We start from the raw sequence: 57671 nt of genomic DNA on the forward strand, positions 1-57671 counted from the left end.
CGGCGGTGGACAGGCGCTGATGTGCGCTCGGGGCGCGCGCGTGGGTTTGCGTCCCCTGTCCCGACCTCCGCGAGATCTCGCGGAGGGAGACGCCTCTCGTCGGGGTCGCCGTCGCCCATGCGTGCCGCGCATCGTGCGAGTGCAGGCGACCTCTGCGCAGACCGCGCCGACCGGGCGAGTACGGTGAGTTGGCGGATCACCGAGGTGCCAGACGAACCAGTCCGCCAGGGGAGGAGGAGCAGTGCGCCGAGCACGCACGACCGACCGGTCGATGAGTTCCTTCCTCCTGCTGCTGATCGCCGTTCTCTTCGGTCTGCTCTGCGTCCACGGGCAGACCGGTCTGCAAGGCGAGTCGGGCCGGGCGGTCACCGGTGCTCCGGTGGTCGGGATGGCGCAGTCCCCGTCGGAGGGTGGAGACGTCGCACCCGCCGAGCACGGTGCACACGCGTCCGCCGCTGACGAGACGGTCACGGACGGCGCCGAAATCCTGCCCGCCGACGGTGGAAGCTGCCCTGAGCGCAAGGCGCCGGAGCAGTCGGGCAGCCCCCATGTCGCAGCGCCTGCCCTGGCGGAACTGCCCTCTCCGGGCGAAGTCGCGGAGACCCCGCGGGCCGCACGATGGCTCGCCCACAGCGAGGAACAGTCCGCGAAGGCACCGCCTCCGCGCGTCTCCGTACTGAGGATTTAGACCGGCCCGCCGCTCCCACCTCCTTGCCCGAGCCTCCATGGGCTCCGGGGTGCGGAAGCGGCTCCGCGCTCGCGTCCCTCCTCAGTCACGGAGACATCTTCATGGACCCGTCGCCCGCTTCTCCCGAACCTGTTCCCACAGCCGTCGGGAGCAGCCGCTCCCTGCGTACCGCCCTGGGCGCACTGCGCCTGTGGGAGCCCCGGCAGTGGGTGGCCGCAGCCGCCGCTGCCGTGGCCGCGGCCGTCGTCGTCGGCGTGCCGACCGCCGTCATCCCCAACGCGTTCTTCGGTCGGGAGATCCCCGTCCAGTGGTGGCACTACCCGGCCCTCGCCCTGACCGCGCTGCTCTCCGGGCTGGTCCTGGGCACGTACCTGCGCCCCGGCCCGCCGGTGGCCCCCGGCGGTCGGCTCGGCTCGGTCGGGGGAGTGCTGTCCTTCTTCGCCGTGGGCTGCCCGGTCTGCAACAAGATCGTCCTGCTGCTGCTCGGCACGGGTGGCGCGCTCAGCTACTGGGCGCCGTTGCAGCCCCTGCTCGCCCTCGGCTCGTTGGCGCTGCTTGCCGAGGCGGCACTCCGCCGCCTCAACGCCCAGGCCGCCTGCCCCACGCCCACCGCCTGACGCCGTCTCCTGGGCCCGTTTCCGAGGGCCGATCGGCCAGGCCACCTGATCCTCTGCTCACAGGAGCGTGTTCTTCATGCCCGAGAAGTCTTCTTCGTCCACTCCCGCCGCCCCGCAGGCGCGCGTACGTCGCAGGCGCACCGTCTGGGCCGCCGGCGTGCTGGTCGCCGCCACCGCCGCGGCCGTGGCGCTGGTCGCGACCGCCGGCTCCGAGTCGGATCCCGACCGCTCCCAACCCGAGACCTCGGCCGAACCTGTGCCGGGAGATTCCGCACCGGCAGGCCCCGACCTGGCGCGTCGGGACACCGACGACCCCCTGGCCGTCGGCTCGGTCGACGCACCCGTGGTGATGGTCGAGTACTCCGACTTCCAGTGCCCGTTCTGCGGACGCTTCGCACGCGAGACCAAGCAGGAACTCCTGAGCACGTACGTGAAGAAGGGGTCGCTGCGCATCGAATGGCGCAACTTCCCCATCTTCGGTGAGGAGTCCGAAAAGGCGGCGCACGCCGCGTGGGCCGCCGGTCGGCAGGGTGCCTTCTGGGAGTTCCACGACCGTCTCTACGCCGAGCCGCGCGAGCGCAACACCGGCGAATTCACGAAGGACAAGCTCGTCGCCCACGCGAAAGCGGTCGGCGTGGAGGACCTCACGCGTTTCCGCCGGGACATGGAATCGGCTCAGGCCCGCCAGGCAGTTGATCGCGACCGTGAAGAGGGGTACGCCCTCGGCGTCACCAGCACGCCCGCCTTCCTCGTCAACGGCACACCCCTGCTCGGCGCGCAACCCACGGAAACCTTCCACGAGGAGATCAAAAGCGCTCTCGGCGAGAGCAAGAACGAGGGCGAGGCGAAATGACGGACGCCGGTATCCTCCTCGCTTTCCTCGGCGGGCTGCTCGCCTTGCTCAGCCCGTGCAGCGCCCTCCTTCTGCCCGCCTTCTTCGCCTACTCCTTCACCCACGGAACGCGGCTGTTCCGGCACACTGCCGCCTTCTACGCCGGGCTGTGCCTGACGCTCGTCCCCCTCGGGGCGGGCGGGGCCTTCGCCAGCCGCCTGTTCATCGGTCACCGGGACACGCTCGTCCTCGTCGGCGGCTGGACCATGATCGCTCTGGGGGCCGTGCAACTCCTCGGACTCGGCTTCGGCTCCCGCCGCCTCCAGCAACGCGCCGGAGCCCCCTCCGGATCGACGTCCTCCACCGTCGCCCTCGGCGCCGTGTACGGGCTCGCCGGATTCTGCGCGGGGCCCGTCCTGGGCAGCATCCTCACCGTCGCCGCGCTCGGCGGGAGCCCGCTGCGCGGCGGTCTTCTTCTGGCGGTGTACGCCCTGGGCATGGCCGCTCCCCTCTTCTTCCTCGCCCTCCTGTGGAACCGCTGGCAACTGGGGCGGCGCGCCTGGCTGCGAGGGCGGGGCTTCCGGATCGGCCGCCTGCACCTCCACAGCACCTCGGTGATCGGCGGCCTGCTCTTCATCACCCTCGGCGCCGTCTTCCTCCTCTTCGACGGTTCGGCCGCGCTGCCGTCGCTGCTGGACGTGGACACCGAGTACGCGTGGGAACAGCGGGTGGCCGCTCTCGCCTCCGCCGTCCCGGGGCACCTTCTCCTGGCCGCCCTCGCCGCCGCGGTGGCGGTGGGAGCGAGCGTCGTCCTGGTCAGGAACAGCAGGGAGGAGAGCCGCGACCGGCGGTGAGTCGGTCGCCGCGGTCTGCCCGGAAGCGGGGTCCGCAGGTCATCGGCGGTAGGCGCTGGCGGCTATGGCGGGTAGAAGGGTGAGGGAGAGGACACCGCCGGTGAGGGCGAGGGCGGGGTAGCTGGTGGCGGCGACCATGATGCCGGAGGCCATGCCGCCGGTGGCACCGGCGACGGCGATGGAGACGTCGACCAGTCCCTGCGTCTTGGCTCGGGTGGCCAGCGGGACGGTGTCGGTGATGATCGCCGTGCCGGAGACGAGGCCGAAGTTCCAGCCGAGGCCCAGCAGGGCGAGCGCGAGGGCGAGGAGCGGCACGGAGCTGACGGGCGCCGCGGCGGCGACGACGCCGGCGACCAGGAGAGTGGTACCGGACGCGGCGGCGATCTTCATGCGGCCGTAGCGGTCGACGAGCCGGCCGGTCAGAGGGGACGGCAGGTACATGGCGGCGACGTGGACGGCGATGACGAGCCCGGAGGCGGCGGTGCCGTGGCCGTGGTCGTGCATGTGGACCGGCGTCATCGTCATGACCGCGACCATCACGAGCTGGGTGAGGACCATGACCAGCGCCCCGAGGACCACGCCGCCGCGCCCTTCGCTCGGATCGGCGGCACCGGCGCCGGCGTCGGTTTCCTCCTTCCTCGCCGAGGCGCGGGCCAGCAGCAGCGGGTCGGGCCGTAGCCGCAGGGCGAGCACGAGTGCGGCCAGCGCGTAGGCGACGCCGGAGAGGAGGAAGGGGCCGGCGAGGTGGGGGATGCCGAGAGTTTCGGCGAAGGTGCCGATGGGAGCGGCGAGGTTGGGCCCGGCGACGCCGCCGAGGGTGGTGGCGACCAGGACGGTGGAGACGTCCCGGGCGCGGTGGCCGGGGGCGGCGAGATCGGCTCCGGCGTAGCGCGCCTGGAGGTTGGTGGCGGTGCCGGCCCCGTAGACGAACAGGGCGAGGAAGAGCAGGACGGGGTTGTCCGACACGGCGGCGACGAGGACGCCGGCCGAACCGAGCGCCCCGGCGAAGTAGCCGGTCGCCAGGCCGGGGCGGCGGCCGCGGGCTTGGGAGATGCGGCCGACGGCGACGGCGGTGAGGGCGGAGCCGGCGGTGAACAGGGCGCTGGGCAGCCCGGCGAGACTGGTGGTGCCGAGCATGTCCTGGGCGAGGAGAGCGCCGACGGTGACGCCGGCGGCGAGCCCGGCTCCGCTGAACACCTGGGAGGCGACGAGAACGCGCAAGGTGCGACGTTGGGCTTGGGCGAGGTCGGATATGTGGTCCGTCGTGCCGTCGGATGCGGTGTCGGTCATGTCCTCTTCCGGAGCAGGTACTGCAAAGGGCGGGGCGGTGGCTCGGCCGGGCTCGGCGAGTTGTCGGCCCGGTTCGTGCTGGGTGGTGCGTCGGCTGGCGCCGGTTGTGTGCGCCCGGACGGCGAACGAGCCGGCCTCGTCACGGCGTTGAAGGTAGTACACCCGCGCAGCCGAACGGCCGCCTCGAAAAGGGCGAGCGCGGGCCCGGTGCTGCTCAGGGACCAGCCGCCCGGGCAGGACAGGCCGGCACTCCGGCGTCCGGGGCAGTGCACGACGCCCCCGGACCGGCGGAACGCACGGTGCCCGACCGACCAGCCCTCGACCCGCTCATCCGATCCGGGGAGGACACCGGCGGTTTCGCGGTCCGGGGGGAAGGCGGTGCCCGCTCCGGTCATGATCTCGGCGTCGCACATGCCGCTCGCCGTCACCCGGACCCGACCGCCCGTCGGCGACGGCGTCCCGGCCGCGGACGGGCACGGAGAGCCTCCGAGCTCGCTCGCGACCACGGCACCGTCCGACATGGATGCTTCCTCCGGGAACAAGGCGATGTCCATAGCTGCTGGTTATGTTGGAGCCACGGAGACCCTAGGCAGGCACGAAACCACCTGGTAGGGGACAGCGGTGAATGGAGCGATAAGCGATGGCTATGGCCGACCGGATGAACCTCGAAGGGCTCCGCTACGCGCAGGCCGTGGCGGAGACCAAGTCGTTCAGCGCCGCCGCCCGCGCCTACGGCGTGACCCAACCCGCCCTGTCGAACGGCATCGCCAAGCTGGAGGAGCGCCTGGGCGAGAAGCTGTTCGACCGCTCCCCGCGAGGCGTGACCCAGACGGCGTTCGGTTTCCGCGTCCTGCCCCTGATCGAGCGCGCCCTGGAGGGGTTCGACGCCGTGGCCGCGGAGGCCAGGCGGCTGACGGAAGTCGGAGAGCAGAAGATCCGCATGGGCCTCTCCCCGCTGATCGGCTCGCGCCTGGTCGCCCGCGCCTTCAGCACGGTCCAGGATCTGCCGGCGCCGCGTGACCTCGTGCTGCGCGAGGCGAACATGCAGAAGCTGCGCGAAGACCTGATCGCCGGACAGCTCGACGTCATCCTGATCCCGGCCGTGGCCGCGATGCCGCGCTTCGAGCATCGCGTCGTCGATGTGGAGCCGATGGCCGTCGTCAGTCCCGGCACTGCGGAATCGACTCCGCTCGAACTCGAAGAAGCGGGCGAGGAGTGCTTCATCCTCGTGCCGGACACCTGCGGCCTGACCACGTTCACCACGCAGCTCTTCGAGGCGCGCGAGATGCCCCTTCGCACCTACCCGGGGGAAGCCGCCAGCTACCAGGTCCTCGAGGACTGGTCGAAGCTGGGCCTGGGATCGGCCATGCTTCCCCACTCCAAGCTCAGCTCGCCCGACGCTCCCCATCGCCCGCTCCTCGACGAGGGCCGCGAGGTGCAGATCTCCTTCGAAGCCGTCTGGAGCGCCGATTCCCCGCTCGCCGCTGACCTCCTCCACCTCGCCGACAGTCTCGCGGCAGCCCGCGCGTAGCCATACACAGCACCTATGGCCAGATTCGCAGGACTCCTCTACCGGCGCCTCGGCCGCCTGCCTAACGTGGCAGGCACGTTGCGGAATCCGCCGCACCGCAGCACCTCGCCGTCGAATGAGGCATAACCATGGCATATCTCGAAATCACCCTGCGAGTGGCCCCGGACAATCGCGCCGCGGCTGCAGGCGTCTACGAGAAGTACAAGCAGCTCTTCCTGGACACCGTCCCCGGAGCCACCAGCAAGGAACTCCTCGTCCGAGACGAGGATGTCCAAGTCCTCCACGCCTTCCGGAACGCGGCCGACGCCAAGGCGTACCTGGCCGGCGACCTCTTCACCCGCGACGTGGTCGGAGAGCTGGCCCCGCTGTTGGAGGCCAATCCCGACGTGCGCGTCTACGAGACCGTCCGAGCCGGGTGACGTCATGTACGAGACCCAGGAACTCCTCCGCGAGTACGACCGGGCCCGCGCCTACACCGACGAGCTGTGGAAGGACCTCACCCCGGACGAGGTGACGTGGCGACCGCACGAGGACTCCAGCGCCATCGGCTGGCACCTCGGCCACCAGGCCCACGTCGCCCACTTCATGATCCGCAACCTCACGGCGGCCGAACCCAGCCCCGACCCGGAACTGGACGGACTCATGGACTCGGCCAACCCGGAGAAGTTCCGCGGCGCGCTACCGACCGCCGGCCGGCTCACCGCCTTCCGCGACACGGTCGCCGAGCGCGTCCACGCACGCATCGGCGACATCGCGGCCGGCACGGTAGGCGTCCCCGCCCAACTGGGCGTCGTAGCCCAGCATTTGCTGGTCGCTCTCATCAACCACGAGTACCAGCACGACCAGTGGATCAGCGAGGTCCGTGCCGACGACCTCGGCCACGCACTTCCGCCCGACCCCGCCTCGGATCGGCTCAGCCGCGTGGACGGCTACCTCGTCTGCAATCCGTACCTCTGAGCCCCGCACAGTCAAGGAGCACGACATGAGCGATGTGCGCGTCACACCCTGGCAGGACGACACGATCCCCTCGCCCCCGCCCGAACTCCTGGCAGGCATGAAGGCCCGTCGACCCAACGGCGAACTGATCGGCATCGATCGGGTCCTGCTGAAGAGCTTCCCGCTCGCCACAGGGTGGAACGCACTGCTGGGCCGGATCCGCGCCGAGTTCGAACTCGCCTTGGAACACCGTGAATTGATCATGCTGCGAGTGGCCGCGCTGAACCGCGCCGACTTCGAATGGAGGGTGCATCACCCGGCGTATCTGCAGGCGGGCGGTACGGAGGAGAAGTGCGAAGCCCTCCAGGGGGAAGGCGCGGACAGTGACGTCTTCGACGAAGAGGAACGCGCCCTGATCACGCTGACCGACCAGTCCACGAAACAGGTCGAGGTCGACGCTCTGGTCGTCGAGGAGATGAAGCGCTTGTTCGGCGAGAACCGAACGGTGGAAGCGGTCGCCACGGTCGCGGCCTACAACATGGTTTCCCGCTTCCTGGTGGCGCTGGCCATCTGACGACAAGCAACCTGCCCGCGGTGCTCGGGTCACGTCGTCCGGACCAACTACCGGGTGACGGCCGCCGGTCGACGGGGCCGGACGGCGGCGATCAGGTCGGATCGACCAGCGACGGGCATACCGGCGGCCGTCCCCGTGGGGCCATCAGCCCACCATCAGCGCGGACGCGCGGGGTGCGAGGAAGTGGTCCAGTACCAGTTCGGCGGCGCCCTGAGCAGCCACTTGGTCGCCCACGGCGGACCCCCGCACCTCGATGTCCCTGCCTGTCACCACGAGTTCGCGCTCGACGATGCCGGGAATGACGGGGAGGAACACCGGGCTGAGGCGGCCCCAGAGCGGGCCGCCGATCACCACCCGCGGTACGTCGAGCAGGTTCACCAGCACGCCGAGGCCGACGGCCACACGGCGTGCCGCGTGGTCGAGGATGCGGGAGGCGCCGCCGTCTCCCGCGGAGGCGAGGGCGCACAGTGAGGAGCAGGCGTCGTCGATGGCGACGTAGTCGCTGAGGTTCGGGAGCGGCAACAGGCCCACGCGGGCGGCCTGGAGAACGAGCGCCTCGGGGACGCAGGCGGCGGCCAGACCGCCGCGTCGGCCGCTCCACTCCAGCCGTTCGGCGTCGGGGTCGACGACCAGGTCGCCGATCTCGCCGATGTTGTTGGTCGTGCCCCGGACGACCTGGTTGTCCAGCACGACGGAGGCGCCGACACCGGACCCCAGGTAGAGGAAGATGAACGTGTTCGACGCCTCGGAAGACGAGCGGAGCTCCGCCGTGGCGGCGGCCGTGACGTCCTTGTCGAGCAGGACGGGCAGCCCGGTCGCTTCGTGGAGGTCGGCGCGCAGTCGGACGTTGCGCCAGTTGGGCAACTGGGGCGGGTCGAGCAGCAGCCCGGCCCCGACGTCGAGCGGGCCCGGAGCGGCGATGCCCAACCCGAGCACCCGGGTCCGGTCGATGCCGGCCTCGGCGATCAGGCCGTCGACGGCGTCGGCGATGCAGGCGGTCACCTCGGACGGGTTGGTGGCCTGCGGTGTTCGTTTCTGACACGAAAGCCGGACCTCGCCGTCGAGGTCGAGGAGGACGACGGTCAGTCTTGCCGGGTCGATGTGCACACCGACTGAGTAGGCTCCGTCCGGGTCGGTGACCAGCGGTATGCTCGGCCGGCCGCGCGCGTTGCCGCCCGGCGCGCTTTCCCGGACCAGGTGGTCGTCGATCAGCCGACGGGTGATGTTGGAGATCGTCTGGGAGCTCAGACCGGTCGCGCGCTGCAGGTCGGCTCGGCTCACTCCGCGCGACCTGCGCACCACCTCCAGCACCACCGCCTGGTTGTAGTCCGCCAGCCGGAGCTGGTTGCTGCCTCGCCGCATGTGCCTCTCCCTGCCTTCCTCTAGGACCCTCGGACCGACGATCGCGCGGGCCTCGCAGCGGTTCGCGGGGTGGCTCGGTGATCTGCGCCCACAGGAGGCTGTCCCGGCCGGGTGCGGGTCACGCTACGGGATCTGGCGTCATCCCTTGACGGGGGACGATCTCGCTCCATAGCATCACCGAACTTTATCCAATCCATTTGATAAAAGATGGATCGGAAACACGGCCAGGAGAGATGCCTATGCGACGCAACCGTGTACTCGCCGCCGGCGCGGCCGGACTACTGTTCGCAGGGGTGCTCACGGCGTGTTCGGACTCCCGCGCGGACGGCCCGGTGACCGTCAAGCTGCTGCAGTTCCAGGAGGCCCGCGCCGACGTCGTCAAGGACCTCATACCGGAGTTCGAGAGAGCGATGGCCGAAAAGGGGCAGGACGTCAAGGTGGAGCTGGTCACCGACATCCTCACCGACGACCAGTTCCGAACCAAGATCACGCAGCAGTTCTACTCCGGCAAGGCGCCGGACGTCGTGGACATGGGCAACAAGAACGTGACCGGCATGGCCGGCGCCGGTTACCTGCTGAAGCTCGACAAGTACCTGCACACGTGGGAAGGCTGGGACGAGTACTACCCGTCGGTGAAGGACGGCGCACGGGAGCGGAACGGCAGTTACTACTCCCTCCCGCACGAGGCGAGCGTGCAGAGCCTCTTCTACCGGAAGGACGTGCTGGAGCGGCTGGGCATCGACACCTCGCAGCCGCGCACGTGGGACGAGCTCATCGCACGGCTGAAGCAGGTCCGCGCCAAGACCGGTGAGGCTCCGATCGTCCTCCCCGCCGGGACCGCCTGGGGCGACGGATCGTGGTCGGAGGGCCTCCTGCCCGTCGTGGCGGGTACCGGCAGCACCCTGTACGACGACGAGTCCGGGAAGTGGAAGCTCAGGAGCAAGGGCCTGTCGGCCGCCTTCGACCTCTACGCGGACCTCGTCGAGGCCGACCTGCTCCCGGTACGCGACCTGCAGAACCCGAACCCGTGGGAGCCGACGAAGTACCGGAAGTTCCCCCAGGGCACGCTTCCGGTGGCCGCCCAGGGAAGCTGGGGGTGGAAGTACGACTGGGGCCCCGAAGGGTCGGCCCCGATCAAGAACTCCCGCGAGAGAATCGGCACTTGGGACTACCCGGCCCTGGTGCCGGGCACCAAGCCCGCCCCGATCAGCGGCGGCGGCTTCGGCTACAGCGTCAACGCCGACGCCGCCCATCCCGACGCCGCCGTCGAGCTGGCGAAGTGGCTGAGTTCCGGGAAGGCGCTGGCCAAGCAACTGGCCGCGGTGGGCGCCGTCTCGCCGCGCGAGGGCCTCTCCGGCACTGCGCCGTACAAGAACGAGCCGTCCCTGCTCCAGGCGGAGGACGAGCTCAAATCCAGCATCCAGCCACCGTTGGGTGACGGAGAGGACCGCGTCTCGCAGGCGGTCCAGAGTGCGACGGCGAAGATCGTGTCCGGCGAGGCGGACGGCAGCCAGGCCGCCGACGCCTTCGCCGAAGAGGCCGCGGAGTTGCTCGGCAGCACTCGGGTGGCGAAATGACCACGGCGAAGACTTCGGCCGCCCGGCCGACACGTCCCCTGCAGGAGCGCGCTGCGCTGCCCGTGCTGCTCGGACCCTCGGTCCTCCTGATCGCTGTCTTCGTGGTCGCTCCCGCCGCGTACGGCATCTATCTCGCCCTCACCAACACGCAACTGACCGGATTCGCGGCGCAGGACCCGCAGTTCGTCGGACTGGAGAACTTCCGGAACCTGCTGGGCTCCACGGACTTCCTCGCATCGCTGGGCCGCACCGGAGAGTTCGTGCTCTGGTCGGCGATCATCGGGCAGACGGTGCTCGGCATGCTCGCCGCACTGCTGCTGCGTCAGAAGTGGCTGCGCGGCAAGGGGCTGTTCGGAGCGTTGATGCTCCTGCCGATGGTGGTGCCCGAGGTCGTCGCCTCGCTGACGTGGGCGAGCGTGCTCTCCTCCGAGGACGGCAGCACGTTCAACCGGCTGCTCGGACTGTTCGGTTCGGGCGCGGCGGCGCCGCTGCAGGAGTATCCGATGACCTCGGTGATCCTCATCAACGTCTGGCGCGGTATCGCGTTCGCGATGATCATGTTCCAGGCCGCGTTGGAGGACGTACCCGACGAGCTGCTCGAGGCGTCGCGGATGGACGGCGCAAGCGCGCTCCAGGTCTTCCGGCACATCACCCTGCCCCTGATCCGCGGTCCGGTCTTCCTCTACCTGCTGCTCACCACCATCACCACGGTCGGTGTCTTCGGTCTGATCTACTTCCTGACCCAGGGCGGTCCGGGACAGGAGACGGAGATCACCTCCGTGTACATCTTCCAGAGCGCCTTCAAGTACTCCCAGATCGGCCTGGGAAGCGCCGCGTCCGTAATCCTGCTCATCCTGTTGACGATCCTGGGCATGACCTATGCCCGGCTGGCCAAGGTGGAGGTCTGATGGCGGCCACGACAACCACCGAGCCCGGGAAGGCCACCGCAACAGTCGGTTCGCGGCCCCGCAGGCCGGCGTGGGCGATCCTGCAACAGGCGCTGCAGTACGCGCTGATGGTGCTGCTGGGGCTGTTCTGCGTCGTACCGTTCGCCTGGGTCGCGCTCACGGCGGTGGACGCCGACGGCGGGCCGACGGTCGGCCTTCCGGCGTTCACGTTCGACAACTTCGTCCGGTTCTTCACCGACGGCGCCACCCCGCGGCTCTTCCTGAACAGCGTCATCGTCTCGTTCGCCGCGACCGCGCTGAACCTCGCCTGCGGCGTCCTCGGCGCCTACGCGCTCTCCCGCTACCGGTTCCGCGGACGCAGGACCTTCATGTTCGCGATCCTCCTGATCCGGGTGATCCCGCCGCCCGCGACGATCGTTGCCCTGTACCTGCTGATGGTCAAGATCCAGCTGGACGACAGCTACTTCGGCCTGATCCTGGTCGAGGCGTCGGCGGCGCTGCCGATCACCTTGTGGCTGTTGAAGGGCACCATCGACGCCATTCCCTTCGAGCTGGAGGAGGCGGCGTGGCTCGACGGCAGCAGCCGGTTCGGCGCGATCGGCCGGATCATCCTGCCGCTGGTCGGCCCGGGGCTCGGCGCCGCCGCGATGCTGACGTTCATGGCCGTGTGGGGCGACTTCCTCACCCCGCTCGTGCTGTTGCAGTCGCCCGACCTCTATCCGCTCTCGATCGGTCTGTTCCGGTCGTTCACCGCTTTCAACCAGGTCGACTGGGGCGTGCTCGCCGCGAGCGCCGTCGTCTACATGGCGCCGCCCGCCGTGCTGTACCTCTTCCTACGGCGACACCTGATGCGATCGAGCCTCGGCGGTGCCATCAAGTCCTGACCTGACGCGCCCACTTGGCTCCCATGGCAACGGGCCACTGCGCCCCCCCCGCCCAGTACAGAACAACCAGCAGTACGTAAGAGGAGACGCTGTCTTGGCTGACGACAATCCGCATGGCCGAGTGCAACTCGACGCCACCGCACTGGCGATGCAGCGGGTCCGACGGTTCACCAAGTTCCGGATACGGCCCGCCGTCTACCGCGACACCCGTCCGGTCCGCATCGCCGCGTGGACGGTCGAGGGCGAGCCCGTGCCGTTCGCCGAGGCGGTGCGGGAGCAGTACGAGCCGTTCGCGCTCGGCCGGTCGTGGGGCAAACCCTGGGGCACCACCTGGTTCGACGTCTCCGGCGAAGTGCCGGCGGAGTGGGCCGGCGGGCAGGCCGAACTCGTCGTCGACCTGGGATTCACGGGGGACCAGCCGGGCTTCCAGGCCGAGGGGACGGTGTACCGCCCGGACGGGGAGATCGTCAAGGCGATCGAGCCCTACAACTCCTGGGTTCCGCTTCCGGAGCCGGGGCCCTTCCGTCTGCTGATCGAGGCGGCGGCGAATCCGATCGTCCAGGTGCCCTACGAGTACGAACCCACGGCGATGGGCGACAAGGCGACCGCGGGCGAGGGGCCGCTGTACCGCCTCGAAGAGCTGTCCGTCGCCTCTCGCGACCGGCAGGTGTGGGACCTTCTCCAGGACGTGACCGCCCTCGACGGGCTGGTCGACGTCCTGCCCGAACAGGGCTCCCGGCGCGCGGAGATCGTGTACGCGCTGGAGCGGATGGTCGACGTCATGGACCCCGAAGACATCGCGGGCACCGCGGCGCGCGGCCGGGAGGTCCTCGCGCCCGTACTCGCGAGCCGTGCGGCCGACAGCTCGTTGATCGTCTCCGCCGTCGGCCACGCCCACATCGACTGCGCGTGGCTGTGGCCGGTACGGGAGACCGTGCGGAAGGTGGCGCGGACGTTCGCCAACGTGCTGGATCTCAGCGAACGCCACCCGGAGTTCGTGTTCGCCGCCTCGTCGGCGCAGCAGTACGCCTGGCTCAAGGAGAGCCAGCCGCGCCTGTTCGAACGGGTCCGCAGAGCAGTGGCCGAGGGTGTCATCCGCCCGGTCGGCGGCATGTGGGTCGAGTCAGACACCAACATGCCCTCAGGTGAGGCGCTGGCCCGTCAGTTCGTGCTCGGAAAGCGCTTCTTCGCCGAGGAGTTCGGGGTGGACAGCGAAGAGGTCTGGCTGCCCGACTCCTTCGGGTACACGGCCGCGCTGCCGCAGATCGCCAGGGCGGCGGGCGCCCGCTACTTCCTCACCCAGAAACCGTCCTGGAACGAGACCAACGCGATGCCCCACTCCAGCTTCCACTGGGAAGGCATCGACGGCTCCCGGCTGTTCACCCACTTCCCGCCCGCGGAGACCTACAACTCGGACCTCGGCGCCGCCGACCTCGCGCGTACGGAGCGGACGTACCGGCAGAAGGGCGCGGCACGGCACGTACTCGGACTGTACGGCTGGGGCGACGGTGGCGGAGGCCCCACCAGGGAGATGCTGGCAGCGGCCGAGCGCAAGCACGACCTGGACGGATCGCCGCGGGTGCGGATGGACGATCCGGACAGCTTCTTCCGTGCCGCCGAGGCCGAACTGCCCGCGCCGCCCGTGTGGGTCGGCGAGATGTACCTCGAATTGCACCGCGGCACGCTGATCTCGCACGCGCGGAGCAAGCGGGGCAACCGGCACAGCGAGGCCCTGCTCCGGGAGGCCGAGTTGTGGGCGGCGACCGCCGCCCTCCGCAGCGGAGCGCCCTACCCGTACGACGAGTTGCGGCGGATCTGGGAGACGGTGTTGCTGCTCCAGTTCCACGACATCCTGCCGGGCACGTCGATCGCCTGGGTCCATCAGGACGCCGAGCGGGACTACGACCGGGTGGCGGGGGAGCTCGACTCCCTCGTGGCGACCGCGCTCGACGCACTCGGCGGTGGCGACGGCGGCGAGGACGACCGCACCCCGGTCGCGGCCAACGCGGGTCCCTATCCGCTGCACGGTGTACCGGCGGCCGGCATCGGTCCCGCCTCGCCGCCCGCGGCGGCCGCCCCCTGTCGGGTGAACGACAGGTTCGTGCTCGACGACGGGATGCTGCACGCGGAGATCGACGGGCGCGGTACGGTCGTCTCGCTCGTCGACCCGGTTGCCGACCGGCAGTTGCTGCCGCAGGGCGTCGCGGGCGGTGTCCTTCAACTCTTCCGCGACACCCCGCGGGAGTGGGACGCGTGGGACATCAACGACGAGGACAAGCGCAGCGGCCGTGACCTCGTGGATCCGGTGTCGGTCGGCATCGAGGACGATGCGGTGGTGGTGCGGCACGAGCGCGGCGACACGGTGATCGCCATGTCCGTCCGGCTCTCCGAAGGCAAGCTCACCTACGCCTTCGACATCGACTGGCACGAGTCGCAGAAGCTGCTCAAACTCGCCTTCCCGCTGGACATCAGGGCGGATCGGTCCACGTCGGAAATCCAGTTCGGTCACCTGCACCGGCCGATCCACCAGAACACCTCCTGGGACGCCGCCCGGTTCGAGACGGTCGCGCACCGGTGGGTCCATGTCGGCGAGCCCGGCTACGGCGTCGCCCTCGCCAACGACGTGGTCTACGGACACGACATCCGCAACGGGCAGGCGCCCGGGGGCCGTCCGATGACGACGGTGCGGCTGTCGCTGCTGCGCGCGCCGCGCTACCCGGACCCCGCAGCGGACCAGGGGCGGCACACCTTCTCCGTCAGCCTGCGTCCCGGAGGGATTCCGGACGCCGTCGCGGACGGGTACGCGCTGCAACTTCCCCTGCGCACGGTGGGTGGCGCCGCGGTGGAGCCGTTGCTGGAGGTCTCCGACCCGGCCGTGGTGGTGGAGAGCGTCAAACTCGCGGAGGACCGCTCGGGCGATCTCGTCGTGCGCCTGTACGAGGCGCACGGCAATCGCTCCCGCGCGACCGTCCGCACCCGGTTCTCCTGGCGCGAGGCCCTCGCCACCGACCTTCTGGAGCGTGCCGTGGAGAGCGAGGCCGTCCGGAGAGCGGAGCCCGGGAGCGAAGTCCGCCTGGAACTTCGCCCGTTCGAGCTGCTCACCCTCCGATTCCGCGACCCGGTGGCCTGAGCCGGCGGGCGGGGTCACACATCGACGAGTTGAGAAGAGTTGAACGAAAAGGTGGTTGCCATGCCGGCTGATCGGTTCGATCCGCCCAGGCCGGAGTATCCGCGGCCGCAGTTCCAGCGTGACCGCTGGTTGAACCTGAACGGCAGATGGGAGTTCGAGATCGACCGGTCCGACACCGGTCGGGAGCGCGGACTCGCCGAACCGGAGTTGGACCAGGGCAAGTTGGCCGGCGAGATCGTGGTGCCCTTCGCCCCCGAGGCCGCGCTCTCGGGGGTCGGGGAGCAGGACTTCATGCGCGCCGTCTGGTACCGCCGCACGATCACCGTCCCACCGGAGTGGGCGGGGGACCGGGTGCTGTTGCACTTCGGCGCGGTAGACCACGACGCGACGGTGTGGGTGAACGGAATGGAGATCGGCCGGCACCGCGGCGGGTTCTCCGGCTTCAGCCTCGACATCACCGATGCCGCCCCCGCGGGAGAACCGGTGCCTCTCGTGGTCCGGGCCCGCGACGACCCCGAGGCACCGCAGGCCAGGGGAAAGCAGTCGGTGCCCTACACCCCGCGCGCGGCCAAGTACCACCGCACCACCGGCATTTGGCAGACCGTCTGGCTGGAACCGGTGCCGCGGACCGCCATCCGCCGCCCCCGCATCACACCGAACGTCGCGGCGGGAACGTTCGACGTGGAGGTGCCGCTCTCGGAGAACCTGCCCGGCGGCGTCGTGCACATCCGCGTCAGCGACGGCACGGGCGAGGTGGTCACCGGCACCGTACGCGCGGACCTCGATCTCGCGCCCCGGCTGAGCCTGGCACTGCCACCGGAGCGGGTCCGGCTGTGGTCGCCGGCCGATCCCCATCTCTACGGACTCAGCGTCGAGTTGCGTGACCCGGACGCACGGGTCGTCGACAAGGTGGAGTCGTACGCCGGCCTGCGCAGCGTCGCCATCACCGGCAAGCAGGTCCGGATCAACGGCGACGTCGTCTTCCAACGACTGGTGCTCGACCAGGGCTACTACCCCGACGGGCTGATGACGGCGCCCACCGACGCCGATCTGGTGCGGGACATCCAACTCGGCCAGGCAGCCGGTTTCAACGGTGCACGACTGCACCAGAAGGTCTTCGAGGAACGCTACCTCTACCACGCCGACCGGCTGGGCTACCTGGTGTGGGGCGAGTTCGGCGACTGGGGCTGCAACACGGGCGAGGGCCAGTCCACCAACCAGCAGCCGGACGCGTCGTACATCCAGGAATGGTTGGAGGTGCTCGAACGGGACCACTCGCACCCGGCGATCATCGGCTGGTGCCCGATGAACGAGACCTGGCAGGACTACGGCGACCGGATCACCGCGCTGGACGACGTGATGCGCGGCATGTTCCTGGCCACCAAGGCCCACGACACCTCCCGGCCCGTGCTCGACACCTCCGGCTACGCACACCGGATCGCCGAGTCCGACGTGTTCGACAGCCACGACTACGAACAGGACCCGGACGCCTTCGCCGCCACGCACAGGGCCCTCTCCGACGGCGATCCCTACGTGAACCGGTCGGACACCACGGGTGAGTCCTGGTCCATCGGCTATCGCGGACAGCCCTTCTTCGTCAGCGAGTTCGGGGGCATCTGGTGGAACCCTGCCGAGGCCGGCCGGCCGCAGACGGTCACCGGGTCCTGGGGGTACGGCGACCGGGTACGCAGCGTCGAGGAGTTCCACGCCCGGTTCGAAGGGCTCGTCGGTGCGTTGCTCGGCCACCCGGACATGTTCGGCTACTGCTACACGCAGCTGACCGACGTCTTCCAGGAACAGAACGGGATCTTCGGATTCGACCGGTCCGAGAAATTCGATATCCAGCGCATCCGCTCGGCTCAACTCCGGTCCGCGGCCATTGAAGTCGGCGCGAGGCAGCGCGAAGGGAACGACGCCGCGGAAGGACCACGTTCGACGGAAGGACCGGGCGCATGAAGGCCATCATGGTCATGTTCGACAGCCTGAACCGGCACATGCTGCCTCCTTACGGCGCGGACTGGGTGCACGCCCCGAACTTCACGCGCCTCGCCGCCCGCTCCACCACGTACGACAACTGCTACGTGGGATCGATGCCCTGCATGCCGGCGCGGCGTGAACTGCACACGGGCAGGCACAACTTCCTGCACCGGAGCTGGGGTCCGCTGGAGCCGTTCGACGACTCCATGCCCGAGATGCTGAAGCAGCACGGCGTGTACACCCACCTGGTCAGCGACCATCAGCACTACTGGGAGGACGGCGGCGCCACCTACCACGGGCGCTACAACACCTGGGAGTTCTTCCGCGGCCAGGAGGGCGATGCCTGGATCGGGCAGGTGGCCGACCCGGTACTGCCGGAGGACCTGCACAGCAACCGCAACGATCTCTGGCGCCAGGACTGGGTGAACCGTGCGCACATGGACACGGAGGAGAAACACCCGCAGACGCTCACCTTCGATGCGGGCCTGGAATTCCTGCGCGAAAACCGGGCGCAGGACGATTGGTTCGTGCAGATCGAGACCTTCGACCCGCACGAACCCTTCTTCACGCACAAGGGCTACAAGGACCTCTACCCGCACGATTACCACGGGCCGCACTTCGACTGGCCGAACTACGCCAAGGTCACCGAGACCGAGGAAGAAGCCGCCCATGCGCGCTTCGAGTACGCGGCGTTGCTTTCCATGTGCGACAACTCGCTGGGCCGGGTGCTGGACGCGATGGACGAGTACGACCTGTGGGACGACACCTTGCTGATCGTCTGCACCGACCACGGCTTTCTGCTGGGCGAGAAAGGCTGGTGGGGCAAGCTCGTCCAGCCCTGGTACAACGAGCTGGCGAACACCCCTCTGTTCGTGTGGGACCCGCGCCGGCCCACGCAGGCGGGCAGCCGCCATTCCGGCCTCGTCCAGACGATCGACATCGCCCCGACGCTCCTGGAATTCTTCGGCGTCGACCGCACCCCCGACATGCAGGGCCGCCCTCTGCCCGAAGCGACCGACGACTCCCTGAGCGAGGTACCGCTGCGCGAATCCGCGCTCTTCGGCATGTTCGGCGGCCACGTCAACATCACCGACGGCCGCTGGGTGTACATGCGTTCCTGCCACGACGCGACCAACCGACCCCTCTACGAACACACCCTGATGCCCACACACGGGCGGGGCCGCTTCACTCCGGCCGAGCTGACCGACGCGGAACTCGCCGACCCCTTCGACTTCACCAAGGGCGTCCGCACGCTGCGGGTCCCCGCCCGGACAGCGCCCGGCTTCGACCCCTTCCGGTTCGGAACGCTGCTGTACGACCTGGCCGACGATCCCCACCAGGAGCGGCCGGTCGTCGACGACGAAGCGGAGCTTCGCATGATCCGGTTGCTGGTGGAACAGCTCCGGGACACCGATGCCCCAGCGGACCAGTACGAGCGCCTCGGTCTGCCCCGGAAGCCGGAACAGGTGACCACGGCGCACCTCCAGGCCGCCGCGCACCGTGAACAACCGCACCAGGAAGCGGCGCTGGGCCGGGCGCCGCGAGCCGACGAGTTCCCCGAGGGCAGGTTGAACCTGCGTACGCCCCTCGCCGTGCTGCTCTCCGACCCGGTGGCCGTCGAGGCGGTGCGCCGTTTCGTGCCCGGAATCACCGACTCCGAACAGCTGACGGCGCCGGGCGCCATGTCACTGCTCCAACTGGCCGCCGCCACCGGGGAACCCGACCGCGAGCAGTTGACGGGGTTGGCGAACGAACTCGCACGTCTCTTTCCCGGAAGCTGAACAGCACGCCGTCTTCCGGAGGAGGTTGCCGAACGCAGCAAGCCAACCGGGCCGTTGGGCCGTTGGGTCTCGGGGTGCGGTCGGCAGCGTCCGCAAGTGGCCAGCAACCAATCCGAGTTGGCGTTCTCGCTGATTGCGCTGGCCTCGGAGTCGATGCCGAGCCGTACCGCCGAGGCCGATGGCGAGCGGAAGGCGCTGGCCGAGGGTTTGGAGTCTGACCGTGAGGCACTGGAACGACTCGATGACGACCACTACGGCGGGATCATCGACCGGGCCACGTGGATGCGGCAGCGCTTCCGCCCGGTCCAGCGCATCCGTTCTCGTCAGCACGACGACCAGCAGCGCCTCGCCCGCATCTCTCGGGTCGTGACGGACGGATCTCGCCGTGTAAGTGCGCACCGCTTCCCACAACGCTGGTCGGGAGCCCGTGGAGGCGGTACCGGCCCGGCGTGACACCGACGTGCCGAACGAACATGTCCGGGGCCTGCGTGCGCGACCAGCCCACGCGATGGGCAACATCGCGCAGCGACCAACGCCGGGCGATGTTGCCGTGCAGTGCGTCGCGCACCATCAGAGCTTCCCAGGCTGCCTTCACACTTCCGCACCCATGCTCGCTGCGAGGAACTCCCGCCACGTTCCCGTACCCCGGAGCGCGTCATCGTCAGCGAGGTTGTCGCCAGCGCGGTAGGCGCGGCCGATCTTGCCGGGGATGCGCACCGGCAGACTCAGCCGGCGATGGCGACGTGTCTCCTCGTAGAAGACGTCCGCTAGCTCACGCACGGTCAGTACCTCGGGGCCGACGATGTCGGCGACACGACCCTCGGGATGGCCCAGCGTCACCTCGCACAGACGGCGGGCGACCTCTTCGACGGCCACGGGTTCGAAGCGCAGCCCACCGGGCTTCGGCAAGAGCGGCAGCCTGCCCATAGCTCGGATGACGGGCAGTACGAAGTCGTGCAGCTGCGCGGCCCGGATGATCGTGTACGGCACCCCGGACTCCGCAACGATCTGCTCGGCTGCGGCTTTGGCGTGGAAGTAGCCGATCGGCATCTTGTCGGCTCCGGTGACCGAGATGAGGATCAGGTGCTTCACACCGGCTGCCTTTGCCGCGTCTGTGAGGTTCTGCGCCGCGGTGTCGTCGCCTTTCGCGCCGCCGGCCAGGTGGAGGACGACCTCGATGCCGTCCAGTGCCTTGGCCACCCCTTCTCCGGTGACGGTGTCGGCCCGGACGTGGGTGATGCCGGGCCCGTTCTCGCCGAGATGCCGCGAGAGGACTCGCACCTCCTGTCCGGCTGTTCCTAGCATGGGTACTGCGCGGCTGCCGATGGTGCCGGTTCCACCGGTCACGAGAACAGGTGCAGTCATGGTGTCGTCCTCTCGTCACGATCGAGCTGTTTCGTTCGTCGGGCTCACGACGAACGACACCGAGGAGACGTGACATGACCGAACGAAATATCTTGGCCCGGCGCTTCGAAGCCGAGCGACCCCGCTTGCACGCCATCGCCACCCGACTCCTCGGATCAGCCGCCGACGCCGACGACGCCGTGCAGGAGGCCTGGCTGCGTCTGGAACGTAGTGACACGGCAGCGATCGAGAACCTGGCCGCGTGGCTGACCACCGTCATCTCCCGGATCAGCCTCGACATGCTCAGGGCACCGAGACGTACACGAGAGCACTGCTGGCAGGCCGAGACGTGGCGCGACGAGCCCATCGCCATCGAAGCGGACCCTGCCGATCTGATCGCACGGAGCGACCGGATCAGCGCCGCACTCCTCACCCTTCTCGAACTCTTGAGCCCGGCCGAGCGGATCGCCTTCGTACTCCACGACGTGTTCGGACAATCCTTCACCGAGGTCGCCGCAGTGCTCGATCGCTCTCCCGAAGCAGCACGACAACTCGCTTCACGAGCACGACGCCGTCTCCGAGGAGCTGAGGCGCCCGCACGTCCCGGACGCGCTCGGGGACGCCGCATCATTGACGCCTGGCTCACTGCCGCCCAAGACGGCGATCTCACAGAACTGTTGGCGCTCCTCGATGACGGCGCAGTCCTGCACGCCGACTACGGCAACTCGACCCAGACCATTACCGGAGCCCGAGCCATCGCCGCGCAAGCAGTGGTATCGGGCCGTCTGGCTGAACACTCGACGCCCATCCTCATCGATGGTCGCCCCGGCGTCGCCGCCATCATGAATGGTCGGGTCGTCTCGATCATGGCGTTCGACATCGACGGCGACCGGATCACCGGACTCAGCGTTCTAGCCGATCGGGAGCGTCTCCCGGACCTCAACGCCGTCCTGGAGGTATAGACGCCGAGCGACATTCCATGACCGCGGAAGAACAGCAGCGACCCGTGCTGTCGGAGGCGATGAGCGCGGCGGGTGTGTACGTCGGTATCGTCGGCGACCCTGTCGTCGCCGACGAGCGGGGATCTGGTCGACGAAGTTGGCGAAGCCGAGGTGGTTGGGCCCCAGCAGGGCCATGCCCAATTTCTCCGCATGGGCCACGAGTTCGGCTTGCGCTGCGCGCCCCTCCGGGCCGGCCTCCCCGTAACCCGACGAGACGAGCACGGCGTTGCCGGTCCCGGCAGCGGCGGCGTCCGACATCGCCTCCAGCGTCCCCGCCTGCGGAACCAGGAGCACGTGAAGGGAGGGCGGGCTGCGCCCGGTTGCGCACCGAACCCCGTCCGGGGACGGCGCTCCTGAGGAGTCGGCCAACGTGCGGGGCGGATCGAAGAACGAACGCGGCCACCTCCGGAACAGAGATGGCCGCGTGAGGAGCGCGCACGGTGCGGCGTCACCCGCCGTCTGCGAACAGCTCCGGATGTGCGCGCGCCCATGCGACGTACTCGGCGACCTGTTCGTTCAGCGGGGCCGGCTGCCAGGCCAGGTCGCGCTGTGCCCGGTCGGCGGCGTAGATGCCGTCCTTGCCGGTCTCGGCGTCCGGGGCCATGTCGGCGTCCGCCGTCTCCGGCGGGGCTTGGTCGCACTCGACGCCGAAGAGCGCCAGGAGGTCGGGGACGCTGGTCCGGGTGCCGCTTGCGAGGTTGTAGGTTCCCCGTGCCGTGCCCCGACCGCGGGCGAGCAGGTGCAGTGCCCGCGCGGCTTCGGTCGCGCCGAGCCAGTCACCGCCCGCCCGGAGCGTGCGCTCGGTGAGCCTGACGGGCCGGCGGCGCACCGCTGCCGAGGCGAGGTGGTACGGCAGCGACATGACGGCGCGGCCCGAGCTCGGCCGCTCCATGGGGCCGAACATCTTGGTCAGGCGCGCCACCGGCACGTCGAGGTCGTAGAGCTCACCGAACCGTCTCGCGACGAGCTCGGCGGCGACCTTGCTGACGCCGTACATCTCGTCGGGCTCCGTCGCGGAGTCCTCGGTCAGCAGCCGCTGCGACGAACCCCCGTACACGGCACCGCTGCTGACGAGGAGGACGCGACGCACGCTCTCGGCACGCCGCGCGGCGTCGAGCACCGCCGTCGTCCCTCCGACGTTGACCCGGACGAATCGGGCGGGGTCCCGTTGCTCGCTCGTTGCGTCGTGGGTGACGGTGGCCCCGTGCACCACCACGTCCGGCGCCGCTTTCGTGAGCGTCTCCGAGAGCGCCGCGCTGTCGGAGACGTCGGCCCGGGTGTAGTGCACGCGTTCCTCGTGCCCGGCGAGGAAACCGGTGAGGACGCCGTCGGGCGGATGCAGGTCGACGGCGGTGACGACGGCGTCGGGCTCCGATGTGAGCAGCTGTTTGACGAGGACGCTCATGACGAAGCCCCCGGCGCCGGTGACCAGGTAGTGCATGTTCAGTGGACCTTGTCGTCGTGGGTCGGGGATGCGTCGGGTGACGGTGCTGCGGTGCGGCTCTCGCTCATCGCGCGGACCGCGTCGTCGACCGTCAGGATGCCGGGGAGGCCGAGTTCCGCGGCGAGCACCGCCGCCTGCGGAGGCCGGATGTTGCTCTCCTGGATGACCTCGCGCTGCGAGAAGACCTCGGCCGGCGAGCCGTCGGTCAGGACGCGGCCCTGGCGCATGGCGACGACGCGGGTGGCGTACTCGGCGACCAGTGCCATGTCGTGGGAGATGATGACGATCGTCCGGCCACGGGCGTGGTGGTGGGCGAGGGCGTCGAGGATCTTGCGCGACTCCGCCCGGTCCTGTCCGGTGGTGGGTTCGTCGACGACGGCGACGTCGCACCCCATGATCAGGGTCGAGGCGATGGCGAGCCGCTGGCGCTCGCCCCGGGAGAGGTGGATCGGGTTGGTCTCCTCGTGCCCCGCCAGGCCCACCAACTCCAGGGAGTCGCTTACCTCCTGGGCGAGTTCCGCGGGGTCGGCGCCGAGGTTGCGCGGCCCGTACTCGAGCTCCTCGCGGCAGGTGTCGTGGAAGATCTGCCGGTCCGGGTTCTGGAAGACGTACCCCACGGTTGCGGCGAGATGGTGCAGCCGTGTGCCGCGGGTGTCCACCGTGGTGCCGTCCTTGGTGCGCAGCCGGACCGCACCGTGGGAGTTCGTCGGCCGGAGCAGGCCGTTGAAGTGCTTGGCGAGGGTCGTCTTGCCCGAGCCGTTCCTGCCGATGATCGCGACGAACTCGCCCCGGCCGATCGCCAGATCGACTCCGGCCAGAGCCGTTGCGTCTCGGCCGTAGCGGTGCTCGACGCCGACCATCTCGATGACGTTCTCCGAGTGGTTCATGAGCGGTTCCTGTCACTGTGCGGTTCGTTCGCCATCGTCTGCCAGGCGGTCACCGCCTGCGGGACGGAGAGCGGAACCTCGGCGTCCCAGTGCCCCCGCTCCTTCAACCGCAGGGCGATGTCGAGTACTTGGGGCCGGTCCGGTGCCGTCGGGCCCGTGAGCACGTCGCGGGGGCTGCCGGCCGCTTCGACGCGGCCGTGCCGCAGGACGAGGAGGCGGTCGGCGTAGACGGCCAGCTCCTCGACCTTGTGCTCGACGAGGAGGACGGTGACGCCCTCGCCCGCGAGCACGCGGATGGCGTCCATGACGCTCTCGGTGCCTGCCGGGTCGAGTTCGGACGTCGGCTCGTCGAGGAGCATGATCCGCGGGTTGAGGCAGAAGATCGACGCGACGACGACGCGCTGCTTCTCCCCGCCCGACAGGGCGTGCGTGAACCGGTCGAGGAGGCCGCCGATGTCGAAGAGTTCGCAGGCCCGCTCCAGGCGGCGTTCGATCTCCGGTACCGGCGTCCCACGGTTCTCCATGCCCCAGACGAGCTCTTCGCGCACCACGGTGTTGACGAGCTGCACCTCCGGGTCCTGCATGACGAGGCCGATGCTCTCGGTGATCTCGGAGAGGCCGGCGATCTCCGAGAGCGGACGCCCGAAGAGGTATATCTCGCCGCGCATACCGGCGCCGTCCTCGTGACGGGGGATGACGCCGGACAGGCACTGCATGAGGGTCGACTTCCCTGCGCCTGTCGGACCGAGGATGCCCAGGATCTCCCCGGGAGCGACCTCGAAGTCGACCTCGTCGAGCGCGCGTTGGTCGGCCCCCTCGTAGCGGACGGACAGGCCGGAGACTGCCAGTGCTGGTGCAGTCATGTTCACGCCCCTTCGGTGAATGGTGCGGGGAGCTGCCACTGCATGACCAGGAGCGCGGCGGCCACGAGGACCACGCCGGCGATCAGCAAGGCGTCAGCCGCCCGGAAGGAAGTCGTCCGGTAGAAGGTCCGCCGCCCCGGCAGGCTGTAGCCGCGCAGCTCCATCGACAGAGCGATGTCACTGCTGCGCTTCATGGATCCGGCGAGCATCGGAAAGAGCATCCGGACGATCGCGCGACCGCGCCGGATCGGGTGCCGCGAGCTGGTCTCCGCCGACCCGCGCACCGCCATGGCGGTGAGCAGGGTCCGCGCCTCGTCCTGCAGCAGCGGCAGGAAGCGGAAGGCGAAGCTCGTCAGGTAGGCGAACTTGTAGGGCAGCCCTGCCTTGTTGAGCGCGAGCGCGATGTCCGACGGGCTCGTCGTCACCGAGAATCCGTAGAAGCAGATCCCCATGGCGAACAGGCGCATGCCGATGCCCAATCCGAGCAGCACACCCTCCCGCGAGAGGGAGACCCCTGCGACGGTGGCCAGCGCCGGTCCTCCTTGGACGAGCGCCTGCAACAGCGTGAGCAGCAGGATCAGCGGGATGATGAGGAGCAGCGCCTTGGCGTAGGACGCCGGCGTGATGCGTGCGGAAGCGGCGAGCCCGACGACGACCACGGCGGTCAGCACGACGAGCACGTCGATGCGCGTCGTCATCAGTGCCAGGACGAGGACGACGAGGATGGCGGCGATCTTCGCCCGGGCGTCCGCGCGGTGGAGGAACGTCCCTCCCGGCTGATAGAGCATCGTTCCACTCATCGGGGGTTCCCCTTGGTTCGTGTGGACCGGTCAGACGGCATCGGCGGCCGCCTTGAGGTCGCGTTGCTTCTTGACGAGTCCGGTGTTGACCAGCCGGCGCATGATCCCGTAGGTGATGAACGAGCCGAGGAGGTAGCACGGCTGGACGACGAGGACTTGACCGGTGATGAAGTCCCAGGGCAGGTGCAGGATGACGCGGTTGCCGAGGCCGAACATGAGGGCGTCGCACACGCCGCCGATCTGTCCGATGAGAACGACCTGCCACAGCTTCAGGCCCTTGTCCCGCGACTTCATCAGCCACACCAGCAGCGCGACGGGGACCGTGTGCGCGGCGTTGGTGAGGAAGAGGAAGGGCGCCATCGGCTGGGAGGCCGTCAGGTTGGAGATGATCGGGTTGATCCACGCGGTGATCAGGGCCCCGGTGAGGCCGTAGAACGCCGCGGAAGGCACCCAGATCGCGCAGACGACGATCGCCGACACGATCGGAATGCTGCCGCCGGTCAGGGCGAGGTCGAGGCGCTCGGTGATCTGGTTGATCACCGCCATGGTGAGTCCCAGGAAGACGCACGTGATGATGGTGCGGGTGTCTCGGGGAAGTAGTCGGAACTTCCAATTGGGGAGTCTCGCCCACCACTTCGCCGACGCCGCTTGTTTCGTTGCCATGGATCTTTCCTCTGCTGATGCGAGCCGATGCGGATCGGTGCGGCGCCCCGAGAGGTGGTCGGCGTGATCACCGCGGGCGCCTGTTCACCGGGTGGCGGCCGTCCCGGACTCGGGCTCGGGCTGCGCCAGGGCGCGGTTGACGAGCATGCGGGAGGCGGAGCCGTCGCTTTCCATCCGGCCGGCCAGGATGTCGTCCTCGGTGAACCGGGCGAGGTAGACGGCCCGGTCGCCGAAGCGATCGTGGTCGTAGACGACGAAGAATCGGCCGTCGTCGGCGATGGCGGCGTCGGGGTAGGAGACGTCGTCACGGTCGTCGAGGAGGAGGCGGTGCGGCCAGCTCACGCCGTCGTCGTCGCTGAGGAAGGCCGTGAGGTTGGTGCGGCCCTTCCACTCCTTGACGTCGCCCTGCTGCTCGATCTCCTCGCGGGGGCGGCGATCCCCGAAATCCGCGTGGTTGATCATCAGGAGTCGCCCCGACGGCAGTCGGCGGATGTGGAAGCGGGAGCAGGGGCCGTCGACGTGGCTGAGGCGACCCGGCGTCCACGTCCGGCCGCCGTCCTCCGAGAAGCTTTCACCGACGCCGTCGAACCGCCGGACGAGCATCCACAGTGTGCCGTCGCGCCGTTCGACGATCATGTGTTCGTCGAAGCTGCGGTTGGGTATGTCGGCCCCGCCGAGGTAGGAGACCGTCTCGCCCCCGTCGGTCGAGGCGTAGACGTTGGAGAACCGCTCCTGCTCCAGCGGGTGTTCCTCGGTGGCGGTGTGGCAGGCCCAGATCGCTGCGGGGAAGAGCCACGTCCCGTCGGAGAGCACGGTGGGCTTGTTCATCATGATGCCGTTGGCTATCCGGCGCGGTGCGGACCAGACGGGCTCGTCGTCGTCGGGGTTGTCGCTGGTCGCGGCCCAGACGCCGATCCTGCCGTCGAAGAAGCCGCTGCTCTGGTTCCAGGTGAGCCAGAGCCTGTCGGCGGGGTCTCGCCACAGCGTCGGGTCGTACACGCGCACCGCGGGGTCGTCGTGCTCGACGACGAACCTGGGGCCGCTCCAGGTGCTGCCGTCGTCGTCGCTGGTCGTGACGACGACGAAGTTGCCCGAGGTCTCCGTCTCCTGCCCGGTGTACCAGTTGACGTAGAGCCGGCCTCCCCGGGTGCGCTCGACCGACGGGATGCCCTGCCACTTGCGGTGTTCGTCCTGGTAACGGGCACCGGTGGGGCGCGGAAGGATACGGGCGGGGGCCATGGTGCCTGTTCGGGGCATGCCTGCTCCTGTCGTCGGTGGTGCCGCATCGTCGAGCGTGCGGCGGTGCACGACAGTGTTGAGGAGCGCCTAGCGTCTGTCAATAGTGACCAACGCTGCTCGTGTACTACTCGCTCGAGGGCATCCAGTCCAACAGCCGCTGGACGAGGACCTCGTTCCCCCCGACGATCGACGTTTCCACGGCCGCGATCATCTCCTCGAAGTGCGCCCTCATGGCCTCCTCGGCGCCCGCGGCGTCGCGGTGGCCGATCCGGTCCAGCACCGCCTGGTGCTCGGCGATCACCTTCTCCTCGTCCCGCCGGGTGGCGAGGATGGTGTCGAGCACCGCCTCCACCCGGTCCAAGTGGGACGCGAGCATCATCTCGGCGGCCACCTTGAGCATCCTGTTCGTCGACATCTCGACCAGCGCCCGGTGGAACCGCAGCCCCGGCTGCTCGATCAGGGGGGCGCTGCCGACGCTGTGCGCGTGCTGGTCGCACAGCTCCCGCAACTCCGCCAGTCGGCCCTCCTCCGGCTCGCGAGCCGCATCGCCCGCGACCGCGCTCTCCACCGCCCGGCGGGCCCTGAGCAGGTCGAGGAGGTCCTTGGTGTCGCGCACCGCGTGCTGCAGCGAGTCCGAGGTGCGGTGGGTCAGGACGGCTTCGGCCGCCCGGCGTCGCCCCTCGGCGGCGAGCGTGCGCCCCTTGGCGCCGACGGGCGTCGTCCAGCCCCGCGCATCCATCTCCCGCAGCAGGCGCGAGACGGAGGACTCGCTGATCTCCCGGCCCCGCTGCGCCAGCTCGCGCTGCGCGTTGCGGGTGCCCAGCGGAGTGCTGGACGCCGACATCAACTGCAGCAGCGCGAGCATGGCCCCTTCGCGGTCGTTCATGATCGTCCCCTCGCTCGTCCCTTCGGACGCCTCGTTCGCCACCGGCCCTCGCCCGGGGCGAGGGGCAGGCTGCCGAAGGGTGCGCACTTGACGCGGAGCACCTCGGCGACCATGGTTAGTCAAAAGTGACCAACGCCTGCCGGTCACAGGGTACCGTGCGTGTGCCCGTGGCGGCACGGCCTTTCGCGATCAAGGCAGGGACTGCTGATGCCCCCCTCCCCCTCCAGCGACTATCCCCGAGACCTGGCCGGCTACGGCAGGGAACTCCCGCATGCACAGTGGCCCGGCGGAGCGAAGGTGGCCGTGCAGTTCGTCCTCAACGTCGAGGAGGGCGGCGAGAACAACATTCTGCACGGTGACGACGCCTCGGAGGCGTTCCTCACCGAGGAACCGACCACCGCACTGCCCGGGCGCCGCAACCTCAACGTCGAGTCGCAGTACGAGTACGGCACCCGCGCGGGCTTCTGGCGGCTGCGACGCATGTTCGCGGAGCGCGGTCTCCCTGTGACGGTCTTCGGGATCGCCGAGTCGCTGCGGCGCAACCCCGAACTCGTGGCGGCTGCACAGGAGTCGGGGTGGGAGCTCGCCTCGCACTCGCTCCGGTGGATCAACTACGCCGCACTCGACGCGGAGACCGAGCGCGCACACGTCGAGCGGGCGGTGCAGATCCACGCCGATGTGTGCGGTGAGGCGCCGCTCGGTTGGTACACCGGTCGCAACAGCGAGAACACCCGCCGTCTCGTCGTCGAGCACGGTGGTTTCCTCTACGACTCGGATTCCTTCAGCGACGACCTGCCGTACTGGACCGACGTCGAGGGCACCGCCCACCTCGTCGTTCCCTACACCCTCGACAACAACGACGGTCGCTACGTCAACACCTACGGGTTCCAGTCCGAGTCCTTCTCCTCCTACCTCACGCGGGCCCTGGAGCTCCTGCTCGAAGAAGGGGCGGAGTTCCCGAAGATGATGAGCATCGGGCTGCACCTGCGGATCAGTGGACGCCCCGGCCGTGCGGCGGACCTCCGCAGGTTCCTCGACCTCGTGGCGGAACGCTCCGACGTCTGGGTCGCACGCCGCGTGGACATCGCCCGCCACTGGCGCACGGTCCACCCGGCGGCGCAGTGGTTGCCGGGCTCCGTTGACCCGCTGGCGCGGGACGGGGCGACGGCGGGGCGGCCGCTTAGTTGAGGCGCGCGAGGCGACCACGGGCGCCGCCACGTTCGTCGCACTCGGCTCGCAGCCTCCGCCCTGCCCGATCAGGCTCCCTGCAAGTCCCGAACCCGGCGGCCGGTTGGCGCTGTGCGCGGTTTTCTTGACCGTCCTGTGCGCGGCCTGCTTGCCGACGCCCAGCCGGTGGCCGATGTCCGCGGTGCTTCCGCTGCGGCCGGTGGCGTGCATGGCGGACCCGTGGGCCGACTTCAGCTCGGGATGTCCCTGCAGCGGTAGCCCGGCGTCCAGCCCCAAGGGCGTCCGCCGGGGCGCTGTGGTGGCCGGCGGTCAACCGCCGGCCACCACACGCTAGTTGCGAGCCGCTACGTGGTCGTGCGCTGCCGGGCGTTCGCGGTCAGGGCGCTCCTGGCCGCCACGGGGCTGAGGTGGTCGAAGAGCACCCGGGCGGAGCGGGCGCGGTCTCTGTCCGAGCACGCTGGAGTTCGGACCCGACGGCCTGGGACGGCCGACCAACGTCCACCTCAAGAAGGCACGTTGGGTCCTTTCACGCCTCACGCACCCGTCCGCGTCAGACGCAGGGTGACGAGCTCGAAGGGGCGCAACGTCAGCGCGACGGTCCCGTCCTCGTCCACCGTGTGCTCGCGCGGAGCGGCGAGCGGACGCTCCAGCAGGTCGCAGGCGTCGACCCGCGCCACTTCGAATCCCGGCCGCAGCCGCACCGCGGTGCGGCCGCCGTGGGACTCGTGGAAACGCGCCACCACGTCACCGCTGCCGTCGTCGGCGAGCTTGACGGCGGTGAGGACGACGGCGTCGTCGTCCACCGTCACCAGCGGGGCCACCTCGCCGCCGCCCCGGACGGTGCGCGCGGGCAAGTTGAGGCTCCAGCCCTCCCGCACCGCGTCACCGACGGAGGCGCCGGGGACGAGCGCGTAGCGGAACCGGTGTACGCCCTGGTCGGTGTGCGGGTCGGGGAAGCGCGGGGCGCGCAGCAGGGAGAGCCGGACCGTGGTCGTGGTGCCGTGGTCGTGGGCGCGGACGGTGCGGGTCACGTCGTGGCCGTAGGTGGAGGCGGTGACGAGCCCGACTCCCCAGCCCGGCTCTTCCAGGTGGACGAAGCGGTGGTTGCACGCCTCGAACTTGGCCGCGTCCCAACTGGTGTTGGTGTGGGTCGGCCGGAAGAAGTGCCCGTACTGGGTCTCGGAGGCGTAGCGGTCGGTGTGGACGTCGAGGGGGAAGGCGACCTTGAGGAACTTCTCGGTCTCCTGCCAGTCGACCTCGGTGTCGACGTCGAGCCGTCCCGAGCCGGCGTCGAGGGTGAGCGTCTGGGTGGCCCGCGAGCCGCCGAACGACCGGGTGACGCGGACGGAGGCGGACTCCGGGCCCTCGGTGACGACGGTGACGTCGTCGGCGGCGGTGAGGTCGGTGACGCTGTTGCGGTAGAACTCGTCCACGTCCCAGGCGTCCCACATGTTGGGGAAGTCCGGGTGGATCTGGAGGAGGTTGGCGGCCTGCCCGGGGGCGACCGCTTCCCGTTCCGAGGGGATGTCGTAGGCGGAGACGACGAGCCCGCGCGCGTCCAGCGCGACCCGCAGCCTGCCGTTGTCGAGGACGAGGCCGCCCGCCTCGCGCTCGGTCACGGTGACGGCGCCCTCTGCGGGTGCTGCGGGAGCGGCGGCGCCGGGGAGCACGCCGCGGCGGGTGTGCGGTGCCGAGTTGAAGACCAACTCCCCTGCACCCGCGCCCGGTTCGCCGGCGAGTGCGCGTTGGGCCTCCTCGATGATCCCCGTCAGCTCGTCCGCGACGGCGGCGTACGTCCGCTCCGCCTCCCTGTGCACCCAGGCGATGGACGAGCCTGGCAGGATGTCGTGGAACTGGTGCAGGAGCACCGTCTTCCAGATCCGGTCGAGCTGCTCGTACGGGTAAGGGTGCCCGGCGCGGACGTGTGCCGTCGCGGCCCACAACTCCGCCTCGTACAGCAGGTGTTCGCTGCGCCTGTTGCCCTGCTTGGTCTTGGCCTGGCTGGTGAGGGTGGCGCGGTGCAGCTCCAGGTAGAGCTCGCCGACCCACACGGGGGCCTGCGGGTATTCGGCCTCGGCCTTGGCGAAGAAGGCGGCCGGTGTCTCCCACTCGACGGTTGCCGAGCCCTCCAGGTCGCGCATCCGGGCGGCCCTGGCCACCATCTCGCGGGTCGTACCGCCGCCGCCGTCGCCCCAGCCGGTGGGCGCGAGCGAGTGCCTGGCGGCGCCCTTGTCCTTGAAGTTGCGAGCGGCGTGGGCGATCTCCTCGCCCTTCATCGAGCAGTTGTAGGTGTCGACGGGCGGGAAGTGGGTGAAGATCCTCGTCCCGTCGATGCCCTCCCACTGGAAGGTGTGGTGGGGGAAGGAGTTGATCCGGCTCCACGAAATCTTCTGGGTGAGCAGCCACTTGGCGCCGGCGGCCTTGATGATCTGCGGCAGACCGGCCGCGAAGCCGAACGTGTCGGGGAGCCACGCCTCGTCGTTCTCGACCCCGAACTCGTCGAGGAAGAAGCGCTTTCCGTGCACGAACTGGCGGGCCATCGCCTCGGAGCCCGGCATGTTGGTGTCGGACTCGACCCACATGCCCCCCGACGGGACGAACCGCCCCTCCGCCACCGCCTGCTTCACCCTCGCGTACACCTCGGGCCTGTGCTCCTTGAGCCAGGCGAACTGCTGCGCCTGGGACATGGCGAAGACGAACTCCGGCTCGTCGTCGAGGAGCGCGGTCATGTTGGAGGCGGTACGGGCGACCTTGCGCACCGTCTCGCGCAGCGGCCACAGCCACGCCGAGTCGATGTGCGCGTGGCCCACCGCGCTGATGCGGTGCGCCGACGCCTGTGCCGGGGCGGCGAGTACCCCGCGCAGGCAGCGGCGCGCGGCCTCCGCCGTGCCGCCCACGTCCTGGAGGTCGACGGCGTCGAGCGCCTCGCCCACGGCGCGGAGGATCTCCGAGCGCCGTGCCGAGTCGGCGGGCAGCTCCGGCATCAGCTCGCCGAGCACGTCGAGGTCCTGTACGAGGTTCCACACGGTCTCGTCGAAAACGGCGAGGTCCATCCGGGCGAGGCGGTACTGAGGTGCGTCGCCCGCCGTCTCCTTGTCGCCCAGCGCGGTGGGCAGGAAGGGGTGGTAGTCGAGGATGACGGGGTTGGAGGCGGCCTCGACACGCAGGTCCAACTCCTCGCCGCCGAGGGCCTCCTCGGCGACGCGCACCCACTGGTTGCGGGGGTTGAGGCCCTTCACGGGGGTGCCGTCGGGGCGGTACACGAGGCCCTCGCACTGGAACCCCGGCATGTTCTCGTCGAAGCCCAGGTCGAGCAGCGCCTCCACGGTACGGCCCGCCCACTCGGCGGGGACGGACCCCGTCACCCGGAACCAGCTCGTCCCCCAGGGCGCGCCCCACTTCTCGCCGACCGAGACGGGGCGGTACGGAGCCGCCAGCCCCTCCTCGACGGGTACCGGCTCGCCGGGGGCGTGCCAGACCGACACGTCGAGCGGCACGCTGGCGGGGTGGACGGCGGGGCGGATGCGCTCGTCGAGGACCCGCTTGAGGCGGGCTTCGGTCAGGTCGCGGTCGTCGTGCATGGTGCGGGCTCCTGCGGGTGTGCGGGTGTGCGGGCTCAGGCGGTGCGAACCGGCTTACGGGTGCGGGGTGCCGGAGGTCACGAGGCGTGCTCGACGGAGACGGTCTCGGTGATGCCGCGGGCTGCCAGGTGGGCCGGGTCGTCGGCGTGCTCGCGCAGGACCACCGCGGGGCGTGCGCCGTCGGACGCCAGGCGCGCGAACGCCTCGAAGAAGGCGCCGCCGGGGGCGCAGACGGACCGGCCGGGGCGTGCGCCGGCGGACGCCTCGGGGACGGCGTCGAGGATCAGCGCCGTCGTACGGGGCGGCGCGGGGCGCCACTCCGCGCGGGCCTGCGCGGCCGCGTCGGCGAGGGCGCGCGCGGCGGGCTTGGGGCGCTGGTCGACGGTGAACAGGCCCAGGTCGTATTCGAGTTCGGGGAAGTCGGCGAGGCTCCGGGGGACGTCGTGGGAGCACCACCACGTGACGCCCCAGACGTCCTCGGTGTCGAGCGCCTGCGCGACGGTCGCCGCGGTGAAGGCGGCAGCCCGCTCCGGCGGCACGTGCGGTGCGGGCGCCCCCACCTCCTGGAGCCACACCGGGCGGTGCGGGTCCCGCGCCCACGCCTTGGAGAGTTCCATCAGGTAGGCGGCGTGCCCCTCCGTCGCGGCGCCCCCGGGGCCGTGGCGCTGCGCGGTGCCGTTGAACACCCACGAGTGGACCGCGGTCGCCGCGCCGATGCGCGCCGCGTGCGCGGGCGTGAAGGGGTGGCCGTCCTGGTACCAGGCCGCGTCGTACGCCGCGTGCAGGTGGAGCCGGCCGGGGGCGCCTTCCTCGCAGGCCGCGATCATGCGCTCCAGCCAGGCGCCTGCGCCGTCCTGGGTGACCGGGTCGGGGTCGGGGTGGGGCGCGTCGGAGAACTGGTTGACCTCGTTGCCCACGGTCATGCCGAGGAAGTGCGGACGGTCGGCGAGGGCCTGCGCGAGGGTGCGCAGGTACTCGGCCTGGGCCGCGACGACTTCGGGGTCCGTGAAGAGGTTTCTGCGGTGCCACGTCGCGGTCCAGGAGGGCAGGAAGTCGAAGCTGGAGAGGTGGCCCTGGAGGCCGTCGACGTTCACCTCCAGTCCGCGTTCCCCTGCTGCGTCGGCGAGTTGGAGCAGTTGCTCCACCGCGCGCGGCCTGATCAGCGAGCGGTTGGGCTGGAAGACGGGCCAGAGCGGGAAGACGCGGACGTGGTCGAGGCCGAGCGAGGCGATGGCGTCCAGATCGGTGCGGACGGCGTCGAGGTCGAAGTCGAGCCAGTGGTGGAACCAGCCCTGTGCGGGTGTGTAGTTGACGCCGAAACGCGGTGCGGGGCTCATGGGGGGTCCTGTGGTTCGAGGTGGGGTTCACGGGTCGGTGCGGGCGGCGGGGTCAGCCCTTGACGGCGCCCTCGCTCACGCCGCGGAAGAAGTAGCGCTGGAGGCAGGCGAACATCACGATCAGTGGCACCACGGCGATGATCGTGCCGGCCGCCACGAGGCGCTGGTTGTCGGCGAACGTGCCGTGCAGGTAGTTGAGTCCGACGGTGAGGGTGAAGTTGTCCGGATCGCTGAGGACGATGAGCGGCCACAGGAAGTCGTCCCAGGCCGCCATGAAGGCGAAGATGGCGACGACGGCGAGCGTCCCCTTCACGGACGGCAGCGCGATACGCCAGAAGCGCTGCCAGACGTTGGCGCCGTCCACCAGGGCGGCCTCCTCCACCTCGTACGGCAGGTGGGAGAAGGCGTTGCGCATCAGGAGGACGTTCATCGCGCCGACGGCGCCGGGGAGCACCACACCGGTGAGGGTGTTGTTGAGCCCCAGCTCCCGCATGAGCGTGAACTGGGCGATGATGATGCTCTCCAGCGGGACCAGCATCGCCATCACGAAGACGACGAGCGCCGCCTTGCGCCCCCTGAACCGCAGCCTGGCGAGCGCGTATCCGGCGAGCGAGGCGCCGAGGAGGTTGGTGAGCACGCTGGCGACGGCGACCGTCAGGGAGTTCAGCGCGTAGTCCCACACCGGGATGATCCTGGCGACGCCGCTGTAGGCGTCCCACGTCCAGTCCTCCGGCAGGAGCTGGGGCGGATAGCTGTAGATGTCCTCGCCGGGCCCCTTGAGCGAGGTGGAGAGCTGCCACAGGAAGGGGCCGATCATCAGGGCGAGGACGGCGAGCAACAGGGCGTAGCGCAGCAGGAGTTGCCACACGGGGAGCTTTCTGCCGTCGCTGAAGCCGGCGCCGCGTCTGCGGCGTCCGCGGGGACGGGCTCTGTGTGCGGTCTCCTCGTCCCGGTGGCCGTCTCCGGCGTGCGGCGCGGGTGCTGTGGCGGTGGGCCTCACGAGTCCTCCTTGCGGTTGGCCCGCAGCACCAGCAGCATCAGGCCGAGGGTGAGGGCGAAGACGACGACCGAGATCGCGGAGGCGTAGCCCACGCGTCCGTTGAGTCCGGTGCCGACCTGCTGGACGAGCAGGACGAGGGTGGTGTCCTCGCCCGCGGGGCCGCCGTTCTCCCCGGCCAGCAGGTAGACCTCGGAGAACACCTTGAAGGCGCTGACGGAGGAGAGCGCCCCGACGAGCACCATGGTGTTGCGGAGCGCGGGGACAGTGACGGTGACGAAGCGGCGGAGAGCGCCCGCGCCGTCGACGGCGGCGGCTTCGTGGAGCTCGCGCGGGACGTTGGTCAGCGCGGCGAGGTAAATGATCATGTAGTAGCCGAGGCCCTTCCAGACCGTCAGCAGCATCGCGCTGAGCAGCAGCAGCCACGGGTCGCTGAGGAAGGAGACGGGACTCGCGCCGAGTGCCTCGAGGATGCCGTTGACCAGGCCCCGGTCGTCGAGCAACCAGACCCAGATCAGCCCGACGACGACGACCGAGGCGACCACGGGCGTGTAGAAGGCGGAGCGGAAGAAGGTGATGCCGGGGACGTGCCGCCGTACCAGCATCGCCAGCAGCAGGGGAAGCAGCACCAGCAGCGGGACCGTCACGGCGACGTACAGGACGCTGTTGCGCAGCCCGGTCCAGAACATGTCGTCGTGGAGCAGCTCGCGGAAGTTGGCGAGGCCGACGAAGCCGCCGGGCACCAGGGTCCGGTTGTCGGTGAAGGCGTTGCCGAGGGTGCTCAGGAACGGGTAGAGGCTGAAGGCGGAGACGATCAGCAGGCCGGGAGCGAGGAACAGCCATGGGCTGACGGGGCGTTGCCGCCGTACGGCGCCGGGGCGGCTGTCGGTTGCGGTGGTCATCGGCGCGCCCCTCAGTTCAGCTTCAGCAGTCGGTTGCACTCCTCGACGGCGCTGTCGAGCGCCGCCTTCGGAGAGGTGTCGCCCCGCATGACCCTGGCGACGGCGTTCTGCAGGACCGTCTTCATGTCGTCGCTCAGCAGCACCGGCGTGTAGTTCACCGCCTTGTCGAGGGACTTCGCCGAGGAGACCCGGATGCGCGTCTCGTCGTCGCCGTCCTTGTCGTCGGTGAAGTACGGGTCGTCCAACGTCCCCTTCGTGCTGGGGAAGACGGTCGTCTCGTGGGCGAAGTCCATCTGGTTCTTCGCGTTGGTCACGAACCTGGCGAAGGCGACGGCGGTCGCCTTGTTCTCGCCGGCCGCGTTCACCATCAGCCCCTGGACGTACATGTTGGGACGGCCCGTGTTGTTGGGCGCGTCTGCGACGCCGATGTTCCTGTAGAGGCTCGGGGCGTCCTTCTTGAACTTCGCCAGGTCCAGTGCGCTGCCGGGGTTCATCGCCACCGACTGCTGCATGAACTTCCTGCCCGCCTGCTCAGGGGTGGCGGTGAGCACCTGGGAGTCGAGGGCTCCCGCGTCGTACAACTCCTTGTAGCGCTCGAGGAGTTCGACGCCCTTCGGCTCGTTGAAGGTGAAGGCGGTGCCCTTCGGGTTCATCAGGCGTACGCCGTAGCGGCCGAAGTCCTCGATCGTCGGCGTGGCGGCGAGCGTCGCGATGCGTCCGTCGCTGCGCTTCGCCATGGTCAGGGCGGCGTCGAAGAGTTCGTCGTAGCTGCGGGGCGGCTTCGCCGGGTCGAGTCCGGCCTCGCGGAAGAGTCGCTTGTTGTAGAACATCGGACCCGTGTTGAGGTACCAGGGGAAGGCGTAGGTGCCCTTCATGCCCGGTATCTGCAGACTCTTCCATGCGGCGGGCAGGTACCGCTCGCGGTACTGCGGGGCGGCCCGGTCGAGATCGAGGGCCAACCGCGCCTTGGCGAGGGGCGCGACGAGGTCGGGGGAGACGTTCACCACGTCCGGCAGGGTGCCGCCCGCGGCGTCCGCGCTGATTTTGTCCGGGTACGCCTCGGCCGGCTGGTCCACCCACTTGACGTGCGTGCCCTCGTGCTTCTTCTCGAACTCCGCGATCAGACCCTCGAAGTAGTCGGGGAAGGCCGCCCGAAGATTCCACGTCTGGAAGGTGATCGAGCCGTGTACGCGTCCCTCGGCGCTCCCGGTGTCGACGTCCTGCGTGCCTGTGGAGCAGGCGGAGAGGAAGAGCGCGCAGGCGAGGGTGGTGAAGGCGGGGCGGGAAACGCGCACGGCGAACGGCTCCTTCGGGCAGGAGTGGGGAAGGGCGCCCGGAAAGCCGTCACCGGTTGACATCGATGTCAGCCGCGGCGCCGAAAACAACCTGCACGGCGCCGGAGGGGAAAGTCAAGAGTTCGGGTGAAGGCCAACTCGCCGCTGTTCGACTGTTTTTGAGAGGCAGCTCCGGAGGGTTGCGTCCGGTGCCTAATGCGCTTTAGTCTCCAACAGCTTTAGCGCATTAGCCAGTTGCAGCGGAGAGTGGTTCTGCATGCCGTCGAAGCCTTCCGGGGGCGCGGGGTCGCCCCAGGGCGGCCGGCCCGCTCCGCGGCGCTCCGTGTCGCGGCGCAGGGCGACCATGAAGGACGTCGCCGAGCGCGCAGGCGTCTCGGAGAGCGCGGTGTCCTTCGCGCTCAACGGGCGCCCCGGCGTCTCCGAGTCGACCCGCGAGCGAGTGCGGTCGGTGGCCGAAGAGTTGGGGTGGCGCCCGAGCACCGCGGCGAGGGCCCTCTCCGGCGAGGGGGCCGCGACGGTCGGCCTCGTCCTGGCGAGGCCGGCGCGCACCCTGGGTGTCGAACCCTTCTTCCTGCAACTCGTCTCGGGCGTCCAGCAGGTCCTGGCGGAGCGCCGACTCGGCCTGCTCTTCCAGGTGGTGGAGGACGTCGCGGCCGAGTGCGCGATGTACGAGCACTGGTGGGCGGAGCACCGGGTCGACGGGGTGCTCCTCGTGGACCCGCGTGCCGAGGACCCGCGCCCCGACGTGCTCGCCTCGCTGGGGCTGCCGGGCGTCGTCGTCGGAGGTACCGAGTCGCGCCAGGGCCTCTCCTCGGTGTGGATCGACGACGCCGGCGCGATGGCCTCCGTGGCGGAGTACCTGCACGCCCTCGGGCACCAGCGGATCACGCACGTCGCCGGTCTTCCCGAACTCGCGCACACCCAGCGCCGGATGGCCTCCCTGCGGAGCGAGGCCGAGCGGCTGGACCTGCCGCACGTCCGCTCGCTCACCACCGACTACTCGGACGCCGAGGGCGCCGCCGTGACGCGCCGCCTGCTCGACGAGCCCGATCCGCCCACGGCCGTCGTGTACGACAACGACGTGCTCGCCGCCGCCGGCGTCGCCGCTGCCGCCGAACGCCGACTTCCCGTGCCCGCACGGCTCTCCATCGTCTCGTGGGAGGACTCCGTGCTGTGCCGGATGGTCCACCCGTGGCTCACCGCCCTCGCCCGCGACCCGCTCGCGCTCGGCCGCGTCGCCGCCGAGGAGCTCACCAGGCTGCTCGACGGCGCCCCCGCGCGCACGGCCGGCGTCCCGGTGCCCCGGCTGGTGGTGCGGGAGAGCACCGCGCACCCTCCGGGCGGATGAGACGGCGGCTCGCAGGGACGTCGGGGGCGGCGGGCAACCGTCCGCCGAAGCAGACGGCGGCCAACTCGCCTCCGACCGGCGCGAGTCGCCCCGACGTGCGCCGGACGTGCCCGGGGGAGGTCGGCAAGGCCACCTGCCGGCCGGCCCCCGGGCACGGGTCGGATCACACGGTGCGGTCGGGGAGTTCCTTCCGTACCGTGCGGGCTGCGGTGACGAGGTTCTCCAGCGACGCACGGGTCTCCGGCCAACCGCGGGTCTTCAGGCCGCAGTCGGGGTTGACCCACAGGCGTTCGGCGGGGATCGCCTCGAGTCCCTTGCGCAGCAGGGCGGTTGCCTCCTCCGCGCTGGGGACGCGGGGTGAGTGGATGTCGTACACGCCAGGGCCGGCCTCGCGCGGGTAGCCGTGGCCGGCGAGTTCGTGCGCCACCTGCATGTGGGAGCGGGCGGCTTCCAGGCTGATGACGTCGGCGTCGATGTCGTCGATCGCCTGGACGATGTCGCCGAACTCGGCGTAGCACATATGGGTGTGGATCTGGGTGGCCGCGCCGACCCCGCCCGTGCTGAGGCGGAACGCCTCGGTGGCCCAGGCGAGGTACGCGTCGCGGTCGTCGGCGCGCAGGGGAAGGGTCTCGCGCAGCGCGGGCTCGTCCACCTGGATCACCGAAGTCCCGGCCGCCTCCAGGTCGTTCACCTCGTCGCGCAGGGCGAGGGCCACCTGCCGCGCGGTGTCGGCGAGCGGCTGGTCGTCGCGGACGAACGACCACGCGAGCATGGTGACGGGCCCGGTGAGCATGCCCTTGACCGGGCGCTCGGTGAGCGACTGCGCGTACCGCGTCCAGCGCACCGTCATCGGCTCCGGGCGGGCGAGGTCGCCGGCGAGGATCGGCGGGCGGACGTACCGGGTGCCGTAGGACTGGACCCAGCCGTGCTGGGTCGCCAGGTACCCGGCGAGCTGCTCGGCGAAGTACTGCACCATGTCGTTGCGTTCGGGCTCGCCGTGCACGAGGACGTCGATCCCCGCCTCTTCCTGGAAGGCGAGGACGTCGCGGATCTCGGCCTGGATCGTCTCCTCGTAGGTCGCCTCGTCGATCCGCTTCTTGCGCAGGTCGGCGCGGGCGGTGCGCAGCTTGGCGGTCTGCGGGAAGGAGCCGATGGTGGTGGTCGGCAGCAGCGGCAGCCCCAGGTGCTTCCGCTGCGCCTCGGTGCGCTCGGCGTACGTCTCCGCGCGGTGCGTGTCGGAGTCGGTGACCGCGGCGGCGCGGGAGCGCACCTGCGGGACGTGGGTGAGCGAGGAGGCGGCGCGGGAGGCCAACGCCGCACGGTTCGCGACGAGTTCGGAGGCGATCGCGTCGGTCCCCCGGGAGAGTCCCCTGGCGAGCGTGACGATCTCCGCGGACTTCTGCCGTGCGAAGGCCAGCCAGCGCAGCACCTCGGCGTCGATGTGCCGCTCGGCCCGGACGTCGAGCGGGACGTGCAGCAGGGAGGAGGAGGCGGCGACGTCGACCCGGTCGGCGAGGGCTAGCAGGGTGCCGAGGGTGGAGAGCGACCTCTCCAGGTCGTTGATCCAGACGTTGCGTCCGTTGACGACGCCGGCCACGAGCCGCTTGCCCGGCAGCCCCCCGACGGACGCCAGCGCGTCGAGGTTGGCCGCGGCCGATTCGGTGAAGTCCATCGCGAGTCCGTCGACGGGGCTCTTCGCCAGCACGGGGAGCGCGTCGCCGAGCCGGTCGAAGTACGACGCCACGAGGAGCTTCGGACGGTCGTCGAGGTCGCCGAGCGCGCGGTAGGCGCCGGCGACGGCGTCGAGCTCCTCCGGCGCACGGTCCTGGACGAGCGCGGGCTCGTCGAGCTGTACCCACTCGGCGCCCGCCGCGCGCAGGTCGCCCAGGATTTCGGCGTAGACGGGCAGCAGCCGCTGCAGCAGCGAGAGCGGCTGGAACGCGGGGTCGACACCGGGCGCCGGCTTCGCCAGCAGCAGGTAGGTGACGGGGCCGACCAGCACCGGTCGGGCGGCGACGCCGAGCGAGAGCGCCTCCCGCAACTCGGCGACCTGCTTCGTCGAGTCGGCGGCGAAGACGGTGTCGGGGCCCAACTCGGGGACGAGGTAGTGGTAGTTGGTGTCGAACCACTTCGTCATCTCCAGCGGTGCCACCTGCTGCGTACCGCGGGCCATGGCGAAGTACCCGTCGAGGGCGTCCGCCTCGACGGCCGCCCGGTGACGCGCGGGCACGGCGCCGACCATGACGCTGGTGTCCAGCACGTGGTCGTAGTACGAGAAGTCGCCGGTCGGCACCTCGTCGACACCGGTCTCCACGAGCTGCCGCCAGTTGTGCCTGCGGAGGTCGGCGGCGGTCTGCCGGAGGACGTCTGCGGTGATGCGGCCCTTCCAGTAGCCCTCGATCGCCTTCTTCAGCTCCCGGTCGGGGCCTTGGCGGGGGTAGCCGTACACGGTGGCCCGTGCTGCCGCGGCTGCGGACTTCGCTGTCACGGAGATCTCCTTCGCGAGATGTCTCGTCGAACCCCGGATCGGGACGAGAGCGCGAAGGTGACGAACGGCGGAGGGACTCCGGCGCGCGGCATGCGCCTGCCCGCCTCCGCTGTGTGCGCCGACCCGCCCTCGAGGTCACCGGGATGTACCGCACGCGCATCCGCGCATGCGGGCAACGGGCAGGTCTTCGGACTCGCGGGCGCACCTGCCGGTTTCCCGGCGGGTTCCTACTGGCCGTCGCTTCCCGGGCCTTGAGACCCAGTGCGTATGACGGCGGTCGTTCCCACTCACCGCTGCGGGGCAGTCCCGGACTCGCACCGGGTTCCCTCTTTCGACGCCTCCCGTCCGGCTGACGGGGGGCGAACCTGTTGCGCGTCCAGCGTAGCCACAGATCGCCGTGCCTGTGTAGTGCCCCCGGCTCCGCCACGACGGCAACGGGTCGGTCCCGCACCCCGACGGGCCGCTCGTACGCGGGCGTTGACGGCCACGACATCGGTCCGGGGCTCGTCGACGGACCCGTACGGCCTCCGCCGTGCTCCCTGTCGCACCCTGCCCGTAGGCTTTCGGGGAGAGGCACGACACGGTGGGAGGAGCCAGTGAGCGAGTACCGTCCCGAGGGCGGGGACCCGGCCTGCTGGGCCGGTCTGGTCTGCCCGGAGTGCGGCGCCGTCCGCGACGCACCCGACGGGCCCTGCCCCCGCTGCTCCACCGCACCGGAGGTCGAACTCCGGTCTGCTGCCGGGCCGGTGGAGGAGACCGCGGACGGAGCCGCGCCTTCCCCTGCCGCGCCCCGCGCCCGCCGGCGGGATCGCGACCCGGCGACGGGCCGGGCACGGAACGCCCGCCCCCGTGACGGTCTTGGCCGTCCCCTGCCCTACGGCTCTCCCGGTGTGGCCCGCGCCCCCGAAGGCGTCGTCCGCGCCCCGGAGGAGACGCTCGTCGAGGCGCAGCGCCTCATCGACGCCGGCATGCCCTTCCATGCGCACGAAGTCCTCGAGGACGCCTGGAAGACGGGGCCCGAGAGCGAGCGCGGCCTGTGGCGGGCACTCGCCCAGTTCGCCGTCGGCCTCACCCACGCCGCCCGCGGCAACACCTCAGGCGCCGCCTCCCTCCTCCAGCGGGCCGCCGACGGCCTCGCCGCGTTCGGCACCCCGCCGCACGACATCGACACCGCCGCTCTCGTCGCCTGGGCGCGCCGGGCCGCGGACGACCCCGCCCGCGACCTCGCGTCGCCGCCCCGGCTGACGAGCAGGTGAGGCGGGCGGTGAGGTGACGAACGGGCGCGTCAGTCCGCCTTCGCGTCCACCACCATGAGCGCCGCGTACAGCGAGGCCCGGGACTCGGCCGACTCCAGCGAGACCCCCAGAATGCGCTCCACGGTGCGCAGCCTGCTGTAGAGCGTCGGCCTGCTCAGGCCGGTCCGCCGGGCGGTGAGCGTCTTCGAGCCCGAGCACTCCAGGTAGGTGCGGAGCAGCTCCAGGGTGCGGTGGCCGGTGCGTGCGTCGTGGTCGAGGAGCGTGCCGATCTCGGCCTCGGCGAACGCCTGGACGCGGTGGTCGCTGCGGAGCAGCGCCATCAGGCCGCGAAGGCGTACGTCGGCCGAGCGGTGCAGCCGTTTGCCGCTGCTGGGCAGGGAGAGCGCGACGTCGGCGACGTGCTCCGCCTCCCGGAGCCCGCGCGCCGCGGCCACCAGGTCGGCCGAGGCCGCTGCCGTCCCGGCGACCCACCGCGCCCTGCCGTACGCGCGCCCGGCCAACTGCTCCTCCACGCCCGTGCACACGCCCTCCAGCGCGGCCTCCACCGCGTCGGCCGTGGAGCAGGAGAGGACGAGCGCCACGGTGCCGGCCCGCCGCAGGGAGACGAGCGCGGTGTGCCCCCTGGCGGCGACGGCCTGGCGTACCGAGGCCAGCAGCCGTCGGTCCGCCTCGCCCTGGCCCAGCGCATCCGTGTCCGTCCGCACGGGCATCCGCGCCACCAGCGGGACGTAGTGCGCTCCGGGCGCGAGGCCGAGCGCACCGGCGCGGGCCGACGCCTCGGAGCCGTCGGTGACGCGTCCGCCCACGAGGTCGTCGAGCAGGCCACCGAGCGCCTGGAGGACGAGGGCGTCCTGCTCGCGCTGGAGCATGCGGTGGAGTTGGAGCGACTGGGCGGCGCGCTCCAGCACCATGCGCGCCCTCGCCGCTCCGCGTTCGGACGCCGCACCGGGTTCCGGCAGGACGAGGCGGCCCCAGCGCTCGTCGCCGAAGCCGACCGGGACCGTCGTCCACCGCTCTCCCGAAGTGCGCCCGTGGTCGAGCCGGGAGCGCTCGGGCCACTGGTCGAGGAGGCGTGCCGTGGAGAGCCCGGCCGAACAGGACGCGAGCACGCGGTGGTTGAGGTCCTCCAGGACGAGAGGGGCGCCGAGGAGCTGGGAGGCGCGGGCGACGATGTCCGCGGTCGAGGCGCGGGCGATGTTGAGCGAGGTGAAGGCTTCGTGCGCGGTGCGCGCGAACTCCAGCTCCTCGTAGCGGTCGGCGACGATGAGCCGGTGCACCTGCTGGGTGACCTCGACGAAACGGATCTCGTCCGCCAGTATGGCCACGGGCAGCTCCAAGGAGTCGGCCAATGGGCCGAGTTGTCCCGGCAGCTCCCGCAACCGCGTCCCCAGCTCGACGACGAGCCCCGCCACCCGCTGCTCCGCGAGCATCCGCAGGTAGCGGGCGGCCTCTTGCGGGCCGCCGGCGAGCGGCAACCCCGTCGTCAGGACGAGCTCGCCGCCCTCCAACAGGTCCGTCAGGTCGGCGGATTCGCTGATGTGCACCCACCGCACGCGCCGGTCGAGATGGGTAGAACCGCTGACGACACGGGGCGCCCCCGCGGCCACGACGGGCAGCCCCAGTACTTCGCGGACGGAAGGGATCACCGACGCAGTGTAAAGAACGCAGCGCCTCCTTTTACAGCCCGTCGCTCGGGGTTCTGGAAGCCTCGTCCGGGGCGGCCGCCGCCGCACCACCGACCCTCGTACGAACCAGGAGCATCCGTGACAGAGACAGGACAGCCTCGCCTCGCGCACTGGGCCGACAACGCGCCGTACACCGGCGCGGGCGACCGTACGGCGCCGGTGACCGATCCGGCCACCGGACAGGTCACGGGCCGGGTCCTGCTGGCCACTTCCCAGGACGCGCACGCGGTGATCCGGTCGGCCAAGGCCGCCTTCCCGGCCTGGCGCGACGCCTCCCTCGCCCGGCGGACCGCCGTCCTCTTCCGCTTCCGTGAGCTGCTGAACGAGCGGAAGCAGGAGCTCGCCGAGATCATCACCAGCGAACACGGCAAGGTGCTGTCGGACGCGCTGGGGGAGGTGACGCGGGGACAGGAGGTCGTGGAGTTCGCCTGCGGTATGCCGCACCTGCTCAAGGGCGGCTTCACCGAGAACGCCTCCACCGGCGTCGACGCCTTCTCGGTGCGCCAGCCGCTCGGCGTCGTCGGCGTCATCTCGCCGTTCAACTTCCCGGCGATGGTGCCGATGTGGTTCTTCCCGCTCGCCATCGCGGCCGGGAACACCGTGGTGCTCAAGCCCAGCGAGAAGGACCCCTCGTCCGCGCTGTGGCTCGCTCGGCTGTGGGCCGAGGCGGGCCTGCCCGACGGTGTCTTCAACGTACTGCAGGGCGACGCGACCGCGGTGGACGCGCTCCTCGACGACCCCTCGGTCAAGGCGGTCAGCTTCGTCGGCTCCACCCCCGTCGCCCAGCACGTCTACGCCCGCGGCACCGCGAACGGCAAGCGCGTCCAGGCGCTCGGCGGCGCGAAGAACCACGCGCTCGTCCTGCCCGACGCCGACCTCGACGTGGCGGCCGACGCGATGGTGAACGCCGGCTTCGGCTCGGCCGGCGAGCGGTGCATGGCGATATCCGCCGTGGTCGCGGTAGGAGGCGTCGGGGACGAACTCGTCGCAAAGATCGCGGAACGCGCGGCGGCCCTGCGCACCGGAGACGGCACCCGCGGCTGCGACATGGGGCCCCTGGTGACGGCGGCCCACCGCGACCGGGTCGCCTCCTACGTCGAGCAGGCGGAGATGGACGGCGCGGAGGTCGTCGTCGACGGCAGGACCGTGCGGCCCGACGGCGGGGACGGCGGCTTCTGGCTCGGCCCCACGCTCCTCGACGGCGTCGGCGTCGGCATGAGCTGCTACACGGACGAGATCTTCGGCCCCGTCCTCTCCGTGCTGCGGGTCGACACCTACGACGAGGCCCTGGAGCTGATCAACGCCAGCCCCTACGGCAACGGAACGGCGATCTTCACCAACGACGGCGGCGCGGCGCGGCGGTTCCGCAACGAGGTGGAGGTCGGCATGGTCGGCATCAACGTGCCCATCCCCGTGCCGATGGCCTACTACAGCTTCGGCGGTTGGAAGAGCTCCCTCTTCGGCGACACCCATGCGCACGGAGTGGAAGGGGTGTACTTCTTCACCCGCGCCAAGGCCGTCACGAGTCGCTGGCCCGACCCGAGCCACGGCGGCATCAACCTCGGCTTTCCGCAGAACGCCTGAACTCCCGTAAGGAGACGCCCATGACGATCGCCGACTCCGCCCGCGAGACCACCACTTCCGCGGCGCGCACCTACGCGCTCGACCGACGCCACGTCTTCCACTCCTGGTCGGCCCAGGCCGAGATCGCCCCCATGGTGATCACGCGGGCCGAGGGCTCGTACGTGTGGGACGGCGAGGGCAACCGGCTCCTCGACTTCTCCTCGCAGTTGGTCAACACCAACATCGGCCACCAGCACCCGGAGGTCGTGGAGGCCATCGCGGCGCAGGCACACCGACTCGCCACCGTCGCCCCGCAGCACGCCAACGACCAGCGCTCGGAGGCGGCGAGGCTCGTCGCCGAGCACGCTCCCGGCGACCTGGACCAGGTCTTCTTCACCAACGGAGGCGCCGACGCCAACGAGCACGCCGTACGCATGGCCCGCCTCGTCACGGGGCGGCCGAAGGTGCTCAGCCGGTACCACTCCTACCACGGCGGCACCGAGCAGGCGATCAACCTCACCGGCGACCCGCGGCGTTGGGCCAACGACGACGGCCGTGCCGGCACCGTGCACTTCCTCGGCCCGTACCTCTACCGCAGCGCCTTCCGGGCCACGACGGAAGAGGAGGAGTGCGCGGCGGCCCTCGCCCACCTCGAACAGGTCATCGAGTTGGAGGGCCCGCAGACGATCGCCGCCGTGCTGCTGGAGGCCATCCCCGGCACGGCCGGCATCATGGTGCCGCCTCCCGGCTACCTGAGCGGCGTCCGCGAACTCTGCGACCGGCACGGGATCATGCTCATCGTCGACGAGGTGATGACCGGGTTCGGGCGCACCGGAGCGTGGTTCCACAGCGCGACCGAGGGCGTCGTCCCGGACCTGCTCACCTTCGCCAAGGGCGTCAACTCGGGCTACGTCCCGCTGGGCGGCGTCGTCCTCGGGCCGCGCACTGGCGAGTACTTCGCCCACCGCCCCTACCCCGGTGGCCTGACGTACTCGGGCCACCCGCTCGCCTGCGCGTCGGCGGTCGCGGCGATGACCGTGATGGAGAGGGACGGCATCGTCGACCACGCGCGCCGAATCGGCGAGGACGTGCTCGGGCCGGGCCTCGCACGTCTCGCCGAACGGCATCCGAGCGTCGGGGAGGTCCGCGGCCTCGGCGTATTCTGGGCGATGGAGCTGGTGCGGGACCGCGGGACGCGGGAGCAGGTGGCGCCGACCGGCGGAAGCAGCCCGCTCATGGCGGAGGCGGTGGCGACGGCCAAGTCGCTCGGCCTGCTGCCGTTCGCCAACTCCCACCGCCTCCACGCCGTCCCACCGTGCACGGTCAGCGAGACGGAGGCGCGCGAGGGTCTGGAAATCCTCGACGGCGTGCTCGACCGGGTGGACCGGACGGTGGCGGGCGTCTAGGCGCTCCGGGGTTGCCGCCGACCCCGGGTTCGGCAGCAACCCCCGCCGCCGCGGCCGGAGTTCGCGCCGCGGCGGATCACGTTCCCGAGATCGCGTCGGCGACGTGTGCCAGCGGGGAGGTGCTGCTGCGCCCCGCCGACTCCTGGCGGTCGGCGGCACGGTAGGCGGCGTACATTCCGCGGACCCCGAGCCACCTGGCCGGTTCCGGCTCCCAGCGGCGGGAGGTGTGCTCGGTCCAGGGCAGCCGCGTGCGTTCGGTCTCCTCGCCGAGGACGAGGTCGGTGAGGGTCCGCGCGGCGAGGTGCGAGGCGGTGACGCCCTGGCCCGTGTAACCGCCGGCCCAGCCGAGTCCGTCGGACCGCTCCAGGTGGACGGAGGGGCACCAGTCGCGTGGCACCGCGAGAACGCCGGACCACGCGTGCGCGAGGGCGCTGCCGGCGGCCGAGGGGAAGAGCCTGGCGAGGGTCGCGCCGAGAGAGGCGACGGTGGCGGGGCTGGTGGCGCCGCGCGTTTCGACTCGTGAGCCGAAGCGGTACGGGACGCCCCTGCCGCCCAGCGCGATACGGCCGTCGGCGGTGCGCTGGCCGTAGAGGTAGGCGTGCGTCTGGTCGCTGAAGAGCTCGTGCCCCGCCCAACCGAGGTTCTCCCACACCGCGTGCGGCAGCGGCTCGGTGACGATCATGGACGAGTTCATCGCCAGCCACGTGCGGCGCTCGCCCGGCAGCCCGGCGGTGTAGCCCTCGGTGCACCGCAGTACGTACCGCGCGTGTACGTCTCCGAAGGGGGTGGAGGCGGTGCGCGGTGCGATCCGGGTGACGGGGGTCGACTCGTGGAGCCGCACGCCGAGCCGGGTGACGGCGGCGGCGAGCCCTGTGACCAGCTTCGCCGGGTGGACGCGGGCGCAGTGCGGGTTGAACGCGGCGGCGAGCCCGCCGGCGACGTTGATCCGCTCGGCCAACTCGTCCGCGGTGAGCAGCACTTCGTCCTCGTGGCCCCAGTGCCTGTCGTGCTCGACCGAGGCGCGCAGGCGCTCCAGTTGTGCGGGCGCGTGCGCCACCCGCAGGTAGCCGCTCCTGACCGCGTCCGCCTCGATGCCCTCGTGCTCCATGGCCGCGAGGACCTCGTCGACCTCCGCGTTCATGAGCGCCTGGAAGCGCAGCACGGCCGATCTGCCGCGCTCCTTCGCGAAGCGGGCAGGGGACCCGGGGATCTTGCCCGAGAGCCAGCCGCCGTTGCGTCCCGAGGCGCCGAAGCCGGCGAACTCGCGCTCCAGGACGACGACGTCCCAGTCGGGCCTCGCCTTCTTGAGGTGGTACGCCGTCCACAGGCCCGTGTAACCGGCGCCCACCACGCAGACGTCGGCGCTGGTGGGACCCTGCAAAGGGGGACGGCGCGGGGGGAAGCCGGTCTGTGCGAACCAGAAGGAGACGTTGCCGTTTTCCTGTGCGTGACGGGGCGGTGCGGGATCGGACATGGAAGGGCTCCGGGGTGTGGTGAGCGTGGGTCAGAGCGCGTGCGTACCGCTCGCGGCCGGCTGCTCAGGTGCGGCTGCCGGTCCTTCGGCGCCCCCGCGCGGAAGCGCGAAGCACGCGCCCGCCATGAGCGCGGCGATGACGGCGGTGAGCAGGGCGACCGAAGTGGTCGAGCCCGTCCGGTCGAGCAGGTACGTCGAGATGCTGGGGGTGATGCCGCCGATGGAGCCGGCGACTCCGTAGCACAGGGAGGCGCCTGTGTAGCGGACCTCGGGGCTGAAGAGCAGCGCGACCTCCGCAGCGAGGACGCCGTAGGCGGCGCCGACGAACGCCATGCTGACGGCGACGCCCGCGTACAGCAGCAGACTCCGCTCCGTGCCGACGAGGGCGAACGCGGGGAACGCCCACACCAGGAGGCCGACGGCCGAGACGGCGGCCACCCTCCGGGCGCCGAAGCGCGGCGCCAGAAGCGCACCGACGAGGACGAACAGCCCCTCGCTGACGGCGGCGACCAGGTTGGTGGGCAGAGTGAGCGACGTGCTCATGCCCAGGGTCTCGGTGGCGTAGACAAGCGTGAAGGTGGTCAGCAGGTAGTAGGTGACGAAGACGCCGGAGAAGGCGCCGACACCGACGAGGACGCGCCGCCAGTCCTGCCGCAGCACGGCGGCCACCGGCAGGGAGGCGGGCGCCTGCACGTTCTTCGCGGCGAAGTCGGGGGACTCGTGGATCTTCTGGCGGATCACCAGCCCGACGGGGATCAGCAGCACCGACGCGAGGAAGGGGATACGCCAGCCCCAGCTCTGCAGCCAGCCGTCGGACCCGGTGGTGACCACGAGGAAGACGAGCGTCGCGAGCAACAGGCCGAGCGGCGAACCGAGTTGGGCGAAGGCGCCGAAGAGCGTCCTGCGCCGCGGCGCCGCGTGCTCGATGCCGATGAGCGCGGCGCCGCCCCACTCCCCGCCGACGGCCATGCCCTGCACGATGCGCAGCAGCAGGAGCAGCACGGGCGCGGTGGCACCGACCATGGCGTACGAGGGGAGGAGGCCGACGGCCACGGTGGCGCCTCCCATCAGCAGCAGAGTGACGACGAGGGTGCGCTTGCGCCCGATGCGGTCGCCGAAGTGGCCGAAGACGATCGCGCCGAAGGGCCTGGCGAGGAACCCGGCGGCGAAGGTCGCCAGCGAGAGCAGCGTGCCGATGAGCGGCGACAGTTCGGGGAAGAAGACGCGGTTGAACACGAGCGCCGACGCGGTGCCGTAGATGAAGAAGTCGTACCACTCGATGGTGGTGCCGATGATCTGGGCCGAGGCCAGCCGTGAGGTGGAGGGGGCGGCCGCGTGGCCGCTTCCGTTGCGCATGGACGTGCTCCTGGGAACGAGGCGGTACGGGGGAGGGGCGCGGGTCCGTCCCGCAGTGCTCAGGTGGCGATGCCGTCGTGCCGGTCGCGTTCCGCGCTCCGGGCGCCGCGCTCCGCAGGAGAGCCGTGGCCTCCGCCGCCGCCGGTGACGACGCTGATGCGGTCCCCCGCGCGCAGCTTCTCGTGGAAGACGACCGGCAGTTGCTCGACGCCGCCGTCGGCCCTGGTGACGGTGAAGGCGCCGGTGCCGCCTGCCTCCCCGCCGTCCGCTCCGGGCGCCCCGCTGCGGTGGCGGTCGGCGTAGCCGGCGATGTCGACGCCGTCGGCCACCGCCTCGTAGGTGCGGCGGATGCCGGTGCCCCCGCGGTGCCTGCCGGCGCCGCCCGAGTCCTCGTGGAGGGCGTACTCGACGACGCGGAAGTGCGAGTACTCCGACTCCAGTGCCTCCACGGGGGAGTTGGCGCAGTTGGAGACGGGGTTGTCGAGCGCGTCGGCTCCGTCGTGCGCCGCGCAGGCGCCCCAGCCGCCGCCGAGGATCTCCAGCACCACCTGGTAGGTGCCCGTGGCGCGTTCGAGATGGCTGACGGTGAACGCCGTCGTCGTGTCGAAGCCCGTGGCGGCCGCACGCTCGGGTACCTGCGGACCGAGCGCCTCGATGACGGCGTTGAAGACCCGGCTGGCCGGGGTGAGCCGGCTGCGGACGGCGGCCGGCGGGCGCGGGTTGAGGATGCTCCCGAGCGGGGCGTGGACGGTGATCGGACGGTTGCAGCCCTCGTTGAAGGGGATGTCCGGCTCGTCGAGCAGGCAGCGCACGGCGCTGATCGCGGACGAAACGGTGGAGGCGAAGGGGCAGTTGACGTTGCCCTCGATCTGCCCGTCGGTTCCGGTGAAGTCGATGTGCAGCTCATCGCCGGAGACGGTGATCCGGGCGCGGACCTCGGCCGTCGTGCCGCCCCACGGTGCGGCGTCGAGGCTCTGCACCGACTCGTACACGCCGTCGGGAACCCGGCCGAGAGCGGAGCGGGTCCGGCGCTCGGCGTAGTCCTTGAGCTCCTCCATCGCCGCCAGGCAGTCGGCGGTGGTGAAGCGCTCGGCGGCCTCGGCGAGCCGGGTGGCGGCCGTCCGGTTCGCCGCGAACTGGGCGTTGAGGTCGCCGATCACCAACTCGGGCACCCGGACGTTGGCGCGCACCATCTCCTCCGCGAAACCGCCGCGCCCCCAGTCCCGCGAGACGGAGAAGCGGCTCAGCGGAAGCCGCAGGCCTTCCTGGTAGATCTCGGTGGCGGTGGCGTTGAGCCCTGGGCTGCCGCCCCCGATGTCGACGTGGTGGGCCACGCTCGCCGCGAAGGCCGCCAGCCTGCCGTCGAGGAAGACCGGCGTGAACAGGTAGATGTCCTGGAGGTGTTGGCCGCCGCTGAACGGGTCGTTCATCAGCAGCGCGTCGTCCTCGGTGAGCGTGGCCGGGTCGACCGCCTCGGTGAGCCCGCGCAGCGCGAAGGAGATCCCCGCCGTCATGATGGGGATGCACTCCGCCTGGTCGATGACCTCGCCGCGCGCGTCCGTGAGCGCCACCGAGTAGTCGCGGGCCTCCCGGACGATGGAGGAGAAGGCAGCACGGCGCAGGTCGGTCGCCATCTCGCGGGTGAGGGACGAGTAGGCGGCCTGGATCAGTCCCAGGCGGGACGGGTCGAGTGCCATGGGTCAGCTCCTGGTGAGGACGAGGTTGGTCGCGGGGTCGACCGAGGCCGACCAGCCGCTGGGGACGAACGTCGTGGAGGACTCGTCCGTCAGCACCGCGGGCCCGGCGAGGCTCGCGCCGGGCGCGAGCGTCTCCCGCGGCAGGGCCACGGCCTCGGTGGGCGAGCCGCCCTCCAGAACGGTGCAGGTCTCCGCCGCACCCTCGCCGCCGGCTGCGACCGAGGGCAGCGCCACCGGGGGCCGCGGCGTGCTGACACTCAGCCGCAACGTGACCACCTGCACCGGCGCGCCCGGCTCTGCGTGCCCGAAGCGCTTCGCGTGCAGTGCGTGGAAGTCGACGACCAGCCGCTCGAGGAGCCCCGGGCCGCTCTCCGGGAGCGGTACGGACAGCTCGAAGCCCTGACCCGCATACCGCATGTCGACGCTCCAGGTGTCCCGCGTCGCCGTCGAGTCGACCCCCTGCTCGGCGAGTTCGGCGTGCGCCTCGCCGGTGACCGCGGACATGACGGCGCCCAGGTGCGCGTCGTCGAGCCCTTCGGCCGGAGCCAGCACCGTACGCGCGAACTCGCGCCGGAAGCCCGCGACGAGCAGCCCGTAGGCGGACGCCAACCCCGGGTACGGCGCCACGAGGACGCGGCGCATGCCCAGTTCGTCGGCGACGCCGGCTGCGTGCACCGGCCCGGCTCCGCCGTAGGCGAGGAGCGTCAACCCCCGCGGGTCGTGGCCGCGTTCGACCGAGGCCACCCGGATGGCGCCGGCCATGGCGACGTTGGCGAGCTGGTACGCCGACCACGCTGCCTCCCCGACGCCGACGCCGAGGTCGTCAGCGGGGCCGGCGAAGGCCGCCGCCGCGGCGTCGAGGTCGAGCGGGAAGCGGCCGGCGAGCCGGGGCCGCGGACCGAGCAGCCCGAGGACGGCGTCGGCGTCCGTGACGGTGGCGGCCGTGCCGCCGCGCCCGTAGCAGGCGGGCCCCGGACTCGCGCCCGCGCTCCGCGGACCGACCGTCAGCAGGCCCCCGCTGTCCACCCCGACGATGCTTCCGCCGCCGGCGCCCACGGTGGTGATGTCCACCATGGGGACGCGGATCGGCAGGCCGTCCACCGTCACCTCCGGGGTGAGCTGCGGAGCGCCGTCCTCGATGAGCGCGACGTCCGTGCTGGTCCCGCCCATGTCCATGGTGACGATGTCGCGGAGTCCGGCCGACGCGGCCACGGCGACGGCACCGCTGACCCCCGCCGCGGGCCCGGACAGCAGCATCGTCACGGGCCGGCCGGTGACGACGGGCACCGGTACCGCGCCGCCGTTGGACTGCATCACCTGCAAATCCGTGATCCCGCACCGGGCGCCCTCGGCCGCGATCCGCGAGAGGTACCCGGCGACGGCAGGCCGTACGAAGGCGTCGACGGCGGTGGTGCTGGCCCGCTCGTACTCGCGGAACTCGCGGGCCACGGCGCACGAGAGGGAGACCGGGAGCGCGGAATCGACCGCGGCGACGAGCTCGGCCACGCGCCGCTCGTGGGCCGGGTTGCCGTAGGAGTGCAACAGGCACACGGCGATGGCTTCCGCGCCCTCGGCGAGGAGTTCCTTGACGGCGCTCAGGACGCTCGCCTCGTCCAACTCCCGCGCCACCTCCCCGTCGGACGTGATCCGCTCGTCGACCTCCCGGACGAGGTGGCGGGGGACGAGCGGCGCGGGTTTCACGTAGCGCAGGTCGTACATCCGGTCGCGGTCCTGGCGCTGCAGTGCGAGCAGGTCGCGGAAGCCACGGGTGACCAGCAGCCCGAGCCGCGGACCGCGCCGCTCGAGGAGCGCGTTGGTCGCGACGGTGCTGCCGTGCAACAGCGCCGCGTCCTCCCGCAGTTCGGGCGGCAGGCTCTCCAGCGCCTCGATCACCGCGTGCGCGGGGTCCTGCGGCGTCGAGAAGACCTTCGTCGTCGCCCGCAACGCCCCGTCTTCGTCGAGGACGACGACGTCGGTGAAGGTGCCGCCGCATTCGACACCGATGCGCATGAGACCCCTTTCGCTGACTCTGTGTGAGAGCTCGGAAGCAATTCCGGGCTTGAAACGGGACGTTCCCATGGCCGACGATGCGCCGAAATACGTCGTTCCCCCCATGGACAGAGCAGGTCGGCGCAGCCCGGCGGGTGTCGGAGCCACGTGGACGAGGGAGGCGCTGACATGGGCAACGGCACGCCGAGGCCGACGCGGCGGGAAACGGGGAGTGCCCGGGGCAGCCGCCCCGGCGTGGCCAGGCTGGACCCGGGCGGCACCTACGAGCGGCTGGACGTGAACGGCTGCGACCTCGTCCTCTGCGACCGCGTCCGGCGCTGGGCAGCCCTGATGCCCGCCACCGGGCGCGCCTCGGTGTCCTTCGTGTGGATCGGCGACGAAGGGGAGTGGGCCCACGTCGACCTGGCGGTGCCGCCCCCGGTGGACGGCGAGGACGCCTCGGTCACCGTCGCCGTCCGCACCGGCGGACCGCCGTACGGGCTGACGGCACGCGAGTTGGACGTGCTCACCCTCCTCGCCGGCGGCCTGACCAACACCGCGGTCGCGCACTACCTCGGGACGAGCCCGCGCACCGTGGGCAAGCAGGTCGAGGCGCTCCTCGACAAGCTCGGCCAGCCGAGCCGCAGCGCCGCTGCCGCCTTCGCCGTGGACAGCGGGCTGTTGCGGCTGCCCGTGCCTGCCGGGTGCGCGGAGCTCTCCGCACTGACCGTCGGGATGCTCGACGCGCTCGACCGCGGCCAGGAGCGGCTGCCGCGCTTCGCCGGTGCGCCCCGCACCATCCGCTCCTACGCGCTCAAGCCCCTCACCGTCGGCCTGATGGCGCCCCTGCTCGGCGACTACGGCACCGACGGCCTGGAGCTGCGCCGCGGCGCCGAACTCGCCGTGGCCGAGCTGAACACGCTCGGCGGCCTCTCCGGGCGGCGCCTCCGACTGGAGACCTTCGCGCTGGACAACCAGGACGCGGACTCGATCGACGCGGCCTTCGACGCCGCCGGCGACGGCGACCTCGCGGCCCTGGTCGGCGCCTACCTGCTCGTCGACGAGCGGCCCAGCTACGAGCGCACGGCCGAGTACGGGATTCCGTACCTCAACGTGGGCAGCAGCGACCTCCAGGCGGCCTGGGTCGACTCGGAACCCTCCCGCTTCGGCAATGTCTTCCAGGCGGGCCCCCGTCGCAGCAACTACCTGCGCGGATTCCTCCACTTCGCCGACGAGGCCGCCGCTGCGAGGGTTTGGCGCCCGGAGAAGCGCACCGTCGGGATCGTCGAGCCCGCGCTCACCGACAGCGAGATCCTCCCGGGCGGCGGTGCCGAGCTCGTCGAGGCGGCGGGCTGGCACGTCGAGTTCCGACTCCGGACCGAGGCGCCGTACGACGACTGGTCCCAGGTCCTCGCGCTGCTGCGGCGCACCTCGCCCGGGGCGCTGCTGCTCGGAAACCATCCACCGGCCGAAATGGCCGCGTTCCAGCGCGCGTTCGCGGCCGACCCTGCGCCCACGCTGATCTACAACGTCTACACCCCGTCCAACCCCGTCTACCTCGCGGACGCGGGCCCGGCTGCCGAGGGCGTGGTGTGGGCGAGCGTCACCGGACGGTACGGCGACGCGAAGGGCGCGGCCTTCGCCCGGGCGTACACGCGCCTGCACGGCAGCGCGCCGGGCCACGGCCTCGCGGGCGCCGGCTACGACCAGTTGCACATCCTCGCGCGCGCCTGGAGCACGGCCCAGCACCCGGGCCGACCCGACGAGACCGTCACGGCGCTCCGCCACCTCGTGCACCGCGGCGTCAACGGCGCCTACTTCCTCGGCGCCCAGGGCCAGACCAACGCCGCCTACCCCGACGAGAACCCGGACCCCTCCCTCGCCCAGGCACCGCTGGTCTACCAGGTCCAGGGCGGTGTCAGCCGCCCTGTCCACCCGGCGCCCTACGCGCGGGCGGCGTTCCGGTTGCCGCCCTGGTTGCGGGAGGCATGACCCGCGGGTGCGGGACGGCGCACCGACGGTGCGACGTCGGCCGGAGCTGACCCCTCTCGATCGCCTCCGACAACTCCGTTGCGGGCCTGTCCGGTAAAAGGGCAGGGGCGCGCCTGTGCGGCAACTCCCACTGGACGGCGCCGTGTTGCCGCCTCATATGGGAACACCAAGCGCCCCGTGCTCACTAGGCCCGGCAAATCTGTGCGGGCGAGATCATCGTATCGAGTGAATGCCTTCCGCTTCTCTGGGCTCGGTGGGGGCGGCGGCCGTTACTGTTCCCTCGGATCTGGACGGGTTCCCGGATCTTTACCGCTCTATTTCCTCTTTTCCAGTGGTTCGCGCGTGCGCCGACCACCGGCCCTGCGAAGGAGAATGCGCTCGATGACTGTTGACAGCAGCCCGGAAGCACAGGCGGAGACGCCTCCGCAGTCCAGCCTGAGCACGTCGGCTGCTCGCAATCTCGCCACGACGACCAAGTCCGCGCCGCAGATGCAGGAGATCACCTCCCGCTGGCTGCTGCGGACGCTTCCCTGGGTGGAGACCAAGGGCGGGACCTACCGCGTGAACCGCCGGCTGAGCTACACCGTCGGCGACGGGCGCGTGGAGTTCGTGCAGGACGGCGCCGACGTACGCGTGATCCCGCGGGAGCTCGGCGAACTCGCCCTGCTGCGCGGCTTCGAGGACGAGGAGGTGCTGAAGGCCCTCGCCGAGCGGTGCGTCCAGCGCGACTTCCGTGCGGGCGAGACGCTCGCCGAGCGCGGGACCCGCGCCGAGCACCTCCACCTCGTCGCGCACGGCCGTATCAGCCGGACCTCCCTCGGCAAGTACGGGGACGAGGTCGCCGTCTCCGTCCTCGCGGACGGCGACCGATTCGGCGAGCAGGCCCTCCTCGACCCGGAGACCCGCTGGGACCACACCGCGACAGCCGAGACCTCCGGCACCCTGCTCACCCTCTCCCGGGCCGACTTCGCCGCCGTGCTCGACTCGGCGCCCGAACTCCAGGCGCACGTCGAGCGGTTCAACACGATCCCGCGCCAGCGGCAGAACCGGCACGGCGAGGCCGAGATCGCGATGTCGGCAGGCCACACGGGCGAGCCCGAACTCCCCAGCACCTTCGTCGACTACGAGCTCAACCCTCGCGAGTACGAGCTCTCCGTGGAGCAGACGATCCTCCGCGTCCACACCAGGGTCGCCGACCTCTACAACGGCCCGATGAACCAGACGGAGGAACAGCTCCGGCTCACCATCGAGGCGCTGCGCGAGCGCCAGGAGCACGAGCTCATCAACAACCGCGAGTTCGGCCTGCTCCACAACGCCGACTTCAAGCAGCGCATCCAGACCCACTCGGGCCCGCCCACCCCGGACGACCTCGACGAGCTGCTCTCCCGCCGGCGCGGCTCCCAGTTCTTCCTCGCCCACCCCAAGGCGATCGCGGCGATCGGGCGCGAGTTCAACGCCCGCGGGCTCTACCCGAACCACGTCGACCTCGGCGGGCAGCAGGTCCCGGCCTGGCGCGGGGTGCCGATCCTGCCCTGCAACAAGATCCCCGTCACCGAGCAGAACACGAGCTCGGTCCTCGTCATGCGCACCGGCGAGGACAACCAGGGTGTCGTCGGTCTCCACCAGACGGGACTGCCGGAGGAGTACGAGCCGGGTCTGTCCGTGCGCTTCATGGGCATCGACGACAAGGCCGTCATGTCCTACCTCGTCACCGTCTACTACTCCGCCGCCGTCCTCGTGCCGGACGCGCTCGGTGTTCTGGAGAACGTCCAGATCGCCCGCAGGTCCTAGCAGCCCACGCCGACCCCGGGCCGGCCGAGCGCGCCCGGGTCCGGGGCAGCCACCCACCCACGATGGAGACAGGGATGCCCGACCCTGAGCTTTCCCCCGCGCAGTCGAGCCTGCCCGCGGCTGCCTCCCACCTCGGCGCCGACGCCCGTGCCGCGGCCGCCGAGCGGCGACCTCCCGCACCGTCGCCCGCTGACCAGGGCGCCGAAGCGGGGGCGACCGGCGGCCGGTTGGCGCGCATCCTGCGCGGCCCCAGCGGCC

The 57671-nt window shown here is 70.9% G+C and carries 45 protein-coding genes and 1 riboswitch (1 of these 46 running past the window's edge); of the genes, 24 read left to right on the top strand and 21 right to left on the bottom strand.

The features are described from left to right. Nucleotides 1-241: 241 nt before the first annotated feature. The 4 genes from UWG_RS0102230 (at nucleotide 242) to UWG_RS0102245 (ending at nucleotide 2991) form a co-directional block, all read left to right on the top strand. Nucleotides 242-688, top strand: coding sequence for a hypothetical protein (locus UWG_RS0102230; RefSeq protein ID WP_016905575.1), 447 nt, complete (start codon nucleotides 242-244; stop codon nucleotides 686-688). 209 nt (nucleotides 689-897) lie between these two features. Beyond that, nucleotides 898-1305 carry a hypothetical protein gene (locus UWG_RS0102235; RefSeq protein ID WP_016905576.1) on the top strand — a complete coding sequence of 136 codons (408 nt, stop codon included), beginning with the start codon at nucleotides 898-900 and terminating at the stop codon, nucleotides 1303-1305. A 76-nt stretch (nucleotides 1306-1381) separates the two neighbouring features. Then, the gene (locus UWG_RS0102240) at nucleotides 1382-2158 is read left to right on the top strand and encodes a DsbA family protein (RefSeq protein ID WP_029391087.1); all 777 of its coding nucleotides are present in this window, start codon (nucleotides 1382-1384) and stop codon (nucleotides 2156-2158) included. Next, nucleotides 2155-2991 (top strand): cytochrome c biogenesis CcdA family protein, encoded by an 837-nt coding sequence (locus UWG_RS0102245; RefSeq protein WP_016905578.1) that lies wholly within the window; start codon nucleotides 2155-2157, stop codon nucleotides 2989-2991. The genes UWG_RS0102240 and UWG_RS0102245 overlap by 4 nt, the downstream gene beginning before the upstream one ends. 39 nt (nucleotides 2992-3030) lie before the next feature. Here UWG_RS0102245 and UWG_RS0102250 read toward each other — a convergent pair whose 3' ends face one another. After that, entirely contained in the window at nucleotides 3031-4281 is a 1251-nt protein-coding gene (locus tag UWG_RS0102250; protein ID WP_016905579.1) for an MFS transporter, read from the bottom strand. A 640-nt stretch (nucleotides 4282-4921) separates the two neighbouring features. Between UWG_RS0102250 and UWG_RS0102255 the strand changes: the two genes are divergently transcribed. From UWG_RS0102255 to UWG_RS0102270, 4 genes are all read left to right on the top strand, one after another. Further along, nucleotides 4922-5812: a LysR family transcriptional regulator gene (locus UWG_RS0102255; RefSeq protein ID WP_237719963.1), complete on the top strand. Its 891-nt coding sequence runs from the start codon at nucleotides 4922-4924 to the stop codon at nucleotides 5810-5812. Nucleotides 5813-5940: 128 nt separating this feature from the next. Next, entirely contained in the window at nucleotides 5941-6231 is a 291-nt protein-coding gene (locus UWG_RS0102260) for a hypothetical protein (RefSeq protein WP_016905581.1), read from the top strand. Nucleotides 6232-6235: 4 nt separating this feature from the next. After that, entirely contained in the window at nucleotides 6236-6769 is a 534-nt protein-coding gene (locus UWG_RS0102265) for a DinB family protein (protein WP_016905582.1), read from the top strand. A 25-nt stretch (nucleotides 6770-6794) separates the two neighbouring features. Then, nucleotides 6795-7322 (top strand): carboxymuconolactone decarboxylase family protein, encoded by a 528-nt coding sequence (locus tag UWG_RS0102270; RefSeq protein WP_016905583.1) that lies wholly within the window; start codon nucleotides 6795-6797, stop codon nucleotides 7320-7322. A 144-nt stretch (nucleotides 7323-7466) separates the two neighbouring features. On the opposite strand, the gene UWG_RS0102275 is transcribed toward UWG_RS0102270, so the two are convergent. Continuing rightward, entirely contained in the window at nucleotides 7467-8684 is a 1218-nt protein-coding gene (locus tag UWG_RS0102275; RefSeq protein WP_016905584.1) for an ROK family transcriptional regulator, read from the bottom strand. Nucleotides 8685-8923: 239 nt separating this feature from the next. Here UWG_RS0102275 and UWG_RS0102280 point away from each other — a divergent pair, with 239 nt between their 5' ends. From UWG_RS0102280 to UWG_RS32915, 7 genes are all read left to right on the top strand, one after another. After that, a complete protein-coding gene (locus tag UWG_RS0102280) occupies nucleotides 8924-10261 on the top strand; it encodes an ABC transporter substrate-binding protein (RefSeq protein WP_016905585.1) in 1338 nt (445 codons plus the stop codon). After that, nucleotides 10258-11169 carry a carbohydrate ABC transporter permease gene (locus UWG_RS0102285; RefSeq protein ID WP_016905586.1) on the top strand — a complete coding sequence of 304 codons (912 nt, stop codon included), beginning with the start codon at nucleotides 10258-10260 and terminating at the stop codon, nucleotides 11167-11169. The genes UWG_RS0102280 and UWG_RS0102285 overlap by 4 nt, the downstream gene beginning before the upstream one ends. Then, a complete protein-coding gene (locus UWG_RS0102290; protein WP_016905587.1) occupies nucleotides 11169-12053 on the top strand; it encodes a carbohydrate ABC transporter permease in 885 nt (294 codons plus the stop codon). The genes UWG_RS0102285 and UWG_RS0102290 overlap by 1 nt, the downstream gene beginning before the upstream one ends. A gap of 148 nt (nucleotides 12054-12201) precedes the next feature. Beyond that, a complete protein-coding gene (locus tag UWG_RS0102295) occupies nucleotides 12202-15183 on the top strand; it encodes an alpha-mannosidase (protein WP_033195925.1) in 2982 nt (993 codons plus the stop codon). A 60-nt stretch (nucleotides 15184-15243) separates the two neighbouring features. Next, a complete protein-coding gene (locus tag UWG_RS29335) occupies nucleotides 15244-17139 on the top strand; it encodes a glycoside hydrolase family 2 protein (RefSeq protein ID WP_016905589.1) in 1896 nt (631 codons plus the stop codon). Continuing rightward, nucleotides 17136-18941, top strand: a complete 1806-nt coding sequence (locus UWG_RS29340; RefSeq protein WP_016905590.1) for a sulfatase — start codon at nucleotides 17136-17138, stop codon at nucleotides 18939-18941. The genes UWG_RS29335 and UWG_RS29340 overlap by 4 nt, the downstream gene beginning before the upstream one ends. A 96-nt stretch (nucleotides 18942-19037) precedes the next feature. Next, nucleotides 19038-19394, top strand: a complete 357-nt coding sequence (locus UWG_RS32915; protein ID WP_016905591.1) for a hypothetical protein — start codon at nucleotides 19038-19040, stop codon at nucleotides 19392-19394. Between the two features lie 138 nt (nucleotides 19395-19532). Here the strand turns inward: UWG_RS32915 and UWG_RS0102315 are convergent, their stop codons facing one another. After that, complete coding sequence (locus UWG_RS0102315; protein ID WP_337459915.1) at nucleotides 19533-20288, bottom strand: SDR family oxidoreductase; 756 nt, start codon at nucleotides 20286-20288, stop codon at nucleotides 19533-19535. Nucleotides 20289-20380: 92 nt separating this feature from the next. Here UWG_RS0102315 and UWG_RS0102320 point away from each other — a divergent pair, with 92 nt between their 5' ends. Beyond that, nucleotides 20381-21247: a sigma-70 family RNA polymerase sigma factor gene (locus UWG_RS0102320; RefSeq protein ID WP_016905593.1), complete on the top strand. Its 867-nt coding sequence runs from the start codon at nucleotides 20381-20383 to the stop codon at nucleotides 21245-21247. 487 nt (nucleotides 21248-21734) lie between these two features. Here the strand turns inward: UWG_RS0102320 and UWG_RS0102325 are convergent, their stop codons facing one another. The 7 genes from UWG_RS0102325 to UWG_RS0102355 all read right to left on the bottom strand — a co-directional run bounded on the left by UWG_RS0102325 (nucleotide 21735) and on the right by UWG_RS0102355 (nucleotide 28068). After that, on the bottom strand, nucleotides 21735-22727 hold the full coding sequence (locus tag UWG_RS0102325) for an NAD-dependent epimerase/dehydratase family protein (protein WP_016905594.1): 993 nt from the start codon (nucleotides 22725-22727) through the stop codon (nucleotides 21735-21737). Between the two features lie 2 nt (nucleotides 22728-22729). Further along, nucleotides 22730-23617, bottom strand: a complete 888-nt coding sequence (locus UWG_RS0102330) for an energy-coupling factor ABC transporter ATP-binding protein (protein WP_016905595.1) — start codon at nucleotides 23615-23617, stop codon at nucleotides 22730-22732. Beyond that, a complete protein-coding gene (locus UWG_RS0102335) occupies nucleotides 23614-24480 on the bottom strand; it encodes an energy-coupling factor ABC transporter ATP-binding protein (protein ID WP_029391090.1) in 867 nt (288 codons plus the stop codon). The genes UWG_RS0102330 and UWG_RS0102335 overlap by 4 nt, the downstream gene beginning before the upstream one ends. A gap of 2 nt (nucleotides 24481-24482) precedes the next feature. Next, nucleotides 24483-25280, bottom strand: a complete 798-nt coding sequence (locus UWG_RS0102340) for an energy-coupling factor transporter transmembrane component T family protein (RefSeq protein ID WP_033195923.1) — start codon at nucleotides 25278-25280, stop codon at nucleotides 24483-24485. Nucleotides 25281-25310: 30 nt separating this feature from the next. Then, complete coding sequence (locus UWG_RS0102345) at nucleotides 25311-25943, bottom strand: hypothetical protein (RefSeq protein WP_029391091.1); 633 nt, start codon at nucleotides 25941-25943, stop codon at nucleotides 25311-25313. An 84-nt stretch (nucleotides 25944-26027) separates the two neighbouring features. Further along, nucleotides 26028-27200, bottom strand: a complete 1173-nt coding sequence (locus tag UWG_RS0102350) for a sialidase family protein (protein ID WP_029391092.1) — start codon at nucleotides 27198-27200, stop codon at nucleotides 26028-26030. Nucleotides 27201-27306: 106 nt separating this feature from the next. Next, a complete protein-coding gene (locus UWG_RS0102355) occupies nucleotides 27307-28068 on the bottom strand; it encodes an FCD domain-containing protein (RefSeq protein ID WP_106429901.1) in 762 nt (253 codons plus the stop codon). Between the two features lie 207 nt (nucleotides 28069-28275). On the opposite strand from UWG_RS0102355, the gene puuE reads away from it, so the two are divergent. After that, on the top strand, nucleotides 28276-29256 hold the full coding sequence (gene puuE / locus UWG_RS0102360; protein WP_029391093.1) for an allantoinase PuuE: 981 nt from the start codon (nucleotides 28276-28278) through the stop codon (nucleotides 29254-29256). Between the two features lie 533 nt (nucleotides 29257-29789). Here the strand turns inward: puuE and UWG_RS0102365 are convergent. From UWG_RS0102365 to UWG_RS0102385, 5 genes are all read right to left on the bottom strand, one after another. Next, entirely contained in the window at nucleotides 29790-32837 is a 3048-nt protein-coding gene (locus UWG_RS0102365; protein WP_016905602.1) for an alpha-mannosidase, read from the bottom strand. A gap of 77 nt (nucleotides 32838-32914) precedes the next feature. After that, nucleotides 32915-34174, bottom strand: a complete 1260-nt coding sequence (locus tag UWG_RS0102370; protein WP_016905603.1) for a glycoside hydrolase 5 family protein — start codon at nucleotides 34172-34174, stop codon at nucleotides 32915-32917. 52 nt (nucleotides 34175-34226) lie between these two features. After that, on the bottom strand, nucleotides 34227-35174 hold the full coding sequence (locus UWG_RS0102375; RefSeq protein ID WP_016905604.1) for a carbohydrate ABC transporter permease: 948 nt from the start codon (nucleotides 35172-35174) through the stop codon (nucleotides 34227-34229). Continuing rightward, nucleotides 35171-36073, bottom strand: coding sequence for a carbohydrate ABC transporter permease (locus tag UWG_RS0102380; protein ID WP_016905605.1), 903 nt, complete (start codon nucleotides 36071-36073; stop codon nucleotides 35171-35173). The genes UWG_RS0102375 and UWG_RS0102380 overlap by 4 nt, the downstream gene beginning before the upstream one ends. An 11-nt stretch (nucleotides 36074-36084) precedes the next feature. Continuing rightward, complete coding sequence (locus UWG_RS0102385) at nucleotides 36085-37368, bottom strand: ABC transporter substrate-binding protein (RefSeq protein WP_016905606.1); 1284 nt, start codon at nucleotides 37366-37368, stop codon at nucleotides 36085-36087. A 343-nt stretch (nucleotides 37369-37711) separates the two neighbouring features. On the opposite strand from UWG_RS0102385, the gene UWG_RS0102390 reads away from it, so the two are divergent. Continuing rightward, the gene (locus tag UWG_RS0102390; protein ID WP_016905607.1) at nucleotides 37712-38716 is read left to right on the top strand and encodes a LacI family DNA-binding transcriptional regulator; all 1005 of its coding nucleotides are present in this window, start codon (nucleotides 37712-37714) and stop codon (nucleotides 38714-38716) included. Between the two features lie 163 nt (nucleotides 38717-38879). On the opposite strand, the gene metE is transcribed toward UWG_RS0102390, so the two are convergent. Then, the gene (metE, locus tag UWG_RS0102395) at nucleotides 38880-41204 is read right to left on the bottom strand and encodes a 5-methyltetrahydropteroyltriglutamate--homocysteine S-methyltransferase (RefSeq protein WP_016905608.1); all 2325 of its coding nucleotides are present in this window, start codon (nucleotides 41202-41204) and stop codon (nucleotides 38880-38882) included. Between the two features lie 161 nt (nucleotides 41205-41365). After that, nucleotides 41366-41588: riboswitch (cobalamin riboswitch) on the bottom strand. Nucleotides 41589-41800: 212 nt separating this feature from the next. Here metE and UWG_RS0102400 point away from each other — a divergent pair. Continuing rightward, entirely contained in the window at nucleotides 41801-42460 is a 660-nt protein-coding gene (locus UWG_RS0102400; RefSeq protein WP_016905609.1) for a DUF309 domain-containing protein, read from the top strand. 29 nt (nucleotides 42461-42489) lie between these two features. Here the strand turns inward: UWG_RS0102400 and UWG_RS0102405 are convergent, their stop codons facing one another. Further along, on the bottom strand, nucleotides 42490-44106 hold the full coding sequence (locus UWG_RS0102405) for a PucR family transcriptional regulator (RefSeq protein WP_016905610.1): 1617 nt from the start codon (nucleotides 44104-44106) through the stop codon (nucleotides 42490-42492). Between the two features lie 117 nt (nucleotides 44107-44223). Here UWG_RS0102405 and UWG_RS0102410 point away from each other — a divergent pair, with 117 nt between their 5' ends. Both UWG_RS0102410 and UWG_RS0102415 read left to right on the top strand, forming a co-directional pair. Then, on the top strand, nucleotides 44224-45729 hold the full coding sequence (locus tag UWG_RS0102410; protein ID WP_016905611.1) for a CoA-acylating methylmalonate-semialdehyde dehydrogenase: 1506 nt from the start codon (nucleotides 44224-44226) through the stop codon (nucleotides 45727-45729). A 20-nt stretch (nucleotides 45730-45749) separates the two neighbouring features. Further along, on the top strand, nucleotides 45750-47114 hold the full coding sequence (locus UWG_RS0102415; protein WP_016905612.1) for an aspartate aminotransferase family protein: 1365 nt from the start codon (nucleotides 45750-45752) through the stop codon (nucleotides 47112-47114). Nucleotides 47115-47190: 76 nt separating this feature from the next. Here UWG_RS0102415 and UWG_RS0102420 read toward each other — a convergent pair whose 3' ends face one another. Genes UWG_RS0102420 through UWG_RS0102435 form a run of 4 tightly spaced genes read right to left on the bottom strand, consistent with a single transcriptional unit; the run spans nucleotide 47191 to nucleotide 53651 of the window. Further along, a complete protein-coding gene (locus tag UWG_RS0102420) occupies nucleotides 47191-48588 on the bottom strand; it encodes an NAD(P)/FAD-dependent oxidoreductase (protein WP_016905613.1) in 1398 nt (465 codons plus the stop codon). Nucleotides 48589-48618: 30 nt separating this feature from the next. After that, nucleotides 48619-49944 carry an MFS transporter gene (locus tag UWG_RS0102425; protein ID WP_016905614.1) on the bottom strand — a complete coding sequence of 442 codons (1326 nt, stop codon included), beginning with the start codon at nucleotides 49942-49944 and terminating at the stop codon, nucleotides 48619-48621. A 59-nt stretch (nucleotides 49945-50003) separates the two neighbouring features. Then, complete coding sequence (locus tag UWG_RS29345) at nucleotides 50004-51641, bottom strand: hydantoinase B/oxoprolinase family protein (protein ID WP_016905615.1); 1638 nt, start codon at nucleotides 51639-51641, stop codon at nucleotides 50004-50006. Between the two features lie 3 nt (nucleotides 51642-51644). Then, nucleotides 51645-53651 (bottom strand): hydantoinase/oxoprolinase family protein, encoded by a 2007-nt coding sequence (locus tag UWG_RS0102435; RefSeq protein WP_016905616.1) that lies wholly within the window; start codon nucleotides 53649-53651, stop codon nucleotides 51645-51647. A gap of 234 nt (nucleotides 53652-53885) precedes the next feature. On the opposite strand from UWG_RS0102435, the gene UWG_RS0102440 reads away from it, so the two are divergent. The 3 genes from UWG_RS0102440 to UWG_RS0102450 all read left to right on the top strand — a co-directional run. Then, entirely contained in the window at nucleotides 53886-55622 is a 1737-nt protein-coding gene (locus UWG_RS0102440; RefSeq protein WP_016905617.1) for an ABC transporter substrate-binding protein, read from the top strand. Nucleotides 55623-56003: 381 nt separating this feature from the next. Next, complete coding sequence (locus UWG_RS0102445; protein WP_029391098.1) at nucleotides 56004-57413, top strand: family 2B encapsulin nanocompartment shell protein; 1410 nt, start codon at nucleotides 56004-56006, stop codon at nucleotides 57411-57413. A 74-nt stretch (nucleotides 57414-57487) separates the two neighbouring features. Then, nucleotides 57488-57671: the 5' end (the start) of a family 2 encapsulin nanocompartment cargo protein terpene cyclase gene (locus tag UWG_RS0102450; protein WP_016905619.1), read on the top strand. The gene runs 1052 nt beyond the window's last position; 184 of the gene's 1236 nt are visible here — the first part of the coding sequence; the start codon lies at nucleotides 57488-57490; the stop codon falls past the right edge of the window.

Source organism: Streptomyces xiaopingdaonensis, from assembly GCF_000262345.1.
Classification (GTDB): domain Bacteria; phylum Actinomycetota; class Actinomycetes; order Streptomycetales; family Streptomycetaceae; genus Streptomyces; species Streptomyces xiaopingdaonensis.

Coding starts and splice junctions, on each gene's coding strand:
- UWG_RS0102425 (WP_016905614.1), bottom strand. CDS start 49,944: ATGCGCAACGGAAGCGGCCACGCGGCCGCCCCCTCCACCTCACGGCTG.
- UWG_RS0102245 (WP_016905578.1), top strand. CDS start 2,155: ATGACGGACGCCGGTATCCTCCTCGCTTTCCTCGGCGGGCTGCTCGCC.
- UWG_RS0102295 (WP_033195925.1), top strand. CDS start 12,202: ATGCAGCGGGTCCGACGGTTCACCAAGTTCCGGATACGGCCCGCCGTC.
- UWG_RS0102255 (WP_237719963.1), top strand. CDS start 4,922: ATGGCTATGGCCGACCGGATGAACCTCGAAGGGCTCCGCTACGCGCAG.
- UWG_RS0102345 (WP_029391091.1), bottom strand. CDS start 25,943: ATGGCAACGAAACAAGCGGCGTCGGCGAAGTGGTGGGCGAGACTCCCC.
- UWG_RS0102250 (WP_016905579.1), bottom strand. CDS start 4,281: ATGACCGACACCGCATCCGACGGCACGACGGACCACATATCCGACCTC.
- UWG_RS0102270 (WP_016905583.1), top strand. CDS start 6,795: ATGAGCGATGTGCGCGTCACACCCTGGCAGGACGACACGATCCCCTCG.
- UWG_RS0102415 (WP_016905612.1), top strand. CDS start 45,750: ATGACGATCGCCGACTCCGCCCGCGAGACCACCACTTCCGCGGCGCGC.
- UWG_RS0102325 (WP_016905594.1), bottom strand. CDS start 22,727: ATGCACTACCTGGTCACCGGCGCCGGGGGCTTCGTCATGAGCGTCCTC.
- UWG_RS0102340 (WP_033195923.1), bottom strand. CDS start 25,280: ATGAGTGGAACGATGCTCTATCAGCCGGGAGGGACGTTCCTCCACCGC.
- UWG_RS0102380 (WP_016905605.1), bottom strand. CDS start 36,073: ATGACCACCGCAACCGACAGCCGCCCCGGCGCCGTACGGCGGCAACGC.
- UWG_RS0102260 (WP_016905581.1), top strand. CDS start 5,941: ATGGCATATCTCGAAATCACCCTGCGAGTGGCCCCGGACAATCGCGCC.
- UWG_RS0102240 (WP_029391087.1), top strand. CDS start 1,382: ATGCCCGAGAAGTCTTCTTCGTCCACTCCCGCCGCCCCGCAGGCGCGC.
- puuE (WP_029391093.1), top strand. CDS start 28,276: ATGCCCCCCTCCCCCTCCAGCGACTATCCCCGAGACCTGGCCGGCTAC.
- UWG_RS0102330 (WP_016905595.1), bottom strand. CDS start 23,617: ATGAACCACTCGGAGAACGTCATCGAGATGGTCGGCGTCGAGCACCGC.
- UWG_RS29335 (WP_016905589.1), top strand. CDS start 15,244: ATGCCGGCTGATCGGTTCGATCCGCCCAGGCCGGAGTATCCGCGGCCG.
- UWG_RS0102280 (WP_016905585.1), top strand. CDS start 8,924: ATGCGACGCAACCGTGTACTCGCCGCCGGCGCGGCCGGACTACTGTTC.
- UWG_RS0102365 (WP_016905602.1), bottom strand. CDS start 32,837: ATGCACGACGACCGCGACCTGACCGAAGCCCGCCTCAAGCGGGTCCTC.
- UWG_RS0102350 (WP_029391092.1), bottom strand. CDS start 27,200: ATGCCCCGAACAGGCACCATGGCCCCCGCCCGTATCCTTCCGCGCCCC.
- UWG_RS0102285 (WP_016905586.1), top strand. CDS start 10,258: ATGACCACGGCGAAGACTTCGGCCGCCCGGCCGACACGTCCCCTGCAG.
- UWG_RS0102335 (WP_029391090.1), bottom strand. CDS start 24,480: ATGACTGCACCAGCACTGGCAGTCTCCGGCCTGTCCGTCCGCTACGAG.
- UWG_RS29340 (WP_016905590.1), top strand. CDS start 17,136: ATGAAGGCCATCATGGTCATGTTCGACAGCCTGAACCGGCACATGCTG.
- UWG_RS0102290 (WP_016905587.1), top strand. CDS start 11,169: ATGGCGGCCACGACAACCACCGAGCCCGGGAAGGCCACCGCAACAGTC.
- UWG_RS0102355 (WP_106429901.1), bottom strand. CDS start 28,068: ATGAACGACCGCGAAGGGGCCATGCTCGCGCTGCTGCAGTTGATGTCG.
- UWG_RS0102435 (WP_016905616.1), bottom strand. CDS start 53,651: ATGCGCATCGGTGTCGAATGCGGCGGCACCTTCACCGACGTCGTCGTC.
- UWG_RS0102390 (WP_016905607.1), top strand. CDS start 37,712: ATGAAGGACGTCGCCGAGCGCGCAGGCGTCTCGGAGAGCGCGGTGTCC.
- UWG_RS0102370 (WP_016905603.1), bottom strand. CDS start 34,174: ATGAGCCCCGCACCGCGTTTCGGCGTCAACTACACACCCGCACAGGGC.
- UWG_RS0102420 (WP_016905613.1), bottom strand. CDS start 48,588: ATGTCCGATCCCGCACCGCCCCGTCACGCACAGGAAAACGGCAACGTC.
- UWG_RS29345 (WP_016905615.1), bottom strand. CDS start 51,641: ATGGCACTCGACCCGTCCCGCCTGGGACTGATCCAGGCCGCCTACTCG.
- UWG_RS0102445 (WP_029391098.1), top strand. CDS start 56,004: ATGACTGTTGACAGCAGCCCGGAAGCACAGGCGGAGACGCCTCCGCAG.
- UWG_RS0102265 (WP_016905582.1), top strand. CDS start 6,236: ATGTACGAGACCCAGGAACTCCTCCGCGAGTACGACCGGGCCCGCGCC.
- UWG_RS0102275 (WP_016905584.1), bottom strand. CDS start 8,684: ATGCGGCGAGGCAGCAACCAGCTCCGGCTGGCGGACTACAACCAGGCG.
- UWG_RS0102320 (WP_016905593.1), top strand. CDS start 20,381: ATGACCGAACGAAATATCTTGGCCCGGCGCTTCGAAGCCGAGCGACCC.